This is a genomic window from Acidiferrobacter sp., assembly GCF_054609335.1.
The window spans coordinates 1-56,094 of sequence record NZ_JBTRWP010000014.1; the positions used below are offsets into that span (position 1 = coordinate 1).

Annotated in this window: 58 protein-coding genes (1 of these 58 only partly in view); 27 read left to right on the top strand and 31 right to left on the bottom strand. The window is 63.1% G+C overall.

Annotation, left to right across the window (positions count from 1 at the left end):
- Positions 1-1,918 (top strand): DUF4034 domain-containing protein (locus ACYCTF_RS05285; RefSeq protein WP_461284597.1); only part of this gene is annotated, 1,918 nt, incomplete at its 5' end.
- A gap of 78 nt (positions 1,919-1,996) precedes the next feature.
- On the opposite strand, the gene ACYCTF_RS05290 is transcribed toward ACYCTF_RS05285, so the two are convergent.
- The 3 genes from ACYCTF_RS05290 to clpS are packed head-to-tail and all read right to left on the bottom strand — an operon-like array spanning position 1,997 to position 4,965.
- Positions 1,997-2,362, bottom strand: a complete 366-nt coding sequence (locus ACYCTF_RS05290) for a hypothetical protein (protein ID WP_461282833.1) — start codon at positions 2,360-2,362, stop codon at positions 1,997-1,999.
- Positions 2,349-4,610 (bottom strand): ATP-dependent Clp protease ATP-binding subunit ClpA, encoded by a 2,262-nt coding sequence (clpA, locus tag ACYCTF_RS05295; protein WP_461282834.1) that lies wholly within the window; start codon positions 4,608-4,610, stop codon positions 2,349-2,351. Before clpA ends, ACYCTF_RS05290 begins: the two co-directional genes overlap by 14 nt.
- 37 nt (positions 4,611-4,647) lie before the next feature.
- The gene (gene clpS, locus ACYCTF_RS05300) at positions 4,648-4,965 is read right to left on the bottom strand and encodes an ATP-dependent Clp protease adapter ClpS (protein ID WP_461282835.1); all 318 of its coding nucleotides are present in this window, start codon (positions 4,963-4,965) and stop codon (positions 4,648-4,650) included.
- Between the two features lie 251 nt (positions 4,966-5,216).
- Between clpS and ACYCTF_RS05305 the strand changes: the two genes are divergently transcribed.
- Positions 5,217-5,420 (top strand): cold-shock protein, encoded by a 204-nt coding sequence (locus ACYCTF_RS05305; protein ID WP_461282836.1) that lies wholly within the window; start codon positions 5,217-5,219, stop codon positions 5,418-5,420.
- A gap of 52 nt (positions 5,421-5,472) precedes the next feature.
- On the opposite strand, the gene ACYCTF_RS05310 is transcribed toward ACYCTF_RS05305, so the two are convergent.
- Genes ACYCTF_RS05310 through icd form a run of 4 tightly spaced genes read right to left on the bottom strand, consistent with a single transcriptional unit; the run spans position 5,473 to position 12,255 of the window.
- Positions 5,473-8,520 carry an efflux RND transporter permease subunit gene (locus ACYCTF_RS05310; RefSeq protein ID WP_461282837.1) on the bottom strand — a complete coding sequence of 1,016 codons (3,048 nt, stop codon included), beginning with the start codon at positions 8,518-8,520 and terminating at the stop codon, positions 5,473-5,475.
- Entirely contained in the window at positions 8,517-9,596 is a 1,080-nt protein-coding gene (locus ACYCTF_RS05315) for an efflux RND transporter periplasmic adaptor subunit (RefSeq protein WP_461282838.1), read from the bottom strand. The genes ACYCTF_RS05310 and ACYCTF_RS05315 overlap by 4 nt, the downstream gene beginning before the upstream one ends.
- Positions 9,566-10,972 carry a TolC family protein gene (locus tag ACYCTF_RS05320; protein ID WP_461282839.1) on the bottom strand — a complete coding sequence of 469 codons (1,407 nt, stop codon included), beginning with the start codon at positions 10,970-10,972 and terminating at the stop codon, positions 9,566-9,568. Before ACYCTF_RS05320 ends, ACYCTF_RS05315 begins: the two co-directional genes overlap by 31 nt.
- Before the next feature lie 47 nt (positions 10,973-11,019).
- Positions 11,020-12,255: an NADP-dependent isocitrate dehydrogenase gene (icd, locus tag ACYCTF_RS05325; RefSeq protein ID WP_461282840.1), complete on the bottom strand. Its 1,236-nt coding sequence runs from the start codon at positions 12,253-12,255 to the stop codon at positions 11,020-11,022.
- A gap of 87 nt (positions 12,256-12,342) precedes the next feature.
- On the opposite strand from icd, the gene ACYCTF_RS05330 reads away from it, so the two are divergent.
- From ACYCTF_RS05330 to mnmA, 3 genes are read left to right on the top strand one after another with little or no spacing between them, the layout of a single operon-like run.
- A complete protein-coding gene (locus ACYCTF_RS05330; protein WP_461282841.1) occupies positions 12,343-12,894 on the top strand; it encodes a pseudouridine synthase in 552 nt (183 codons plus the stop codon).
- Positions 12,884-13,327 carry an NUDIX hydrolase gene (locus ACYCTF_RS05335; protein ID WP_461282842.1) on the top strand — a complete coding sequence of 148 codons (444 nt, stop codon included), beginning with the start codon at positions 12,884-12,886 and terminating at the stop codon, positions 13,325-13,327. The genes ACYCTF_RS05330 and ACYCTF_RS05335 overlap by 11 nt, the downstream gene beginning before the upstream one ends.
- Positions 13,318-14,439 (top strand): tRNA 2-thiouridine(34) synthase MnmA, encoded by a 1,122-nt coding sequence (gene mnmA / locus ACYCTF_RS05340; protein ID WP_461282894.1) that lies wholly within the window; start codon positions 13,318-13,320, stop codon positions 14,437-14,439. The genes ACYCTF_RS05335 and mnmA overlap by 10 nt, the downstream gene beginning before the upstream one ends.
- On the opposite strand, the gene ACYCTF_RS05345 is transcribed toward mnmA, so the two are convergent.
- Positions 14,346-14,945, bottom strand: coding sequence for a uracil-DNA glycosylase family protein (locus ACYCTF_RS05345; protein ID WP_461282895.1), 600 nt, complete (start codon positions 14,943-14,945; stop codon positions 14,346-14,348). The two genes, mnmA and ACYCTF_RS05345, sit on opposite strands and share 94 nt — an antisense overlap.
- Between ACYCTF_RS05345 and purB the strand changes: the two genes are divergently transcribed.
- Genes purB through ACYCTF_RS05360 form a run of 3 tightly spaced genes read left to right on the top strand, consistent with a single transcriptional unit; the run spans position 14,893 to position 17,703 of the window.
- A complete protein-coding gene (gene purB, locus ACYCTF_RS05350; RefSeq protein ID WP_461282843.1) occupies positions 14,893-16,416 on the top strand; it encodes an adenylosuccinate lyase in 1,524 nt (507 codons plus the stop codon). The two genes, ACYCTF_RS05345 and purB, sit on opposite strands and share 53 nt — an antisense overlap.
- A gap of 31 nt (positions 16,417-16,447) precedes the next feature.
- Positions 16,448-17,365 (top strand): DnaJ C-terminal domain-containing protein, encoded by a 918-nt coding sequence (locus ACYCTF_RS05355; protein WP_461282844.1) that lies wholly within the window; start codon positions 16,448-16,450, stop codon positions 17,363-17,365.
- Positions 17,362-17,703: a chaperone modulator CbpM gene (locus ACYCTF_RS05360; protein WP_461282845.1), complete on the top strand. Its 342-nt coding sequence runs from the start codon at positions 17,362-17,364 to the stop codon at positions 17,701-17,703. The genes ACYCTF_RS05355 and ACYCTF_RS05360 overlap by 4 nt, the downstream gene beginning before the upstream one ends.
- 12 nt (positions 17,704-17,715) lie before the next feature.
- Here the strand turns inward: ACYCTF_RS05360 and ACYCTF_RS05365 are convergent, their stop codons facing one another.
- The 4 genes from ACYCTF_RS05365 to ilvD form a co-directional block, all read right to left on the bottom strand.
- A complete protein-coding gene (locus ACYCTF_RS05365) occupies positions 17,716-18,285 on the bottom strand; it encodes a hypothetical protein (RefSeq protein ID WP_461282846.1) in 570 nt (189 codons plus the stop codon).
- A 118-nt stretch (positions 18,286-18,403) separates the two neighbouring features.
- Complete coding sequence (locus ACYCTF_RS05370) at positions 18,404-18,559, bottom strand: hypothetical protein (protein ID WP_461282847.1); 156 nt, start codon at positions 18,557-18,559, stop codon at positions 18,404-18,406.
- Between the two features lie 58 nt (positions 18,560-18,617).
- Positions 18,618-18,830: a CDGSH iron-sulfur domain-containing protein gene (locus tag ACYCTF_RS05375; RefSeq protein ID WP_461282848.1), complete on the bottom strand. Its 213-nt coding sequence runs from the start codon at positions 18,828-18,830 to the stop codon at positions 18,618-18,620.
- 20 nt (positions 18,831-18,850) lie between these two features.
- Positions 18,851-20,527: a dihydroxy-acid dehydratase gene (gene ilvD / locus ACYCTF_RS05380; protein ID WP_461282849.1), complete on the bottom strand. Its 1,677-nt coding sequence runs from the start codon at positions 20,525-20,527 to the stop codon at positions 18,851-18,853.
- A gap of 76 nt (positions 20,528-20,603) precedes the next feature.
- Between ilvD and ACYCTF_RS05385 the strand changes: the two genes are divergently transcribed.
- The 3 genes from ACYCTF_RS05385 (at position 20,604) to ACYCTF_RS05395 (ending at position 22,815) form a co-directional block, all read left to right on the top strand.
- Complete coding sequence (locus ACYCTF_RS05385) at positions 20,604-21,320, top strand: pseudouridine synthase (protein ID WP_461282850.1); 717 nt, start codon at positions 20,604-20,606, stop codon at positions 21,318-21,320.
- On the top strand, positions 21,321-22,424 hold the full coding sequence (locus ACYCTF_RS05390) for a quinone-dependent dihydroorotate dehydrogenase (protein WP_461284598.1): 1,104 nt from the start codon (positions 21,321-21,323) through the stop codon (positions 22,422-22,424).
- Positions 22,425-22,491: 67 nt separating this feature from the next.
- Complete coding sequence (locus tag ACYCTF_RS05395; RefSeq protein ID WP_461282852.1) at positions 22,492-22,815, top strand: DUF3579 domain-containing protein; 324 nt, start codon at positions 22,492-22,494, stop codon at positions 22,813-22,815.
- Here ACYCTF_RS05395 and ACYCTF_RS05400 read toward each other — a convergent pair.
- The gene (locus ACYCTF_RS05400) at positions 22,812-24,026 is read right to left on the bottom strand and encodes a DUF1015 domain-containing protein (RefSeq protein ID WP_461282853.1); all 1,215 of its coding nucleotides are present in this window, start codon (positions 24,024-24,026) and stop codon (positions 22,812-22,814) included. The genes ACYCTF_RS05395 and ACYCTF_RS05400 overlap by 4 nt on opposite strands.
- A gap of 171 nt (positions 24,027-24,197) precedes the next feature.
- Here ACYCTF_RS05400 and ACYCTF_RS05405 point away from each other — a divergent pair, with 171 nt between their 5' ends.
- From ACYCTF_RS05405 to ACYCTF_RS05425, 5 genes are all read left to right on the top strand, one after another.
- The gene (locus ACYCTF_RS05405; RefSeq protein ID WP_461284599.1) at positions 24,198-24,377 is read left to right on the top strand and encodes a hypothetical protein; all 180 of its coding nucleotides are present in this window, start codon (positions 24,198-24,200) and stop codon (positions 24,375-24,377) included.
- Between the two features lie 131 nt (positions 24,378-24,508).
- Complete coding sequence (locus ACYCTF_RS05410) at positions 24,509-25,213, top strand: alpha/beta hydrolase (protein WP_461282855.1); 705 nt, start codon at positions 24,509-24,511, stop codon at positions 25,211-25,213.
- A 627-nt stretch (positions 25,214-25,840) separates the two neighbouring features.
- The gene (locus tag ACYCTF_RS05415) at positions 25,841-26,944 is read left to right on the top strand and encodes an agmatine deiminase family protein (RefSeq protein ID WP_461282856.1); all 1,104 of its coding nucleotides are present in this window, start codon (positions 25,841-25,843) and stop codon (positions 26,942-26,944) included.
- Positions 26,941-27,825: a carbon-nitrogen hydrolase gene (locus tag ACYCTF_RS05420; RefSeq protein WP_461282857.1), complete on the top strand. Its 885-nt coding sequence runs from the start codon at positions 26,941-26,943 to the stop codon at positions 27,823-27,825. The genes ACYCTF_RS05415 and ACYCTF_RS05420 overlap by 4 nt, the downstream gene beginning before the upstream one ends.
- Positions 27,822-29,084 carry an RsmB/NOP family class I SAM-dependent RNA methyltransferase gene (locus tag ACYCTF_RS05425; RefSeq protein WP_461282858.1) on the top strand — a complete coding sequence of 421 codons (1,263 nt, stop codon included), beginning with the start codon at positions 27,822-27,824 and terminating at the stop codon, positions 29,082-29,084. The genes ACYCTF_RS05420 and ACYCTF_RS05425 overlap by 4 nt, the downstream gene beginning before the upstream one ends.
- A gap of 799 nt (positions 29,085-29,883) precedes the next feature.
- Here ACYCTF_RS05425 and ACYCTF_RS05430 read toward each other — a convergent pair.
- Positions 29,884-30,087, bottom strand: a complete 204-nt coding sequence (locus ACYCTF_RS05430; RefSeq protein ID WP_461282859.1) for a cold-shock protein — start codon at positions 30,085-30,087, stop codon at positions 29,884-29,886.
- Positions 30,088-30,366: 279 nt separating this feature from the next.
- On the opposite strand from ACYCTF_RS05430, the gene ACYCTF_RS05435 reads away from it, so the two are divergent.
- Entirely contained in the window at positions 30,367-31,494 is a 1,128-nt protein-coding gene (locus ACYCTF_RS05435) for a 3-deoxy-7-phosphoheptulonate synthase (protein WP_461282860.1), read from the top strand.
- A 49-nt stretch (positions 31,495-31,543) separates the two neighbouring features.
- Here the strand turns inward: ACYCTF_RS05435 and ACYCTF_RS05440 are convergent, their stop codons facing one another.
- Together ACYCTF_RS05440 and ACYCTF_RS05445 are read right to left on the bottom strand one after the other, a co-directional pair.
- Positions 31,544-32,833 carry a citrate synthase gene (locus tag ACYCTF_RS05440; RefSeq protein WP_461282861.1) on the bottom strand — a complete coding sequence of 430 codons (1,290 nt, stop codon included), beginning with the start codon at positions 32,831-32,833 and terminating at the stop codon, positions 31,544-31,546.
- A gap of 9 nt (positions 32,834-32,842) precedes the next feature.
- On the bottom strand, positions 32,843-34,264 hold the full coding sequence (locus ACYCTF_RS05445; protein WP_461282862.1) for a D-alanyl-D-alanine carboxypeptidase/D-alanyl-D-alanine-endopeptidase: 1,422 nt from the start codon (positions 34,262-34,264) through the stop codon (positions 32,843-32,845).
- A gap of 416 nt (positions 34,265-34,680) precedes the next feature.
- Here ACYCTF_RS05445 and otsB point away from each other — a divergent pair, with 416 nt between their 5' ends.
- From otsB to ACYCTF_RS05470, 5 genes are all read left to right on the top strand, one after another.
- Positions 34,681-35,490 (top strand): trehalose-phosphatase, encoded by an 810-nt coding sequence (gene otsB, locus ACYCTF_RS05450; RefSeq protein ID WP_461282863.1) that lies wholly within the window; start codon positions 34,681-34,683, stop codon positions 35,488-35,490.
- Positions 35,487-36,584 carry a mechanosensitive ion channel family protein gene (locus ACYCTF_RS05455; RefSeq protein WP_461284600.1) on the top strand — a complete coding sequence of 366 codons (1,098 nt, stop codon included), beginning with the start codon at positions 35,487-35,489 and terminating at the stop codon, positions 36,582-36,584. Before otsB ends, ACYCTF_RS05455 begins: the two co-directional genes overlap by 4 nt.
- Positions 36,581-38,077: an alpha,alpha-trehalose-phosphate synthase (UDP-forming) gene (locus ACYCTF_RS05460; protein WP_461282865.1), complete on the top strand. Its 1,497-nt coding sequence runs from the start codon at positions 36,581-36,583 to the stop codon at positions 38,075-38,077. Before ACYCTF_RS05455 ends, ACYCTF_RS05460 begins: the two co-directional genes overlap by 4 nt.
- Positions 38,078-38,196: 119 nt before the next feature.
- Positions 38,197-40,188 carry a UvrD-helicase domain-containing protein gene (locus tag ACYCTF_RS05465; RefSeq protein ID WP_461284601.1) on the top strand — a complete coding sequence of 664 codons (1,992 nt, stop codon included), beginning with the start codon at positions 38,197-38,199 and terminating at the stop codon, positions 40,186-40,188.
- A gap of 128 nt (positions 40,189-40,316) precedes the next feature.
- A complete protein-coding gene (locus ACYCTF_RS05470; RefSeq protein ID WP_461282867.1) occupies positions 40,317-41,615 on the top strand; it encodes an EAL domain-containing protein in 1,299 nt (432 codons plus the stop codon).
- 177 nt (positions 41,616-41,792) lie between these two features.
- Here ACYCTF_RS05470 and ACYCTF_RS05475 read toward each other — a convergent pair whose 3' ends face one another.
- Complete coding sequence (locus ACYCTF_RS05475) at positions 41,793-42,791, bottom strand: patatin-like phospholipase family protein (protein ID WP_461282868.1); 999 nt, start codon at positions 42,789-42,791, stop codon at positions 41,793-41,795.
- Positions 42,792-42,933: 142 nt separating this feature from the next.
- Between ACYCTF_RS05475 and ACYCTF_RS05480 the strand changes: the two genes are divergently transcribed.
- Complete coding sequence (locus ACYCTF_RS05480) at positions 42,934-43,653, top strand: hypothetical protein (protein ID WP_461282869.1); 720 nt, start codon at positions 42,934-42,936, stop codon at positions 43,651-43,653.
- A gap of 6 nt (positions 43,654-43,659) precedes the next feature.
- On the opposite strand, the gene xerD is transcribed toward ACYCTF_RS05480, so the two are convergent.
- From xerD to ACYCTF_RS05550, 14 genes are all read right to left on the bottom strand, one after another.
- Positions 43,660-44,559, bottom strand: a complete 900-nt coding sequence (gene xerD / locus ACYCTF_RS05485; protein ID WP_461282870.1) for a site-specific tyrosine recombinase XerD — start codon at positions 44,557-44,559, stop codon at positions 43,660-43,662.
- 27 nt (positions 44,560-44,586) lie between these two features.
- On the bottom strand, positions 44,587-44,931 hold the full coding sequence (rplS, locus tag ACYCTF_RS05490) for a 50S ribosomal protein L19 (protein WP_461282871.1): 345 nt from the start codon (positions 44,929-44,931) through the stop codon (positions 44,587-44,589).
- Between the two features lie 4 nt (positions 44,932-44,935).
- Complete coding sequence (trmD, locus tag ACYCTF_RS05495) at positions 44,936-45,673, bottom strand: tRNA (guanosine(37)-N1)-methyltransferase TrmD (protein WP_461282872.1); 738 nt, start codon at positions 45,671-45,673, stop codon at positions 44,936-44,938.
- A gap of 353 nt (positions 45,674-46,026) precedes the next feature.
- A complete protein-coding gene (rimM, locus tag ACYCTF_RS05500) occupies positions 46,027-46,545 on the bottom strand; it encodes a ribosome maturation factor RimM (protein ID WP_461282873.1) in 519 nt (172 codons plus the stop codon).
- Between the two features lie 4 nt (positions 46,546-46,549).
- Positions 46,550-46,789, bottom strand: coding sequence for a 30S ribosomal protein S16 (gene rpsP / locus ACYCTF_RS05505; protein ID WP_461282874.1), 240 nt, complete (start codon positions 46,787-46,789; stop codon positions 46,550-46,552).
- A 74-nt stretch (positions 46,790-46,863) separates the two neighbouring features.
- On the bottom strand, positions 46,864-47,565 hold the full coding sequence (locus tag ACYCTF_RS05510) for an MlaA family lipoprotein (protein ID WP_461282875.1): 702 nt from the start codon (positions 47,563-47,565) through the stop codon (positions 46,864-46,866).
- 25 nt (positions 47,566-47,590) lie between these two features.
- Positions 47,591-48,274: an endonuclease gene (locus ACYCTF_RS05515; RefSeq protein ID WP_461282876.1), complete on the bottom strand. Its 684-nt coding sequence runs from the start codon at positions 48,272-48,274 to the stop codon at positions 47,591-47,593.
- Positions 48,271-49,020, bottom strand: a complete 750-nt coding sequence (rluB, locus tag ACYCTF_RS05520; protein ID WP_461282877.1) for a 23S rRNA pseudouridine(2605) synthase RluB — start codon at positions 49,018-49,020, stop codon at positions 48,271-48,273. The genes ACYCTF_RS05515 and rluB overlap by 4 nt, the downstream gene beginning before the upstream one ends.
- The gene (gene scpB, locus ACYCTF_RS05525; RefSeq protein WP_461282878.1) at positions 49,017-49,718 is read right to left on the bottom strand and encodes an SMC-Scp complex subunit ScpB; all 702 of its coding nucleotides are present in this window, start codon (positions 49,716-49,718) and stop codon (positions 49,017-49,019) included. Before scpB ends, rluB begins: the two co-directional genes overlap by 4 nt.
- Positions 49,715-50,521 carry a segregation and condensation protein A gene (locus ACYCTF_RS05530; protein WP_461282879.1) on the bottom strand — a complete coding sequence of 269 codons (807 nt, stop codon included), beginning with the start codon at positions 50,519-50,521 and terminating at the stop codon, positions 49,715-49,717. The genes scpB and ACYCTF_RS05530 overlap by 4 nt, the downstream gene beginning before the upstream one ends.
- Entirely contained in the window at positions 50,487-51,704 is a 1,218-nt protein-coding gene (locus tag ACYCTF_RS05535; RefSeq protein WP_461282880.1) for a tryptophan--tRNA ligase, read from the bottom strand. Before ACYCTF_RS05535 ends, ACYCTF_RS05530 begins: the two co-directional genes overlap by 35 nt.
- Positions 51,705-52,358, bottom strand: a complete 654-nt coding sequence (locus tag ACYCTF_RS05540; RefSeq protein ID WP_461282881.1) for a site-2 protease family protein — start codon at positions 52,356-52,358, stop codon at positions 51,705-51,707.
- Between the two features lie 12 nt (positions 52,359-52,370).
- Positions 52,371-53,006: an L-threonylcarbamoyladenylate synthase gene (locus ACYCTF_RS05545; protein ID WP_461282882.1), complete on the bottom strand. Its 636-nt coding sequence runs from the start codon at positions 53,004-53,006 to the stop codon at positions 52,371-52,373.
- Entirely contained in the window at positions 53,006-53,851 is an 846-nt protein-coding gene (locus ACYCTF_RS05550) for a PHP domain-containing protein (RefSeq protein WP_461282883.1), read from the bottom strand. Before ACYCTF_RS05550 ends, ACYCTF_RS05545 begins: the two co-directional genes overlap by 1 nt.
- Positions 53,852-54,028: 177 nt before the next feature.
- On the opposite strand from ACYCTF_RS05550, the gene ACYCTF_RS05555 reads away from it, so the two are divergent.
- The 4 genes from ACYCTF_RS05555 to ACYCTF_RS05570 form a co-directional block, all read left to right on the top strand.
- Positions 54,029-54,613: a hypothetical protein gene (locus ACYCTF_RS05555; protein ID WP_461284602.1), complete on the top strand. Its 585-nt coding sequence runs from the start codon at positions 54,029-54,031 to the stop codon at positions 54,611-54,613.
- Between the two features lie 186 nt (positions 54,614-54,799).
- Positions 54,800-55,099, top strand: coding sequence for a YciI family protein (locus tag ACYCTF_RS05560; RefSeq protein ID WP_461282885.1), 300 nt, complete (start codon positions 54,800-54,802; stop codon positions 55,097-55,099).
- Entirely contained in the window at positions 55,096-55,356 is a 261-nt protein-coding gene (locus ACYCTF_RS05565; protein ID WP_461282886.1) for a BolA family protein, read from the top strand. Before ACYCTF_RS05560 ends, ACYCTF_RS05565 begins: the two co-directional genes overlap by 4 nt.
- A 6-nt stretch (positions 55,357-55,362) precedes the next feature.
- Positions 55,363-56,094, top strand: partial view of a peptidylprolyl isomerase gene (locus ACYCTF_RS05570; RefSeq protein ID WP_461282887.1) — the 5' portion only. The gene runs 102 nt beyond the window's last position; the window shows 732 of its 834 coding nt (coding positions 1-732); it begins with the start codon at positions 55,363-55,365; its stop codon lies beyond the right edge, outside the window.

A 56,094-nucleotide genomic window follows, 5' to 3' on the forward strand; every position in this document is an offset into this window, starting at 1 on the left:
ATCATGTTGGACGACATCACAAGGTGGAATAGTGGGCACGGAAAGCGTGGGCAAGAATCGCGGGGTGGCTTCTCAGAAGTGGAGGCTGGGTGTTCTCCTCGTGGTACTTGTGCTCGTGTTTTGTGGGTGGGCGTGGAGGTCGTGGGGTGTACCGGTACATAAGCCATCGGCTCAAGTCGCGGGCCCGGCTGAAACCCTCTATGTGGGCATCCTGAATCAGGCGAAACAATTGGCGCCGAAGCCGCCCGCGCATCCGACGCCGTTCGCACAGGCCATGGTCGCGCGTGATGCGATCCGGTCCGGGGAGTTTGATAAGGCGGACGAAATGATCAAGTCCGTATTGCAAAAAAGCCGTATGGGCCCATGGACGTTCCAGCCATTTACGGCATTCATGGCCGCCCTAACTGCGCCTGGGGATGCCAAGTTTGCAAGGGGCATTAACGCATGGGTTCTGGCCAGACCCAGTTCGGCGATAGCCCATCTCGTGCGCGCCAATTATTACTTCAATATCGGATGGTGGATACGTGGCAATGGATTTGCCAATGATGTGCGCGCAAATAATCAGGAGACCTTTGGATTTGCCATGGATCTTGCGGCCCAAGATGCCCGCGAGGCCCTGAAGATAAATCGCCGGGACCCATACGCCTGGAGCATGTATCTCCGGATTCTAAAAAGCACCGGCGCGAATACAGCACAGAGAGCTGTGTTTCACGAGGCCATACGCGCCTTCGCGGGTTATTATGCATTGTATCGAATCCGGCTTTCCGCCTTGCAACCCAAGTGGGGGGGAACGACCCGGGATATGTACCGGTTCGTGGCGAAGTATGCGGGCGAGACACCCGCGGAATCGCCGCTCAGAATGCTGTATGTGAATCTGTACGCGCAACTTCTTGGCGCCTCATCAGATGTCTGTGGCGCCGTGGTGCGCGCGCCGCAAATGGATCATTGCGTCCAAATGGTCATGCGCAGGGTGACTGAACCTGGCTTGCGCGAGGATGCGTACGCCGCTATAAAACGCCGCGAAGGAGTGAGGGGACTAGCACTTAGTGACGAACTGGGGCGGATATTGCCGGGTATGATCATGACGAGTGGTGGAGGGCATACGGCCGCCAGCTTTCTGCAGGTGGCGGCCAGAACGTTCGGGAGTGATACCCAACTCGTGGCGCGCGATACGGCCAAGAATAATTTCATGATAGACCGGATGGCGGCGCTCGTATGGTACGAGCATGGACAGATGGCTAATGCTGAGACGTTGGACAAGCGGTCATTGTCGGATCTTGCGAATAGCCGGTTTTCGAGCCGTTATGTCGAGGATGGCGCGCGAGCGGCCATCTACACAGACTTGGCCTCCATATATAACCGGAAGCATGACTTTCGGCGGGTGGTGGTCTATGAAAAGGCCGCAGCGCGACTGCTGGGTGGTGAGGGCGCGCGACCCGGATACGCCGCTCTGCAGTGCGCGGCACTATTTCGCCTGAAGCTCTATCGGCAGGGACTCGGCACATGCAGGGCAATTGTGGCGGCTGACGGTAACCTTCAGACGCGCTTTTGGCTTGGGCGGATCGAGGACGTTTTGGGCAAAAGTAGCGCCGCTGTGCGCGACTATGGGCTTGTAGCGAGTTCCGAGAGCGGCTATCGGGACTATGCCGGTATTGCGGTCGCGGTGGTCTATGATCGCGAAGGCCAATGGCAGGAGAGCTTGGATGCGCTGAACCGCTATTCCTACTTGTTCAAAAAGGCCTACGACGATCACTATGACATGGCAATTGCCTATAACGACCGCTGCTATGACAAGATGCAGCTTGGGGACCTGAAGGGCGCTTTGCGGGACTGTACCGCCTCCTTGCGGTACGGGAGTCTTCCGGACGCCTATGCGAAGCAGCAGGAATTGCGACGCATGCTTGACGGTCGACACTGAGGGACGTCTACGGTCTCCCTCATCGACCGCATCATCCATCACGCCGGGGCCCTCGCTACGGTTTGCGGCCTGCTCCCATTACGCGGTTTTGGGACCCACCAGCAGCGCCTCCGGCACGTGAAATTTCAGACAACACGCAATGTCGAGTATGACGCCTGGTCGCGCCCGCACGCTGACCCATAAGAGATTGAGATTCAGGTTCATATCCGCGAATACGACCTCCGGAAAGGCCTTCAGCACGCCATCGACCTGATTCAGGACCGCGTGGCACTCGGGTTGCGACCGCTCCCGAAGCCCTGGGAACAACATCATGAAGTCGCTCAACAAGTGGCCTGATTCGTCGCGCGTGGGGACTCGTTCGTAGAGCGGACATGAGGGCAGCAGACTCTGCGCCGAACTGCGCAGGGCCTGCGGCCGCCATAGGATCGGGCTACTCCTGTACACCCACCGGTTTTTCGGCATAATCGAACACGAGGCTGTCGTTCTCGGCCCGTACGTTCACGGTGCCGCCATTGGCAAGGCGCCCGAACAAGAGTTCGTTGGCAAGCGGCTTCTTGATGCGCTCCTGAATGAGGCGCGCCATGGGGCGCGCCCCCATCGCTACATCGTAACCCTTGAGCGCGAGCCAAGTCCGCGCCGAAGCCTCCACTTCGATCGAAACCCCCTTCTCTTCGAGCTGCCCCTCGAGCTCAACTACGAATTTGTCAACCACATGGGCGATCGTGTCGGGTGACAGCGGGCTGAAGCTTACGATGGCGTCCAGCCGGTTACGAAATTCGGGCGTAAATGTCTGCTTGATCGCCACGAACTCTTCGCCTGCGTGCTCCGCCGGCATGAAGCCCATCCCCGAGCGGCCCATCTGGTCGGCCCCCGCGTTAGTGGTCATAACGATGATCACATGCCGGAAGTCCGCCTTGCGGCCATTGTTATCGGTGAGCGTCCCGTGGTCCATCACCTGCAAAAGCAGATTGAAGACTCCGGGATGGGCCTTTTCGATCTCATCCAGCAAAAGCACGCAATGCGGGTGCTTATTGATGGCGTCAGTCAGAAGCCCGCCTTGATCGAAGCCCACATAGCCCGGGGGGGCACCTATGAGGCGTGACACCGTATGACGCTCCATGTATTCCGACATGTCGAAACGCACGAGCTGCAACCCGAGGACGTAAGCCAGCTGCCGCGTGACCTCGGTCTTGCCCACACCGGTGGGGCCAGAGAATAGATAGGAGCCGATCGGCTTCTCGCCTTCGCGCAATCCCGAGCGCGCCATCTTGATCGACGCGGCGAGCGCTTCGACGGCGGCATCTTGGCCGAAAACTACAAGCTTCAGGTCACGTTCGAGGTTCCGCAAGGCCTCGCGATCCGACGTGGAGACGTGCTTTTGCGGGATACGCGCGATCCGCGCCACAATCTCCTCGATCTCGGGTACGCCGATCGTCTTCTTGCGCTTGCTAGGCGCGCTCAAATGCACGCTCGCACCGGCCTCGTCGATCACGTCGATCGCCTTGTCGGGCAGGTGGCGGTCACCTATATAGCGGTCCGACAGCTCCACGGCAGTGCGCAAAGCTTGCTGCGTATAGCGTACCCCGTGATGTTTCTCGAATCGTCCTTTGAGCCCGCGTAGGATCTGTACGGCCTCCTCCACCGACGGCTCGGGAACATCGATCTTCTGGAACCTGCGCGCAAGCGCCCGGTCCTTCTCGAAGATTCCGCGGTATTCCTGATAGGTGGTGGAACCGATGCACTTCAACTCGCCCGAGGCAAGCGCGGGTTTCAGCAGATTGGAGGCATCCATCGCCCCGCCTGAGGCGGCGCCTGCACCGATGATGGTATGGATCTCATCGATGAAGAGAATGGCGCTCTCCTGCTTTTTCATGTGTGTAATGACGGCCTTCAGCCGTTTCTCGAAATCACCCCGATACTTCGTTCCAGCCAAGAGCGCGCCCATGTCGAGGGCGTAGATGGTGCTATGTGCCAAGACCTCCGGCACCTCGCCGTCGACGATCTTCTTGGCCAGTCCTTCGGCAATAGCAGTCTTGCCGACGCCGGCCTCGCCCACATACAAGGGGTTGTTCTTGCGCCGCCGACAAAGGATCTGCACCGTGCGACTCATCTCATGATCGCGTCCGATCAAAGGATCGATCTTACCGAGTCGTGCCTGCTCATTCAGATTCACGGCAAAGACGTCCAGCGCGCCACGCTCGGTGGTGCTCGCCCCCTCTTCCTGCTCTTCGGACGCAGACAGCTCGTGCCCCTCGCCCGGCACTTTCGAGATGCCATGGGAGATGTAATTCACGACATCAAAGCGGGTGATGTTCTGCTTTTGCAAGAAATAGACCGCGTGCGACTCCTTCTCGCTGAAGATCGCCACCAGCACGTTCGCGCCCGTGACTTCCTTCTTGCCGACACCCTGCACGTGCAGAACCGCGCGCTGAATGACGCGTTGAAATCCGAGTGTCGGTTGGGTCTCGACCTGGCTTCCAGGCGCGAGCGTGGGAATGTTCTCCCGCAAAAACGCGGTCAGGCTGCGACGCAGCTCCTCGATGTTGCCTCCGCAGGCGCGTAGCACGCGCGCGGCGCTCGGATTGTCGAGGAGCGCCGCCAGCAGATGCTCGACCGTTATGAACTCATGGCGCTTCTCGCGGGCCTCCTGAAACGCCATGTTGAGGGAAAATTCGAGTTCCTGGGATAACATGGGAAGGAACACCTCCAAATCATGTAAAATCCGACCCTTACTCGGGCTCCAGCGTGCATTGCAGTGGGTGCTGGTTCTCGCCCGAAAAAATTGTCACTTGTCTTACTTTAGTCTCGGCGACTTCCCTTGTATATACGCCGCAAACTCCTAGCCCACGTTGATGCACATGCAGCATGATACGCGTGGCCTCCTCGCGATTCTTGTTGAAGAAGCGCTCGAGCACCAAAACTACGAAGTCCATAGGCGTATAGTCGTCGTTCAGAATAATCACCTTGTACAGAGGTGGCAAAGCGACTTTAGGCTTCGCCTCCTGGACATCCAAGTCGGAGAGATCGCCTGGCTGCTTAAGGGGCATGATCAGTCCGTCCCGCTAACACGATGACCTCCTTCTTAAAAAACCGCATTCGTGCGCCGAATTCTCTGCCTATCGCGCCCACCCGTCCAGACCTCCCTCTCCCACCTGTCGCCATCTTGACTTGACTAGAGAAATAAGCATGAATAGCGCCGGGCCCGCTGTACGACTCCTATATCAGCATTACCTGAAATACGAGCGGCTTTCAAGCACGGCTGCGCGGGTGGCAAGCTATCAGCAGGGGGGATCACGGTATGGCAACAGGTATTGTGAAATGGTTCAACGCGAGCAAAGGCTACGGCTTTATCTCGCCGAGCACCGGAGGTGACGACGTCTTTGCCCATTTCTCGGCGATTCAGATGGACGGCTACAAGACCCTAAAAGAGGGCCAAGAGGTCGAGTTCGAGGTGCAACACGGCCCCAAGGGGCCGCAGGCATCGAACATCCGTGCCGTGTGAATCCCATACGAGATCATCATAGCACCCTGAACCCGGCTTGGCCGGGTTTTTCTTAGGCGCCGGACGAACGGCGCTTCATCCCCCAGGACAGGAATAGCGGCAAGGCCACGAGGGCCAAGGGAAGTTGGACGAGCAGGCCCGAGATGATGGCGATGGCGAGCGGCTGCTGCATGGCTGAACCCTGCCCCCAGCCGGAGGCGAGCGGCAGCAACGCCAGGATCGCCGCCAGCGTCGTCATGGCGATCGGTCGCAAACGGTTCTTGCCCGCTAGGATCAAGCCCTCCACCGGATCGCCATTCTCGATCTCCTGGTATTCGGAGTAGTAGAAAATGGCGACCTCCGTGACGATACCAACCACCATAGTCATGCCCATCATCGAGGAAATGTTGAGCTGGGTCCCGGTCACCCAGAGGCCGACGAACACGGCGGACAAGGCCAACAGAGTCGTCCCCATCAAGGCGAAGGTCACGAGGAAGCGCTCATAGAGAAACAGCAACAACAGGAAGACGAGGGCTACGGCGGCTCCGAACACGGCTATAAGGCCCGCGAAGGCGATCTGTTGTTGCACATAAAGGCCGCCTAAGGTCGAGTAGACCCCTGGAGGGAGAATGCCTGGGCGCGCCATGAGCCGCTTCACGTCATGCATGACGCCGCCCAGGCTGCGGCCGGAGATGCGCGCTGTGATCGGGATCATGCGCTTTAGGTTGTCCCGAGCGATCTCGGGTTGGCCGTTCAAGCGACTGACCGTGGCGATCGCCCGCAACGGGAACAGGTGGCCGTTGGCCGCGCGTAAGCGCAGATTGCGAATGGCGTTTAGGGACCGGCGCATCAGCCGTGGCACCCATACCCGCACCCCGATCATACGCACGTCGCGCTGCACGGCGGTCGCCACCGTACCATTCAAGTAGGCGCGCAGCTGGCTTGTGACGCTCTGCGGGTCTACACCCTCCAGGGCCGCCTTGGCGCGGTCCACGCGGATATCCACGGCATCGCCGGCATACACAATCCCATCGCGCACATTGACGATGCCACGAATGCGCCGGAGTTTCGCCGCGATCGCGGGGCCTAAACGCCGCAATAGCGCCCCATCGTCGGAGAAGACCTTAATCTCCACAGGCTGCGGCGCGCCCGTCAGGTCCCCGATCAGATCCTGCATGGGCTGGCTGGTGCTGATTCTCAGGCCCGGCACGCGCGCGGTAATCTTGCGCCGGACGTCCGTCATGATCTGCCAGATGTTTGGTCGTGGATAAGGCTTTAGCAAGACGAAGAAATCGCCTTCGTTGGTGCCCGTGATCCCGCCCCCGAGTTGCAGCCCTGTGCGCAACGAGTCGGTCTGCACATAATGGTTCGCGCTCAGGATGTGCTGTACCTTCCTAAGTAGGCGCGCGGTCTCCTTGAGCGAGGTACCGGGCGCGGCCCGGTAGTTCAAGACAAAGCCACCTTCATCCATGGCCGGCATGAAACCGGACCCCGTCAGCGTGAAGCCCGCGACCCCAAGCGCCACGAATCCCACGATGACGACGAACAGGCGGCGCGGGGCACGGAACACGGCGCGCATAATACGCTCATAAAAAGCATGGGCACGGCGGGTCCACTCCCCGCCTTCCCCGGCCTCGAGGTCGCGGGCCTGCAGGAAGTGGTCGGCGAGGATGGGTACCGCAAGCCACGCCACAAGAAAGGAGATGATGAGGCTGGCTGCCATGGTCAGCGACAGTGCGCGAAAGAAGGCCCCGGTGACGCCGGACAAGAAAGCGAGTGGCGCGAAGATGATGATGGTCGAGGCCGATGAACCGACGAGGGGCCGCGAAAACTCATGAACTGCCATCATGACACGCGCGCGACGCGGCTCAGGGCGCCTTTCATGCAGCCTGCGCATGATGTGTTCGAGCATGACGATGGTGTCGTCGATAATGAGACCCACCGAGGCCGCCATGCCACCGAGCGTCATGATGTTGAAGCTCATATGGAGCACAAACAGCAGCAGGATGGTGGCCGCGAGCACGCTTGGCACCGTGATGAGCGCGATGAAGGTGATGCGCGTGTTGCGCAGAAAGACGAACAGCACGAGCGCCGCGAGCAAGGCACCGATCAAGACCGCGTCGCGGACGCTATTGGCCGCACCCTGAATCAGCGTGCTCTGGTCGTACCACTTCTTGACGTGCACGCCCGCTGGAAGGCCCTTTTCGAACCGCTGCAAGACCTTCTTCACGGCGTGTGTGATCGCAACGGTGTTGCCGCCCGGCTGTTGGTAGATTTGAACGCTCACCGCCGGCTGGCCATCGGCCAGCACCTGGGTCCACTGTGGTTTCAGGGCACGTGCGACCGTCGCCACCTCGTCGAGGCGCACGATCCCGTTCCCCCCGGAACGCAATACCGTGCGCCGGATGTCACGCACGCGATGGAGCCTGTTGTTGGAGATCACCAGATAAAAGCGGTAGGCCTCCTGGAGATGGCCTACCGTGCGCAAGACATTGCTATTGGCAAGGGCGCGGTTTACGTCGCTTATGGTGAGCCCATATTCGGTAAGTCGCGCCGGATTGACGGTGACGCGATACTCCTCGATGCGCCCCCCTATGACACCCACACGCGCCACCCCAGGGATCGCTGACAAGAGCGGCCGCAATTGATAGCGGGCGATGTCGCGCAGAGTCACCTGCGACACGCGGCGCGATGTGAAGGTATAGGCGAGCATCCGGAAAATAGTCGGGCGCATGCGCCGGACCTGGAAGGTTGTGTCGGTGGGCAGACGGCGGCCGATCTCAGCCAGAGCGGCCTGGACCTCCAGCGTCGCCGTCGTCATGTTCTCGCCCCAATGGAAGTTGATGAAGAAGTCGGCGCTGCCGCGACTTGTCGTCGACCGTACCCCCACCACCCCCGGAATCCCGCGTACTGCCTGCTCGACCGGATAGGTCACCTGGATCAACATACGCTTCGCCGGCCGATCGCCTGCGTTGGCGTAGATCTCCACGCGCGGGAAGGCAACATGCGGAAAAAGCGCGACTGGCAGGCGCGTCGCCGAGTACACCCCGCCCAGCACCAAGAGCGCCAGCAGAAAGAGCAAGGAGCGCCGATGGCGCTGGATCCAGCCACTTAAGTTCATGGGGCGATCCGAACACGCATGCCTGGCGCAAGCTCGTAGTTACCGAGCACCACGACCGGCATCCCGGCGCGCAGGTGCGGCGCTGCGACTTGCGCGACATAGCCGTTGTGGGGCCCCAGCTCGACACGGTGGCGTACCGCCCGCCCATGGGTCACGGTATAGAGCACGAAGTGATGTCCGGACGGTAGCACCGCCGAGCGCGGCACCACCAAGCCCGGCGGCGAGGCAGTGGTGAAACGTCCCTCCACATACTCTCCAAGCAGGTAGGCATTGGAAGCCGGCAGAGTCACGAAGACATTGATCATGTGAGTCGCCGGATCCATGACCCGCGCGATCACCGACACCAGGCCATGAATCCGCTGACTTGCCACCCCTTCGAACGACGACAGGCGCACGCGCTCGCCCACGCGTATGTTGGGGACGTCCTCCGGCTCTACGCCCAGCCGCACCTCGAGCCGATCGCCGGCGATCAGCGTCACGAGCGCCTGCCCCGGGCTCACAGTCGAGCCCTCCTCCACCCCGATGTGACTCACGACGCCGCTCACAGGCGCCGTCACAATCATGCGCCGACGGAGGCCTTCGGCTTGGAAGATCTGCAAGGACAGCCGTGCCGTATCGAAGGCCTTGCGGGCGCGCAGGAAACCCGCGCGCGTGGCAAGCTTTAGACGCAGGCGCATGCGCTCATCACGCAAGGCGATCTTGGCCAGGCGATAATCGTTTTGTGCCTGCAAGAGCGCAAGCCGCGCGGCAGGCCCAGGCCGCACCTGAAGCAAGGTCGCCCCCTGGCCCACGCTCTGGCCCCGATTGACGAAGACCCGGCTGATCGAGACTTCGAAGGGTTCCACCAGACTATGGACCGCCCATGGCGCCGCCACCACGCGCCCATAGGCCACGAGTCGCTTAATGACCGAAGCCTGCCGTATCGGTGCGACCCGCACGGTTGCCGTCGGCTGTGGTAGGCTCCCCTTGCCGGACTTCGACCCGTGCAGCCATACCCAGGCGGTCACGAGGGCCATGACGACGATGGCGGCCCCCGCCACGCGCCTTAAGGGGACGCGACGCATGTCTTTGGCCATTCAAACCTCCCGCTTGCTGCCTCCACGGCCACCGCCAATTGGTCGAGCTGGGCGCGGTCCTGCAAAAGCACCAAGCGCTCTTTGACGAGCTGCTCCAGAAGCTGATAATAGGTGAGCGCGGCAATACTGTGTTTGGCAAGCGCCCCGCGGTAGACCGTCTCCAGATGCTTCAGGGCGCGTACCGAAGACTTGGTCCTCACGAGCTCGCGACGCACATAGCGCATACGCACTGTCAACTGATGGATGCTGGCGCGTGCCGCGAACCATTGCGCGGCATAGGCCCGGAACAAGGCACGGCGCGTGGCCCGCGCCTCCGCGATCGCCCCCTGATTGTGGTTGAAAATCGGCAAGCTGATCGAGACGCCCGCGCCCATGGTATTAATATCACTGGTATCGCGCGCGCGATTGACGCCCACCGTGATCGCCGGAAACTGGGCGGCGATCGCCTCCCGCAAAACCGCATCCTGACTCCGATAGCCCTTGCGCAGCGCAAGCAGATCCAATCGCCGCTTAGCAAGCCTGTTGAGCCACGGCGCCGCGCGCATACATCCGCGTCCATGCCACGCGTGCACATCGCGGCGCGTGAGTCGCAAGGGGGCATGCGCCCCAAGGCCGAGCAGACCGCGCAGCTGCAGCGCCACATCGGCCAGATGGCGCTGTACCGCAAGTTCGACGACTTCGGTCTGACGGAGCGCGAGCCGCGCGGCTCCGGCCACGCCCAGCGTCACATAGCCCGCGGCCTCACCGTCCGCCAGGATCGCGACGCTACGGCGCAAGGCGTGGACCTCGTGGGCCAAGAGCCGCTGCTGCATACGCCCGGCGAGCAGGGCATAGACCAGCGACTTGGCCTTTGCCGCCACCTGCCACTCCTGCCACGCGACCGTCAGGTCGACAGCCTGGGCATGGAGGCGTGCGGCACGCACCCGGGGGCCGCGCGTCACGAGTGACTGGATCGGCAGCCCGAGACCTACGCGAAAGGCGTGCGTGAGCCCAGTTCCGGACAGCGGTATCCCAAGCCCATAGGAAAAGATCGGGTTCGGCAAGAGCCCGGCGCTCAGGACCTGCGCATGGGCCAGCGCCTCTTGCGCACGCTCCGCGCGTAGCGCGGGATCGGCGACCACCGCCACCACCGCCGCGAGGTCCGGAGTGAGCCGCTGCCCCTTATGTACCACAAGCGGCGGCAAGGATGGCAACAACAGGTGGGCACGACGCACCCAAAGCGCCGTCGGCAAACGCGGGGCGAGCGCCCCTTTGACGGCCTGCGGCGAAAGCGGCCGGGCCGTATAGTGCGCGCAAGCCGCAGAGGTAAGCCAAAGCGCTGCAGCCAGGATCCGGCGGACCGGCCCAAACCCCCTTGCCAGACTGCCCGCCGTCACTCGCTCATCACTTTGATCCGCCCACGATACGCACCCGCGCGCGGACTTCAGGCCATGAACGCGATAATGGCATTACCGAAACCCGAGCAACTCACCTCGGTCGCGCCAGGACGCAGCCGCGCCAGATCATAGGTGACCTGACCTGCCGCCAAAGCCCCGCCGATGCCATGCAGGATGAGGTCCGCGGCCTCTCCCCAGCCGATGTGGCGCAACATCATCTCCGCCGACAGGATGAGGGACGCCGGGTTCACCTTGTCTTGGCCCGCGTAGCGGGGTGCCGTGCCGTGGGTCGCCTCGAACATCGCCACGCTGTCGGAGAGGTTGGCGCCGGGTGCCATGCCGATGCCGCCCACCTGGGCTGCCAGCGCATCGGAGATGTAATCGCCGTTCAGATTGAGGGTGGCGATCACGCTATACTCTTCCGGCCGCAGCAGGATCTGTTGCAAAAAGGCGTCGGCGATGACGTCTTTGATTACCACCGAGCCGCCATCGGCGCGTTTGATTACGAGCCTGCCATCCTGCTCCGTCGCCCCGAACTCTCGGCGCGCGAGGTCCATGCCCCATTGCCGGAAGGCGCCCTCGGTAAACTTCATGATATTACCCTTGTGCACGAAGGTCACCGAAGGCCGCTTATGGGCGATAGCGTATTGCAGAGCCCGGCGCGTCAGCCGCTCGGTCCCCTCGCGCGACACGGGCTTGATACCGATCCCGGAAGTCTCCGGGAAGCGGATCGACTTCACGCCCAGGGTGTCGGTCAAAAACTTGATCAGCTTTTGCGCCTCCGGTGACTGCGCCGGCCACTCGATGCCGGCGTAGATATCCTCCGAGTTCTCGCGAAAGATGACCATGTCGGTCTTCTCCGGCTCCTTCAAAGGACTGGGAACGCCCGCGAAGTAGCGCACCGGGCGCAGACATACGTACAGATCGAGTTCCTGCCTCAGCGTCACGTTCAGGGACCGCAGACCGCCGCCCACAGGTGTTGTGAGGGGTCCTTTGATCGACACCGCATAATCGCCGATGTCTTTAAGCGTCTCCTTGGGCAAGTAATGGCCGGTGCGCGCATGGGCCTTCTCGCCGGCGTAGATCTCGCGCCAGACTATGCCGCGGGCCGCGCCATAGGCCTTGGAAACTGCGGCGTCGACCACGCGTCGCATGACCGGCGTGATATCGACGCCGATACCATCGCCTTCGATGAAAGGGATGATCGGCCGATCCGGCACCTGCAAACGAAAATCCGGCCCGACTACAATCCTTTCCCCAGAGTCCGTGCGATTCTTGGCCATGCTGTCCTCTTTTGGGCGCGGCCCGTGCCACGCGATATAATCCGATATCCGGCGATTGTAGCGAACCTTGGACGGACAGGACAGGACATGACGCGACTCATCCTCTTCAACAAACCCTTTGGCGTGCTCACGCGCTTTACCGACCCCCACGGTCGGCGCACGCTCAAAGACTACATCCCGATCCCGCATGTCTATCCGGCTGGCCGCCTCGATCTCGACTCGGAAGGCCTCATGCTGCTCACCGACTCGCCCAAGCTCGCGACCCTCATCACCCGCCCGGGAGGCGGCTGGCCCAAGACCTATTGGGCGCAGGTGGAGGGGGTGCCGGACGATCAGGCCCTGTCGACGCTCGCGCACGGCGTGATGCTGGATGGCACACCCACGCGCAAGGCCCGTGTCACGCGTCTGGCCGAGCCCGCCCTCTGGCCCCGCAACCCCCCCATCCGGCTGCGTCTCACGGTGCCCACAAGCTGGATTGCGCTCACGCTCTCCGAGGGCCGCAACCGGCAAGTGCGACGCATGACGGCTGCGGTCGGCCATCCCACGCTGCGGCTGATCCGTTACTCCGTCGGTCGCTACACCCTGGAGGATCTAGCCCCAGGCAGCTATCGTGCGACGGAGGCTAGCCATGAGCCGTGACATTCACGTGACAGTGGCGGCGATCGTCCGGCGTGACGACTGCTACCTGATCGTCGAGGAGACGGTGGGCGGCCGACTCGTCTTGAACCAACCGGCCGGCCACCTCGAGCCGCGCGAGACGATCATTGAGGCGGCCGTGCGGGAGACGCTCGAAGAAACCGCATGGGATTTCGTGCCGCAGGCGCTGGTGGGCATCTACCAATATGAAAGCGCCGAAGGGATCACCTATCTGCGCTTCGCGTTTGCAGGCGAGGTCACGGGTCATCATCCGGAGCGCCGGCTCGATCGGGGTATCGAACGGGCCTTGTGGCTTACGCGCGCACAACTCGTGGCGCGCGCCGCCGATCATCGCGGTCCACAGGTGCTGCGCGCTATCGACGACTACGAAAGCGGGTGCTGCTACCCCCTGAACACGCTCGTGGGCTGGCCATGAAGCGCCATGTCGTAGTCGCCCTGTCGGGCGGCGTGGACTCGGCGGTGTGTGCGGCCTTACTGCTTGAGCAGGGCTTTCGGGTCACGGGCCTCTTCATGAAGAATTGGGAAGATGATGATCGCGACGGCTTCTGTCCGTCCGCCGAGGATTACCAATCGGCGCGCGCCGTGGCCGAGATCCTTGAGATTCCCCTGCATGCGGCCAATTTCGCCGCAGAGTATCGGACACGGGTCTTTGCACGCTTCCTGCAGGATTGCGAGGCCGGCCTCACCCCAAATCCCGATATTCTCTGCAATCGCGAGATCAAATTCGACGTGTTCTGGCGCCGTGCCCAGGCGTTAGGCGCCGACCTTATGGCGACCGGCCATTACGCGCGTCTCGCGGAGCATCATGGGGCGCTGCGTTTGTTCGCCGGACGCGACCCCGATAAAGACCAGAGCTACTTCCTGCACACCATAGACCCGGCGATCCTGCCCTTCCTGCGCTTCCCCATCGGGGACTTCACCAAGACCGAGATCCGCGCCCGCGCAGAGGCGTTGGGCTTGCCAAACGCCGACCGCAAAGGCAGCAGCGGCATCTGTTTTATCGGCGAGCGGCGCTTTCCACCCTTTTTGAAACGCTACCTGAAGGGTGTGCAGGGCGCCATCTACTCGGTCGACGGCGAGTACCTGGGACACCATGAGGGGCTCATGTTCTATACCTTGGGGCAGCGTCGGGGGCTCGGGCTCGGTGGCCCGGGGGAGGCCTGGTATGTGGCCGACAAACGCCTCGCGGATAATGCCCTCATCGTGGCGCAGGGGGCCGAGCACCCGAGCCTATATAAGCCTCGCTGCCGAACCGCCGCCGCCCATTGGTTGGGTCCGGCCCCGGCGCTGCCCTGGCAAGGTTTGGCCAAGATCCGCTACCGGCAGCGGGTCTTCCCGCTGCGCGTCTTGCCCGACCCCGATGCGCCCTGCGGCCTGCTGCTCGAGTTCGCGGAACCGCAGCGCGCCGTGACCCCCGGGCAATCGGCGGTCTTCTATGAGGCCGACGGGGTCTGCCTAGGCGGTGCGATCATCCAGGCCGAAGGGGGCTCGCAACAGGACGCGCACGCGGTGCCGCAAGGCCGGTAGGATCTCCCTCTCGAACCGGGGGTTACGCTTGAGCCACTGGTTGTTGCCGCCGGAGGGGTGCAGCAGGGGCCAGAGCGCGCCATAATCAGCGCCCTGGCGCACCGCCGCCGCCAGACGCGCATCGGCGGGTGGGAGGTGGTAGGCTTGCGCGTAACGGCCGACCAGGAGTGTGGGCCGGGTCTCCGGAAGCAAGGCCCGCAGGCGCGCGAACCCAGGGCCGCGCAGCGCCGCCGCAAAGGCGGATCCCCGCGCGGCCCCGAGCCCGGACAAGCAGAGCCCCATGGGAATGATGGCCAAATTCGGACCATAGAAGGTGGCAAGGTGGCGCGGTAGACCCCAAGCCACGCCCGCAGCCTCTCACCGCTCGGGTCGTTCCAGGGGATTCCGGCTTCATGCACCCGGCGCCCCGGGGCTTGGCCTATGATGAGTATGCGCGCCGCCGCCTGAGCCTGAATGATCGGCCGCAGGCCGCAGGGCACATCATCACAGCCGCAACAGGCGCGCACCGGGGCGAGCAAGGCCCGCAAGGGCGAGGATTGGGGGTCTGTTACAGGCCCGAGGATAGACGACAACGCACGACGGCGGCTAGACGCCGGAAGGACCTTTGTGAACGAACTTTCAGCACTCTCTCCGCTCGACGGCCGCTACGCGCGCGACACCCGCGCGCTTACGCCTATCTTCAGCGAATGGGGGCTCATGCGCGCACGCCTCCAAGCCGAGATCGCGTGGCTCGTGGGCTTGAGCGAAGAACCGGGCGTCGCCGAACTACCGCCCTTTACGGCCCACGCGCGTGGGCGGCTCGAGACGTTCTTGGCGGACTTCGATAACGAGGCCGCCTCCGCCATCAAGACCATAGAGGCCAAGACGAACCATGACGTCAAGGCCATAGAGTATTACCTGCGGGACTTCATGAACCATCACGAAGACCTGAAGGCGGCCTCCGAATTCGTACACTTCGCGCTCACCTCGGAAGACGTCAATAACGTTGCCTATGCCCTCATGGCCCAGACCGGACGTGACAAAGTGCTTTTGCCGGCGCTCGACGCCATCATCACGGCACTCGACGAACTCGCCTGCGCCACCGCCTCGGTCTCGATGCTGGCGCGGACTCATGGGCAGCCGGCCTCGCCCACGACCGTCGGTAAGGAGATCCGAGTGTTCGTGGCGCGGCTTAGCCGCGCGCGGGGGGAGATCCAAGCGGTACCGCTGCCGGCCAAGATGAACGGCGCGGTGGGTAATTACAACGCCCACTACGCTGCCTATCCCGCGATCGATTGGCCAATCGTATCGGCGCGCGTGCTGGCTGGGCTCGGCCTCTCCCAGAATCCACACACGACCCAGATCGAACCCCATGACGGCTTAGCCGAGCTCTGCCACGCGGTGGCACGCGCCAATACCATTCTGATCGATCTGGCGCGGGATCTGTGGGGATATATCTCGCTTGGGTATTTTCGCCAGAAGACACGGGAAGGCGAAGTCGGCTCGTCCACCATGCCGCACAAGGTAAACCCCATCGACTTCGAAAACGCCGAGGGTAATCTGGGGCTTGCCAATGCCCTCCTCGACCACCTCGCCGCCAAGCTCCCGATTAGCCGCTTCCAACGCGATTTGAGCGACTCGACTGTGCTCCGTAACGTCGGCAGCGCCTTTGGCTACGCACTCCTTGCCTACCGCGCCTGCGCGCGCGGACTGAGCAAACTGTCCATCGACGAGGCACGGGTGCGCGCCGACCTCGACTGCCACATCGAGGTCTTGACCGAGGCCGTACAGACCGTCATGCGACGCTATGGCCTCGCGGGCGGCTACGAGGAACTGAAGGGCTTGAGCCGGGGGCGCGAGCTGACGGCAGAGGTTCTGCGCGACTTCATAGCGCGGCTCTCGCTGCCGCCCGAGGCCCGCGCGGCGCTCGAGCATCTAAGCCCCGCGACCTACGTTGGTAACGCACCAGCCCAGGCGCAGACCCGCCCGCGCTCTTGAATAAACGCCGCGTCGTCCGCACATAGGAGCCATGCAATACCGCGACTACTACCGCATCATGGGGCTTGAGCGCACGGCAAGCGCGGAGGACATCAAGCGCGCCTACCGTAAACTCGCGCGCCGTTACCACCCCGATGTCAGCAAGGAGTCTGGGGCCGAGGAGCGCTTCAAGGAGATCGGCGAGGCCTATGAGGTCTTGCGCGACCCGGAAAAGCGCGCCGCCTACGATCGCCTCGGCAGCCAATGGCAAGCGCAGCAGGACTTCACGCCGCCACCGGGCTGGCACGGGACCTCCGGTGGAGGCGGCGGTGCGCACGTCTTCGAAGGGCAGGAATTCAGCGACTTTTTCGAAAGCCTCTTTGGCGGCGGCGGCCGGCGCGGCGCAGCGCGGGGCGCGGATGAGAGCGCCCACCTTACCATCACGCTCGAAGACGCCTTCCATGGTGCCACGAAACCGGTGCGCCTCACCCTTCCGCAGCGCGACACCCAAGGCCGCCTCGTCCCGGAGCAGCGTACGCTCAACGTCCGCATCCCCAAAGGCATACAGCCGGGCCAACAGATTCGCTTGTCCGGACAAGGCAACCCCGGGCGCGCCGGGGCGGGCGACCTCTATCTCGAGATTGAGATCGCACCGCACCCGCTCTACCGACTCGATGGTCGCGATCTCTATCTCACGGCCCCCGTGAGCCCCTGGGAGGCGGCGCTTGGCGCGCGCCTCAAGGTGCCGACCCTTGCGGGGACGGTCGAGGTCCGGCTCCCGGAAGGCTCCCAGTCAGGCCAAAAACTGCGCTTGAAGGGGCGCGGCATGCCGGGTACACCCCCCGGCGATCAGTATGTCCTGATTGAGATCGTCAACCCGAAGGCCGACAGCGAAAAGGCGCGCGAGCTCTACCGTGCGATGGCGCGGGATCTGGCCTTTGATCCGCGCGCGCACTGGGGGGCGACATGAATGATGCGCTCAAAGGCATACTCTTGGATGAACTCGAGGTCGTGAGCCGCGCTGACCTGTGCGGCAAGGGCTGGGTGACCTCCGAGGAGCTGGATCTGCTCGCCACGCTCGGCATTGTCCACCAGCGGGGCGACGGCTATCCGGCGGTGTGTCTCAGCATCGTTCGGCGCGCGGCGCGCCTGAAAAGAGGCCTCGAGGCGGATTGGGAGTCGGTAGCCATCATCATGGATCTCTTGCAAGAGATCGAGATGCTCAAAAACGAGTTGCGCGGCCTCAGGGCCCGCGAGCGCGCATGGCTCACGCCCGATGACGGGCCCGACCCCCTCCGGGGGGAATGAGATGCGCCGCGACTAACGCCTACGCAGACTCGGGATGCCCGAGACCGGCGACGCCGTCACGAGCGGATAACCGCAGGTACAACGCTCGGCCCCGGACACCACCGGCGCCGTGCAGTGCGGACAGGTATTCGATGTCACGACGACCTCGGCCCCAAAGACATAGCCGCACGCGCAACGCCCGACACTCTTTGGCAAGGTCGCGGCGCATACCGGACATTCCTTGTCAGCCGTGGCGCGCCGCGGCGGCTCCGTGCGGGCGGTCTCATGTTGATCCTGCCGATAGGCGCCCAGATCGCGTCCCAGGGCCTCCATGTCGGCCACCGCCAGGGCCAGCGCGCGGGCATGTACGCGGTCTTCGGGGTGGAGCGCAGCCGCCCGGCGCAAGCGTTCGACTTCATCGTGCGCTTGCTTGAAGCGCGCCGCCAGATACTCTCCGTACAGGCGCTCCTGATCGTGTTCGCTCTCGCTCGCCAAGGCCTCGACGTAACCGCAAAACGGGCAGGCGCGCGAATCTCGGGCGTACTGGCGCGCACACGATGGGCACGATTTGCGATATAAAGTGGATAAGGCTTCGTCGGTCATTGCGCCTCCTTAAGCCCTCCAACTATAGAACGCCGTAAGCCGTTGTGAAAGCGCGCTTGTCGGGCGAACGCGGCCGCCGACACCCGCGCCGGTCTCGTGATGGCTGCTGCCCCCAACCCTAGGCCTTTATGGCATGGCCGCCGTCGGCGCGTCCGGCCTTGCGCCACGTGCCGGTCGGCATCAGCCGTACTGAAGTGTCCGAGGGCGGGGCGCGGGCATTGATGCCGCCGACCGCATCTTCGTCTGTCTGCCCGCGGCACAAGTCATCGCCCACGCGGAGGCGTCGCCCACATCGCGCGTCGGCTCAGACCCTAGGCCGCTTCACGCAGGCATCACTTTGCCTTGAAGACAGCGACTGTCTCGGTGGACTTAAAGCCTATGCTCACATGCGTACCATCGCAAAAGGGCTTCTTTTTTGAGGCCCCGCAGCGGCAAAGGGCAATCGGCTTTCCGGCCTCGACCGGAAAAGCCGCACCGGTCTCATCTACGACATCGGCGCCTTCCACGAGGTAGGGCCCATTAGCCTTCACGGTGATCTTCGTCATACGCTCTCCTTTGTTTGTTGTTATTCGTCCGTCACGCAGCCAAGCGACGCATTCTGCACATTCTTGATGTATTTTTTTAAGGTCCCGCGCGTGGCCTTGTAGGGTGGCATGACCCATGCCGCCTGCCGGCGCGCCCACTCCGCATCACTCACGTCGGCCGACAGGCTGCGCGTCTGCGCGTCGATGGTGATCAGGTCGCCATCCTGCACGAGCGCGATAGGACCCCCTTCCTGCGCCTCCGGGACCACGTGGCCTATGATAAAGCCGTGCGATCCGCCAGAGAATCGGCCATCGGTAATGAGCGCCACGTCGGCGCCGAGCCCCGCGCCCATGAGCGCTGAGGTCGGGGTGAGCATCTCCGGCATCCCCGGACCCCCCTTGGGCCCTTCATAACGAATGATCACGACGTCACCGCGCTCGATGCCGCCCTTTTCGAGCGCCGCCAACATCGCCTCCTCGGAATCGAACACGCGGGCAGGCCCCGTGAACGACAGCCCTTCCTTGCCCGTGATCTTCGCCACTGAGCCGCCGGGGGCGAGGTTGCCGAAGAGTATCTGGATATGGGCGGTCTCTTTGATGGGCTGATTCCATGGCCGGATCACCTGCTGCCCCTCATGCAGGGGCGCCGCCTCCGCGAGGTTCTCGGCCACGGTCTTTCCAGTCACCGTGAGGCAATCGCCATGGATGATGCCCTTCTCCCACAGGAGCCGCATGACGGCGGGCACGCCGCCGGCCAGATGCAGGTCCTCCATCACGTACTTGCCGCTCGGCTTCAAATCGGCGAGCAGGGGCACCCGGTCGCTCACGGCCTGGAAATCCTCCAAGGTGAGGTTCACGTCCACGGCGCGGGCCATCGCCAACAGATGCAAGACCGCGTTGGTCGATCCGCCGAGCACCATGACCACAGCGAGCGCGTTCTCGAAGGCCTGGCGCGTCATGATGTCACGCGGTTTGATGTCGCGCTCGAGCAACATGCGCACCACGGCGCCGGCGCGGCGGCATTCCTCGCGCTTGGCAGGCTCCACGGCGGGCGTGGACGAGCTATAGGGTAGGCTCATCCCTAAGGCCTCGATCGCCGCGGCCATGGTATTGGCCGTATACATGCCCCCGCAGGCCCCCGGCCCCGGGCACGCATGGCGGATGACGTCGCTGCGTTCGTCTTCGGTCATCTTACCGACCAGGAAGGCGCCATAGGCCTGGAAGGCCGACACGATGTCCAAGGTCTCGCCATGCGCGTGCCCGGGCTTGATCGAGCCGCCATAGATCATGAGCCCCGGGCGGTTCACGCGCGCCATACCGATGATGCATCCGGGCATGTTCTTGTCGCACCCGGGCAATGTGATCTGGGCGTCGTACCACTGCGCGCCCATGATGGTCTCGATCGAATCGGCGATCAGATCGCGCGACTGCAGCGAGAAACTCATCCCGTCCGTACCCATGGACATGCCATCGGAGACCCCGATGGTGTTGAAGCGCATACCGATAAGGCCCGACTCGGTCACCCCCTCTTTGACAAGGCCTGCGAGGTCCAAAAGATGCATGTTGCAGGTATTGCCTTCGAACCACACGCTGCCGATACCGACCTGCGCCTTGTCCATGTCGGCGGGCACAAGCCCCGTGCCGTACAACATCGCCTGCGAAGCGCCCTGTGATTTGGGTCCGGTGATCTTTGCGCTGTAACGGTTAAGCTTTATCATATGTCCTCCACGGGGCCGCCATTGTAACGACCAAGGCGCCAACCCGACAACCGATAGCCACCCGAAGCCGCCGCCTATGACCGAAACCCTCGTGCGCATCTCCAAATTGCTGGCCGCGCGCGGGGTCTGTTCGCGACGCGAGGCTGACCATTACCTGGAACAGGGCCTTGTGCGGGTCGATGGACGTCCGGCGGTCCTCGGCGAGCGCGCCGCCCCCGACGCGCGCATCACGCTGGCACCCGGGGCGCGCGCCCGGCAAGAGCGCCGCATCACGATCCTCATGAACAAGCCTTTGGGCTACGTCTCCGGGCAACCGGAGAAGGGTTATCAAAGCGCGCATGTCCTTTTGACGCCCGAGGCCTACGCGGGGCCCGCCCCGCCCCCACGCGTCCCCCAAGGGCTCGCCATTGCCGGACGCCTCGATATCGACTCCCAAGGCCTGCTCGTACTCACCGAGGATGGCCGCGTCGCGCGGCTTTTGATCGGCGGCAACGCCATCGAAAAGGAATACCACGTTCGCGTCGACGCCCCCATCGACGACGCCGCACTGGAGGTCCTGCGGGGTCCGCTCGCCCTCGATGGCAAACCCCTGCGGCCCGCAGGTATCGAGCGCTTGGGCGCCGATGCCCTGGCCATGACCTTGACCGAGGGCCGCAAGCGCCAGATCCGGCGCATGTTGAAGCTCGTGGGGCACGAGGTGCGGGGCCTGAAGCGCGTGCGCATCGGTCGTATCCGCCTGGGGGGCCTGAAACCCGGGCAGTGGCGCGTCTTGGCTACGGGCGAGCGCTTCTAGGTGTACAAAAGCCTACGACCCTGGCTCTTCCGTGCGCCACCCGAGACTGCCCACAAGGCGGCGCTCGTGACCTTGCGCGCCCTCGGGCTTTTCGCAGGCGACCCGCGCGCCAAAGCGCCCCGACTTTCTGTGACTGCCTTGGGCCTCGAGTTCAACAATCCCCTGGGGCTTGCTGCAGGCTTCGACAAAAACGGTTGCGCCATCCGGGGCCTGGCCGCGCTTGGTTTCGGCTTCCTCGAGGTGGGGACGGTCACGCCGCGCGCCCAGCCCGGCAATCCCCGGCCCCGGCTCTTCCGCCTCCCCGAACAACGCGCGCTCATCAATCGGCTCGGCTTCAATAACGATGGCATGGATCAGCTGGCCGCGCGCCTACGGACTTCGCGCCGACCAGTGCCCATCGGCGTGAACATCGGCAAAAATCGTGATACGCCACTACCCCGTGCCGTCGACGATTACCGACTCGGCTTTGCGGCGCTCGCCCCCTACGCCGACTACATCACCGTCAACCTGTCCTCACCTAACACCCCGGGGCTGCGCGCCCTCCAGGAACCCGAGCGCGCACGCGAACTGCTGGGGGCCTTACACGAGGACCGGGCGGCACTCGAACGCCGCAGCGGCCGGCGGGTGCCGATCGCGGTGAAGATCGCGCCCGACTTCGCGCCCGAGACGCTCGAAACGCTGCTCTGTGTCCTAAAGGAGGTCGCGTGCGACGCGGTCATTGCCACCAATACGACCGTGGAGCGCCCCGGCATGGGGCATTTGCGCACAGCGAAAGAGCAAGGGGGCTTGAGCGGGGCCCCGCTCGGCCCCCGCGCCCGGGAGATAATATCTAAGGTTTTCAATGCCTTGCCGGAAATTCCCATCATTGGAGTCGGTGGCATAGTTGATGCAGCAGAAGCTTGGAAGCATTTGCTGGCGGGCGCGTCCCTCCTGCAGATCTATACGGGCCTGATCTATGAAGGCCCGGGACTCGTGCACGCGATACTCGCCGGACTCGGTGATCGCATCCGTGCGACGGGCCATGATGACTTCGCTAGCGCGCTTTCCGCGGCCCGCCGGAACCTTTCGTCCGGAGAAGAGCCGAATATGGTAAAATTGTCATGAAAACGAGCTATCCTCGAAGTTGACGCTAAAAAACGCGAACAGACAGTGGAAAGCGAGGTAAGAGATAATGACGGATGTCAGAAACAAGATCGTGATCGAAGGGGTAACCGAGGACGGCCGCACCTTTAGACCGAGCGATTGGATAGAGCGCATCAGTGGCAGCCTTTCAACCTTCGGCATGGACCGCCGTATCCGCTACTCGCACTACGTGCAACCGCAGGTGATCGACGGCCGTAAGTGCCTAGTTGTCGACCCGGAACTGAGGGGCGTGAACCCGAGCGCGTTCAGTTTCCTCGTGGACTTCGCGCGCGGGAACAAGCTCAAGATCCACGGACTCGACGGCGGCGGGGACGCCACCGAGCGTCATCAGCCCCGCCTCTGCCCGGCTTAACCGGCGTCCAGACCGTACGAGACGAGCCCATCGGCGAGCTTGGGCTCGAACCAGGTGGACTTCGGCGGCATCACCTCGCCTTGGTCTGCGACCGCCATGAGGTCCGCAAGACTTGTCGGATGCAGCGTAAACGCCACACCACCGCCCCGGTCCACACGTTCGGCTAAGGCCGCCGGTCCGCGGATACCCCCCACAAAATCAATGCGCTGATCTCGCCGCGGGTCGGTGATCCCAAAAAGCGGCGCCAATACGCGCTCCTGCAAGAGGCTCACGTCCAAGCGTGCCACCGGGTCCTTGGGTAAGACGCCACGCAGCCGCAGCCGGTACCAGCGCCCGTCCACATACATCCCAAACTCGGCATTCGCTGCCGGCCGTACCGGGGCGTGCTCGGGGATCACCTCAAAGATCGGCGTCAGAACCTCTTTTAGTCTCTCGACGGTCTGGCCGTTTAAGTCGGTGACCACACGATCATAGTTCAGGATCTGCATCTCGTTATCCGGGAACAGCACCGACAAGAACCACTGGTGCGGCCCTTCGCCGGCCCCGCGACTCCCGGCCACGATGCGGGCTGCCGCCGTGCGATGATGGCCATCGGCTATATAGATCCGCGGGAGCCTCTCGAAGGCCACGGTGAGCGCGTCCACGAGACCCTTATCGGCTATGACCCATAAACGGTGACGAACGCCCTGCAAGACCGCATCAATGGCCGCCGGGCCTTCTGAGGCCCGCGCGAGCAAGGCGGCGATCCCGGGGTCGGCCCGGAAGGTGAGAAACGCAGGCCCCGTCTGCGCATTTAAGGCCTCAATATGTCGCACCCGGTCGCGCTCCTTGTCGGGACGCGTGAGTTCGTGACGACGGATGCGTCCCTGCGCATAGGCATCCACCGAGGCGGTGGCCACGAGGCCCTTCTGCACATGATCGCCCATCGTCAGTTCGTAGCAGTAGTAACAGGGCGTCGGGTCTTCGGTCAGCACCTCGCGCCGCAGGCGGGCAAAGTTCTCCGCAGCCTGACGGAACACCGCCTCATCGGTGGGCGCGGTGCCCTCGGGCAAGTCGACCTCGGCCTTGGAGACCCGCAAAAAGCTCAAAGGGCGGCCGATCACGGCCTCGCGGGCCTCGGCACTGCTCAACACATCGTAGGGTGGCGCAATAACGGCGGCGGCGTGTGCGGCGGCGGGCCGCAGACCGCGAAAAGGACGTATGAGACTCATGAGGACCCCTGAAGCGAGAAGGCCGCCATTCAAACCCATTTCCTGGCGCAAGTAAACGGGCGTGGGCGGCACCAACCTGTACCTTTGTCGCCGATCGGCTATCGACGGCCACACCGTTCGGCGCTACAAACACGCATGCTCATAATAACGCGAAAACGCGGTGAACGAATCGTGATCGACCTGGACCCCGCCGCCGACCCCGAGACGCGAGCCGCCGACCTGTTCGCTCAAGGACCGCTCGAGATCCTCCTCGTGGAAACCGCGCGCGGCTCGGCCCGTCTTGCTATCGCCGCGGCACGGTCCTTGACGGTACGCCGCGCACCGTCGCGCGACCCCTCGGATACCCCGTGAATCCGCGCTAGACCCGTGCGAGGCGTCTTCCCAGTGGGCACAAACCCGGCGCACAGGATCGCCGACCACACACGGCTGCCGCCGAGCGCGCCGCGCTTCTCCAGCCCGCCGCCGCCGGCTATAATGGGACTATGAGTTTTTTCGACAAGCCCGCCCTTCAGTACGTCACAGGCCCCCACCCCCATTACGCGTTCATCTGGCTCCACGGGCTTGGCGCCGACGGTTACGATTTCGCGAGCTTCGCCGAGACCTTCGCCGACACCACCGACAAGGCCATACGCTTTATCTTCCCGCATGCCCCCATCCAGGCCGTGACTTTGAATGGCGGGGTGCGCATGCCGGCCTGGTTCGATCTCTACGGCACCCGCCCCGAAGACATGCAGGACGAAGCCGGGATCCGACGCGCGGCCGATGCCGTCACGCATCTGATCGCGGAACAGAAAAAATACGGCATACCCGCGGAACGCGTGGTCCTGGGTGGCTTCTCGCAGGGCGGGGCGGTGGCGCTGTATACGGCCCTCACCGGCCCAAAGCCCCTGGCCGCCGTCATTGGGCTCTCGACCTATCTGCCTCTTGCCCGTCACTTCGCAGCAGGCGTGCCGCCCATCAATACGGCCACGCCCGTGTTCCTAGGCCACGGCATCGACGACGCCATGATCCCCTATCCCTTCGCCGAAAAGACCCGGGCTGTGCTCGAGGCGCGCGGGATCGAGGTTGCGTTTCATACCTACCCGATCGAGCATAGCGTGAGCGACACCGAGATTGGCGACCTCCATGCCTTTCTCACCAAGACCCTGAGGCACGCCGATCTTGGCGCATCGTCCGTAAACCGTTAAGATCGCACACCCAATCCCACAGCGACAGCCGTCAACTACCCCGTCCCGAAGGGCGGAGCTTGGAGGTGAACACCAAAAGGCTCGGTTGACCAGGGGGGCCGGGAAACCGGCAGACGTGGGTAACGGGTCGTTCAGACCCACTCCGGGATGCTTCCTCAGTCGCGGACACTGGAAGGTTGGGATCATATTGTAGGCCGTGGACGACCCCCGTTTCGTGGGGGCATGGCCTATGCTCCCCCCTGTAAAGGGGGTAAAGGCGAAAGGCAAAGCGCCGAAGGTCCCCGCCGCCTCCGCAAGAAGGGAGCCGGTTGCCCACAACCCCGAGGGGAGATGCTCCGAAAGGAGCGCGTCACAAGGCCCGTAAGGGCTGTTTGCCAAGAGAGCGTTTATGGCCGTTTTTGTGTTGGACAAAAGACTGGTGCAAGACATCCATCACCGCTTCTGCACCCTGACCCAGCGCGCGGACGGCTATGGATATTCGTGGGTCAAGATAGCATGGACACAAGGAGATGCGGGAACAGGGGCGGCTTACGCCGCCGCGCTATCCCTCCCCGGCCTGATGGGCCGTAGGCCATCCGGCCTACAATGTACGGCCCACAATGACGCCGGGGTTTCCCGCGCAAACGGATGACGACCATCAGCATTCGGCGCGACGACCGCGCGACGACCATCCATCGCTTCCCCGCCGAGTGGGAGCCTCAGTCCGGCGTCATGTTGACTTGGCCCCACAGCCACGGCGACTGGGCCCCGGTCCTCAAGGAAGCCGATGCGACCTTCGTCGCTATCGCCTGTGCCATCGCGCGCCACGAGCCCGTGCTCATCACAGCCTACGACGAAGACCATCGCGCGGGGGTGCTCGCGGCCTTGCGCGAAGCGCGCGCCAACATGGCGCGGATACGTGTCTTCCTCGCCCCCTCGAATGACGTCTTCGTGCGCGACCACGGCCCGCTTACGGTAGAAGCCGAAGCGGGAGTGTTGCTCCAGGATTTCACCTTCAATGGCTGGGGACGCAAGTACGCCCACAGCGAAGACGACGCCCTCACCCGCACCCTGCACGCCCAGGGGGCCTTCGGCGCGACACGCCTTGAGTCGACCGATTTTGTGCTCGAAGGCGGGAGCGTCGAATCGGACGGTGCCGGCACGCTGCTCGTCACCGCAAGCTGTCTGCTGTCGCCTGCGCGCAATCCGAAGCGAAGCGCTGCCGACATCGAGGAGATCCTCAAGGAAAGGCTCGCTGCACGGCGTGTCCTCTGGCTCCATCACGGCTATCTCGCGGGCGATGACACCGACGGCCACATCGACACGCTCGCGCGCTTCTGCGATGCGGACACCATCGCCTATTGCGCCTGCCCCTGGCCCGACGATGAACACTACCCGGAGCTCAAAGCTATGGAAGAGGAGCTGCGAGCGCTCTCCACCGCCACCGGTGCGCCCTACCGCCTCGTTGCGCTCCCATGGCCCGCTGCAAAACTCGACGCCACAGGCGAGCGCATGCCCGCCACCTATGCCAATTTTCTCATCATCAACGGCGCGGTACTGGTGCCCACCTATAATGATCGTCAGGATGCCGAGGCCTTACGCGTGGTTGGGGGCTGCTTTCCCGGACGCGAGGTGATCGGCATCCCCGCGCTTACCCTGATCGCCCAGCACGGCAGTCTGCACTGTGCCACCATGCAATTGCCGCAGGGCATCCTGCCCGAAACAAGCACCGCCGTAGTGGGGACGCCATGACCGTCGCAATAACAGTCGCACTTATCCAGCATGGCGGCGGCGGCGGCCCGGCGGAGGTGTGGGCGCGGATCGAGACGGGGCTTAGGCAGGCGCGCGCGCAGGGCGCGGACCTGGCGGTGCTTCAGGAACTCCACAATGGGCCCTATTTCTGCCAGTGGGAGAACCCCACCGAATTCGCCCGCGCTGAACCGATCCCGGGCCCTTCGACCGAACGCCTGGGCGCCCTTGCCAAAGAACTCTCACTCGTCATCGTAGGCTCCTTGTTCGAACGACGCACGGGTGGCCTCTATCACAATACCGCCGTCGTGCTCGAACGCGACGGCCGTCTCGTCGGCCGCTATCGGAAGATGCACATCCCGGAGGACCCGGGCTTCTACGAGAAGTACTACTTCACCCCCGGCGACCTGGGCTTTACCCCTATCGACACAAGCGTGGGGCGTTTGGGCGTACTTGTCTGCTGGGACCAATGGTATCCCGAGGCGGCGCGGCTCATGGCGCTCGCCGGCGCCGACATGCTCGTGTACCCCACCGCCATCGGTTTTGATCCGCGCGACGACGAAGCCGAGAAGGCCCGCCAGAAAGAGGCCTGGGAGCTCGTCCAGCGTGCCCATGCGGTAGCTAACGGCCTGCCGGTGCTGGCCGTCAATCGCTGCGGACACGAGTCCGACCCGAGCGGCACGACACCCGGAATCGCCTTCTGGGGCGGGAGCTTCGTATGCGGACCACAAGGCGAGTGGCTTGCGCGCGCCGGTGACGCATCCGCGGTTCTCATCGCACGCATCGATCCTCTGCGTACCGAAACGACCCGCCAGATCTGGCCATTTTTGCGCGACCGCCGCATAGACGCCTACGCCGATCTCCAGAAGCGCTACCGCGATTGATCACGCCCGCCCTCTACGAGGCCTGTGCGCGCCTGCTGGCCGATATCCTCGGGAGTCCGGGTGCGGCTGACGGGCGCATGGATCGCTTCTTTCGCGCCCAGCCCCGTCTCGGACCCAAGGAGCGCGGCGCCATCGCCGAGATCGTCTATGGGAGCCTGCGGCACCACCGTCTCCTCTGCGCGCTCGCCGAAAACTCGGAGCCACGCGCGGTTATCGCCGCCTGGCTTGCTGGCTTCGAGGCTTACACGGCTCGCCAACTCGCAGCCTTAGGCGTCCCGCACCCCGAAGCGCTCGTGGTCCGCATACGCGCCGACCGGACCCCTCTTCCGTTTGCGGTACGGAGCAGCCTCCCCGACTGGTTCGCTGCGCGCCTGCGCGCCCTGCTCCCAGCCTCGGAGGTGCAGGCGGCAGCCGACGCCCTTCTCGAGCCCGCACCCCTCGATGTGCGCGCCAACACCCTAAAGACCGATCGCGCGCCACTCCAGCAATCCCTCGCCGCCGCAGGCCATGATCTGCAGCCCACGCCTCTCTCACCCTGGGGCCTGCGCCGTACGTCGCGCGCCAGCCTCTTTCGGACGGACGCCTTCGCCTCCGGCCAGTTCGAGGTGCAAGACGAAGGCAGCCAGATCATCGCCCCGCTCTTGGAGCCCCGCCGCAGCGAACGCATCGTCGACTATTGTGCGGGCGCCGGCGGCAAGACCCTGCATCTGTCAGCCCTGCTTGCCAACACCGGCATGCTCTACGCCTTCGATACCTCACAAAAACGTCTGGATCGACTGCGTGAGCGCGCCGCGCGCGCTGGTTGCGACAACATCCGCATCCAGACCCTGGGGGCCGGTCACGATGGGCGCATCAAGCGCCTCTACGGGAAAATCGATCGCGTTCTGGTCGACGCCCCATGCAGCGGCACCGGGACCCTGCGCCGAAGCCCCGACGCCAAATGGCGGCTCGCCGAGGCACGTATCGCAACCCTGGCCCGCGAGGCCCGCCAGATCCTGAGTGAGGCCGCGCGGCTCGTGCGCCCCGGCGGACGGCTGGTCTATGCGACCTGCAGCCTGCTGAAAGAAGAAAACGAAGAGGTCATTACCGACTTCCTGGCCGAACACGGCCAGTACACCGTGATCGATGCCCGCGAGATCCTCACCCGGCGCGGCATCGCGCTGCCACCCCGAACCCCCGACGAGGGTCCCGCTCTGCGCCTCTGGCCACATCGCCACAAGACAGACGGCTTCTTCGCCCAGGTCTTACAAAGAGCCTAGGGGGCGCCAAGCCCTATCCGGATCCCTTCCGCAAGAAAAAACGGGCCGCTCACGCAATGGGCCCATTCACCGCGCCTTAAATTCAACGCCCACGCTGAGCCGCGCGTGCGTAGCACGCATCTGACTCAGGACTTACATTCCGTAGGTCGACGAACGAATATCCCCTGTGGTCTCGTGACGTCAGGGCTTGCAGGGTGCTTCAGCGCCAATAGGAGGTTTGGTTTCCGTCTCCCATTCGCGGAAGAGTTTCTGCACGCTACGGTAATTGTCGATGGCAATCTGCAGAAAAGTGGCCTGCCGTGGCGAAACCACGCGAGGGACGAGCTTACCCTCTAAGGCAACTGTGGAGAACACTGAACGGTTGGGCGTGACAGGCGCACGATCCACGTCGAAGAAAGGGCCCCGCAGTCCACGAGCGCGTGCGGGAAGTGGTTTTCGGCCTTGATGGATGGTGGACGCGAATCCCTTCTCTGAGGCGCCTGCCATCTGCGGCAAACAAAAATCCCGGCACCTGCGTGCCTTAGTCCGCGCCGCACCCAGCTTCGCACGAGTATCCCACCGCACGCAGGCGACGGTTCGAAACGGCATGATCCGGATGGCCGCTTGCGCTACGGACGCGCGCAGCGGGAGCCGCTCTTTGCAAACGGGCTTCCCGCCTTAGGCGTGGCGCAAGGCGCGCACCCGCTCCTGACGCCTATCACGTGCTCGGGCGCCTAGCAACGAACGTCCTGCTCGCGAGATGAGCGCGACACAGGATGCGGACCGGCCTGCGCCGATCCTGCCTAAGCCCGTGTTGCCTCTAACGCGGCAACACGCGCGCGGCTTGCATTCCCTTGGGCCCCTGGGTCGATTCGAACTCGACCTTTTGACCCTCGGCAAGCGTCTTGAACCCTTCTCCCTCAATGGTCGAGAAATGGACGAACACGTCTGCGCTGCCATCGCTCGGTGTAATAAAGCCGAAACCCTTCGCTTCGTTAAACCACTTCACGGTACCGGTCTGCATAAAAACCTCTTTTCCATTGCCTTCCCGCCTCGCGGGTGATTCGGGTATGCGCCATCGGCGCCTCGAACAGCGAGACACACCATGCCGCTACGTTCCAAGGAACGCAAAATTTATGCTACGTCAACCGCAGCCCCAAAACAATCCTAACCCGTATCGTCAACATTTCCCGGAACCGGGCGGCGCAAGCGGCCTGCAGACCATAGCGCAGGCAAGATAGGCTCACGGCGGGAGACTTGTTAGAATGGCGCCCGGCCTGTGATGCCGCCTTAAGGACTATTCATGATCGTCGTCTTGAAATCCCACGTAACCAAAAACAGCCCTGAGTTCCAGGAACTCATGGCATTTCTCGGGCAAAAGCCTGGCATTACCCTGCGCGTGCACGAAGAGACCGGGGCCCTCGTCACCCTCACTGAGGTCTATCTGATCGGGGATACGAGCGCGTTTGACTCCCATGAGCTTGAGACCCTCCCGGGCGTCGAGCGGGTGGTCAGCATAGAAGAGGAGTATCGGATATTGGGTCGCCATCACGACGATCAACGCCCGACAGGCTTTGAATACAAGGGCGTACGCTTCGGCCAGGACACGCTGAACGTCTTTGCGGGTCTCTGTGCGGTCGACAACCCCGCGCACGTCGAAGAGATGATGAAGGCGTTGGTGGAGAATGGCCAGGTCTGTACCCGCATGGGGGCTTACAAGCCGCGCACCAACCCCTACTCCTTCCAGGGACATGGCGCGTCCTGCCTTCCCTGGGTCTTCGATCTGGCCGGCAAGCACGGCATCCGCGTGATCGCCATGGAGATTACCCACGACTCGCACCTCGACGAGATTCGCGAGGCCCTGGAACAGACAGGATCGCCGACCGGTGTCATGCTCCAGATCGGCACCCGCAATACGCAGAACTTCGAGCTCCTGAAGATCGTGGGCCGCCAACACGAGTTCCCAATCCTCTTGAAGCGCGGCTTCGGTATCACCCTCGAGGAGTCCTTGAACGCCGCCGAGTACATCGCAAGCGAAGGCAACCGCAACGTCATCTTCGGGCTGCGCGGCATGAAGACCAATATGGGCGACCCGCACCGCAACTTCGTGGATTTCGCGCATGTGCCAGTGGTCAAGCGCCTGACTCGTATGCCTGTATGCATCGATCCTTCGCACTCGGTGGGATCGCGGGATCGCGGACCGGACGGGCTCCTGGACATTCAGCAGGTGACGGCTCAGGGCATCATCGCCGGCGCCAACATGGTGCTGGTCGACTTCCACCCCGACCCGAAGACCGCCCTGGTCGATGGGCCGCAGGCCCTGCTGTTGCGCGAACTGCCTTATTTCCTCGAGGACATCGCGATCGCCCGCGACGCCTACCTGCGCCGCACCAAGGCGGCGGCGCACTTCCTCGCCAAACAGCCGGCCTGACGTATTGGGACAGGGCCACCGAGACCTCCAGGGTCCGGTGGCCGCCCCGCTACCCCACGGTCCCGGGATAATCGCGAAGCTTGGGACCCACGTACAGCTGGCGGGGGCGGTCTATCCCGTGGCTCGAGTCTTGATGCAGCTCGAGCCACTGGCTGACCCAACCTGCGGTCCGCGCCACAGCGAACACTGCAGTAAACATCTTGGTCGGTATCCCCATCGCCCGCAGGAGTATCCCCGAGTAGAAATCTACGTTCGGGTACAGCTTGCGCTCGATAAAATATTCGTCGCGCAGCGCAATCTCTTCGAGCTCCAGGGCCACCGCCATCAAGGGGTCGTTTTCGAGACCGAGATGCGCTAGAACCTCGCGCGCGCTCTCTTGGATAACACGCGCCCTGGGGTCGAAATTCTTATAGACCCTGTGGCCAAAACCCATAAGACGGAAGGGGTCGCTCTTGTCCTTGGCGCGGGCGATGGCCTTGGGGATGTTCTCCGGCGTGCCAATTTCGAGCAACATCTTGACCACTTCCTCGTTTGCGCCGCCATGCGCCGGACCCCAGAGGCTCGCGATGCCTGCGGCGATGCAGGCAAACGGGTTGGCCCCGGAGGATGCAGCCATGCGCACTGTGGAGGTCGAGGCGTTCTGCTCGTGATCGGCGTGCAGAATCAAGATCCTATCCATGGCCCGCACCTGGACCGGGTCCACCACGAAGTCCCTGTTGGGCATGCCAAACAGCATCTGCATGAAATTGCCGGCGTAATCGTATTCATTCCGCGGATAACGAAGCGGGCGCCCAGTGCTATAGGTGTAGCTTGCCGCGGCGATGGTCGGCATCTTGGCGACCAGCCGGATGGCTGCGTTTACGCGCTGCTGCGGATCGCGCATGTCCATATCATCGTGATAGAACGCCGACAGGGCGCCCACGACACCCACCATGACCGCCATCGGATGCGCGTCGCGGCGGAAACCGCGGTAGAAGCTGATCACCTGCTCGTGCAGCAGATTGTGCTGACTCACGGAATCCCGAAACGCCTTCCCTTCGGCCACCGAGGGCAACTCACCGAACATCAGGAGATGGGCGACCTCCAGAAAGCGGCTCTTCTCGGCGAGCTGCTCGATCGGATAGCCCCGATAGGCCAGGATGCCGGCATCGCCATCCACGAAGGTGATGGCGCTCTTGCAAGACGCCGTCGAACGATAACCAGGGTCATAGGCCAGAATCCCGTGGCGCCCATAGAGCGACTGGATATCCACGGCCTGCGGACCGAGCGTCCCTTCGAGGATGGGCAGGCTCGCATCTCCCGCCTCCTCCCCTACGACCGCGTTCACGTATTTCGTCACAACCCCTCCTTACTTACGGGCATATAGCCACTTGATAACCCCGTCTTCGGCCCGGAACCCCCGCTCCGTATCGGCCGCCGGGTAATTCTCGAGAACTACGACGATATAGCGCCGCCCGCCACGCTGCAGATAGCCCGCCAGGGTGTCCACGCCATCAATCGTGCCGGTCTTGCCGTGAAGGTGGCCTACCACCGGCGACCCCAGGAAACGGTAACGCAAGGTTCCGTCGATCCCAGCTATTGGCAAGGACGAGACATATTCGGGCATGTAACGCCCATTATAAGCGTAACGGAGTATCCGTCCCACTTCGGCGGCCGTGATCCGCTCGGAACGCGACAGCCCGACACCGTTGCGCAACACGAGGTGCGGCAGACGCAGATCATGGCGGGCAAGCCACGCGCGCATGACGGCAAGCCCCTTCGCCGTGGTGCCCGGCAGGCCCTCCTTGACCGCCCCGAGCGTCATGACGAGCAGCCGCCCCATCACGTTGTTGCTGTACTTATCCACACTGCGCAGGATGTCGGCGAGCGGCCGGGAGTGGACCTGATACAAGAGCCGTGCGCCCGGCGAAATCCGCCCGGTCTTGAAGCCGCCGTGCAACACCCCGCCCTGTTCACGCCAGAGCTCGGCGAAGACCCCCGAGACATAGCGGCGATCGCTGTCGGTGACTCGATAGAGGTGCTGGAGCCCGCAGGCGCGCGGATAACGCCCCTGAAAGATGGCGAGATTGCCCCATGCTTCGTGCGCGATACGGAGATGAACTCGGGCGCGCCAGTCGCCGCAGGGCCCGTCGACCGGCCGCAAGCGATTGACGACGCGCAGCGTAGTCGGGGACGGATCAGGGAGAATGCGGACCTGGGAGATCCCTGGCAGAAACCGAAACTCGACTGCCTGGAAATTGACGAGCAGCGCCTGCGGGCGCACGTTGTAGGTTCGGTCACGCAAACCATCGAAGGCCCCGCGCCGCGCCTGCGGGGCATGCAGGTAATGCTGATCGAGTACGACATTGCCTTCGATGTCGTGTATGCCAAGCCTCCGCAACCCATGCAAGAGATCCCAGAACGACTTCGTAATGAGGTAAGGGTCCCCTCCCCCGCGCAAGTAGAGATTGCCGTGGAGGACCCCGTGAACGATAGGTCCGCGTGCGTAGGCGCCCGTCCGCCACGTATAGCTGGGCCCAAGCGTATACAGGCTCACGAGTGCTGTCACAAGCTTCATAACCGAGGCCGGATCACGCGGCGTGTGCGCCCGGTAGGCGAGGATAGGCCTGCGGGCGTGGATGCGTTGCAGATAAATGCTGATGCCGTCTAAAGGGACGTGCTCGCGCGCAAAGAGCGTCCGCAAGGCTAAGGGCAAGGGGTCGGCCGCGACGAGTCCCGACACAAAGAGCGCGCAGAGCGCCAGGACCGGGAGCCAAGGCGACTTTTTCATACGCACCTCTCAAAGGCAAGCGCTGCCCCACCGGGAGACAACGCGCAAGCGCGCTCGGGGGCGACCGGCCAAGTCTTTACGCCACGCACGATGCGCGTTGGATGATGCCATAGGGTCTTGACCGCCTGATTGGCGGGTGGCTGGATCACGATCCGGGGTATCAAGGGCTTGCACATACGATTCGAGGTCTTCGGCTGTGATCGAGGGTGATTGGCGGGCCTAGTATGGCGTCTCGCCCCTGAGCCTGCAAACCGCGCCCGGACCGTCGTGTCCGTGGCCCCGACGCCCGTCAAAGGTTATAATGGCCGCATACCAAGGAAGGAGTCCGCGTGCGTGCCAAGACCCTCGGGCCACAATGCGACACACACCCCCCACAATCGCTACCGTTCGATGTATATCGCCCCTGTATCCCGGCAATGGATGGTACGCGACCCGATGATCGCGCCCGTGACAGCGTGAAGCTTCTGGATCCGGCAAGACCTTTGGAGCGCTTCTGGGAGAAGCTCGCGGCCGCGCGCGAGCGCCTGCTGATCTTGGATTACGACGGCACCCTTGCCCCATTTACCGCTCATCGTGACGACGCCACGCTCTACCCTGGGGTCGCCCCCTTACTTCTCGACTTGCAACGGCAAGGGACCCGTATCGCCTTTGTCACCGGCCGTCCCGCCGAGGAACTCGCGCGACGGCTGCCGCTCTCCGCCGTGGAAATATTCGGGGCCCATGGGCAAGAATATCGTGCGGCAAGCGGTACGCTGACCCGTACACCTCTCACCTTACAGGCGCGGACATGGCTCGACGAAGCCGCGGGACGTATCGCCGCCCACGGTTTTGAGCGAGCGCTCGAGCGCAAGCACGGGACCGTGGCGGTTCATTGGCGACGCGAGGACCAAGGCGGTCAGGCGCGGCTTAACGCCCTCGCCGCAGATCTCGCCCAGGAGCTGCCCGGGGACGTCCAAGGATTGGCCTTCGATGGGGGATATGAATTCCGTGCCCGCGGCCGCGACAAAGGCACGGCGATCGCCGAGCTTTCCGCGCACCACCCGCAAGCGCTCATGGCTTATCTCGGTGATGACCTCACAGACGAGGATGCCTTCGCCGCTCTACCACAAGACGGCCTTGCCGTCCTCGTGCGCGCCCAGCCACGACCCACGCGCGCCCACCTATGGCTGCACCCACCGGACGAGCTGCTCGCCTTCCTGGGCGCGTGGATAACGGCGGCGCAATGATGATCCCGTATCCTTGGCACATCGAAGCCGAGCGGCTCACCCGCGACCACTTCTCAGGACACTCGGCGCTCTCGTGGCTTATCGCTGCCCTACTTTTCATTGCGGTCTTCGCTGGACTTAAGGCCGCAGTGCATGTGAGCCGAAAGGCGCTGCGGATGGCGAGCCGCCATCGCATCGGCTTGCCTGCGCTCCTCGAGCGCACGGTGAGCAAGACGAGTTCCTGGCTTCTCGCCACCCTCGCCTTCGTCGCCGCCTCCGAACGCCTGAACCTGGCGTCGCCTACACGCACGCGGCTCATCGACATCGGCGCCACCGCCCTGTTCATCCAGCTTGCCCTCTGGGGACACGCCTTCATAAGAGCTGGCACCGACCACTATCGGACCAAGACCGGCGACGGCGAACGGGTGACGGTCGTAGTCGCGCTCGGACTGATCGCGACGATCCTCCTGTGGGTCATCATTACGCTTGCCGCCTTAAACAATCTCGGCGTGAATGTCACGGCGCTGCTCGCAGGCTTTGGTGTAGGCGGTGTCGCGGTCGCGCTCGCACTGCAAACCACGCTCGCCGATTTCCTTGCATCCTTGTCCATCCTATTCGACAAACCGTTCGTCTTAGGGGACTACATCGCCATAGACACCTTTGCGGGCACAGTCGAGCATATCGGTCTCAAAACGACGCACTTACACAGCGCCACAGGCGAGCAAATCATCATCGCGAATTCCGATCTCGTAAAGAGTCGCGTGCGTAACTACAAGCGGATGCGCGAGCGCACGCTGATGTTTACACTCTATCTCACTTATGAAAATCGCCACGAGGCCTTGGCGAACGCGACTAGGGTTGCGGAAGACGTCATAAAGAGCGACGGCCGCGTCCGGTTCCTGCGGGCCTACCTCAAGGATTACCAACCCCAGGGACTCGTCTTCGAGGTGGCGTACGTGGTGAACGAAGATCATGCCGACGTCTACATGGATGTCCAGCACGCGATCAATCTGGCCTTATTCCGCGCCTTCCATGACCGCGGTATCGAATTCGTCCGCCCAGGAACAGTCAATATCCAATACGTACCCCCGGCGACGGCCAAGGAGCCGCAATGAACGACATGACGCATAGCAGCGGCCGGCTTGTTGTTGTATCCAACCGTTTACCCGTCATTGTAAAGCTGGTCGACGGCCATTGGACATTCACGCCGGGATCCGGCGGGCTCGTAAGCGCGCTTGCGCCGGTACTGCGCAACCGGGGCGGCATATGGATCGGATGGCCCGGCACAACCGAGGCCGACCCCGCGACGTTGTCTCGTCTCCTACAAGAGGCGACTCGTCATTCCGGATATACCTTGAAGCCCGTCATGCTCGACCAGCGTGATAAAGAGGACTTCTACTACGGCTTCGCAAATGAAGTCATATGGCCGCTCTTCCATGACCTGCAATCGCATTGCAATTTCGCGCCACGCTACTGGGAGGCCTATACCCGTATCAATCGCCGGTTCGCCGACGTCATTATGCAAACCACACGCCCCGGGGACTTCATCTGGATACACGACTACCACCTGATGAACGTGGGCCAGGAACTGCGCGCTCAGGGTGCTAGCGCCCGGACGGGCTTTTTCCTCCACATCCCGTTCCCGCCGCTCGATATCTATATGAAGCTCCCGTGGCGCTTCCCGCTTCTGCGCGCGCTCCTGGACTACGATTTGATCGGCTTCCAGACCTTGCGCGACCGGCGGAACTTTCTTCAGTGCGTGCGCCTTGTGGCCCCCGATATGTCTGTCACTGGGAAAGGACAGGTCGTCACGCTACGGGCCGGTAATCGCGAGCTGCGGGTCGGCACCTTCCCGATCGGCATCGACTACCAGGAGTTCGCGCGCGAAAGCAAGGCCGAGCCCGTCATTCGCAAAGCCCGTGAACTTCACGAAGACCTCCCCGGTCGGCAGGTCATCCTAGGCGTGGACCGCCTCGATTACACCAAGGGCATCTGTCATAGATTCGAGGCTTTTCGTAACGCGCTCCAACGCTTCCCGGAATTGCATCACCGCACCACCTTGATTCAGGTTGTAGTGCCTAGCCGCGAGGACATCCCAAAGTACAACGCGCTCAAGATGGAGATGGAGCGACTCGTAGGCGAGATCAACGGCCAATTCACGCAATCGGGATGGGTCCCGATCCACTACATATTCCGGAGCTTGAGCCGCTTGGAGCTTCTCGCCTATTATCGGGCCTGCGAGATCGCCTTGATCACCCCACTCAAAGACGGCATGAACCTGGTCGCCAAGGAATTTTGCGCCGCGACCCCAGCCAACAACGGTGTATTGATACTTTCCGAGTTCGCGGGTGCGGCCGCTCAGCTGCAAAAAGGCGCCCTGCTCGTAAACCCCTACAATGTCGAAGAGGTCGCGGAGGCCATACAGCGCGCCATCGTCATGGGCCCCGGGGAGCGGCGCGCGCGCATGCATAAACTAAAGCGCTTCGTACGCCAGTATGACATTTTCTGGTGGGTGGACGCCTTTCTGCGCGCCGCCATAGCCAAGGATCTCAGTAACTTCCCGGTCCCCGAGGAGTACGTGCCGCATATGGAGACGATTTCGCTCTAACGGGAACCGCCGTACAGACTTGCGGTCACCGATTCGCGACCATCACGGGCGCGGGCGAGGCGGGAGCCGTCTGACATGTCAAGATTGTAGACCCTCGCGGACCCCGCTAGACTGCTCCCATGAAAATTCTGGACGGTCTCAACGATCAGCAACGCGAGGCCGTGCAACTTATCCATGGGCCCGTGCTTGTGTTGGCCGGCGCCGGTAGCGGCAAAACCACCGTCATCGCGCGTAAGATCGCCCACCTCATAACGCACGGCGGCTATGATGCCGCTCACATCGCCGCGGTCACCTTCACCAACAAGGCGGCGCGCGAGATGCGCGAGCGCGCATCGGCGCTGCTTCCCGCCAACGCCCGTCGCGGCCTGAGCGTCCTCACCTTTCATGCTCTGGGCCTCAAGATCATCCGCGAAGAGACCGAGGCGCTGGGTTTACGGCGCGGGTTCACGCTCCTTGATCCGCGCGACGCCGAAGCGCTCGTGAAGGAACTCTGCCGCGAGCGCCTGCGAACGGACAAGCCCCCAGAAGATGTGGCGCAGCGCATCCGTGCCTGGAAGGACGCCGCGATCATGCCGCAGCTCGCAGCGGAGGAGTCACCCGACGAGGGCGCGGTCTATGCCGACTACGTCGAGCGCCTACGCGCCTACAACGCCATAGACTTGGACGACCTGATCCTGCTTCCGGCGCGCCTCTTGAGCGACGATGCGGACGCCCGCGCTCGCTGGCGCGAGCGCCTGCGCTACCTCCTGGTAGATGAGTACCAAGACACCAACGATGCGCAATACCGGCTAGCACGCGCTTTAGCCGACCAGGCCTTCACCGCGGTGGGCGACGACGACCAATCGGTCTATTCCTGGCGCGGGGCACGCCCTGAGAATCTCATGCGGCTCGCACGGGACTGCCCGAATCTCACAGTCATCAAACTCGAGCAAAATTATCGCTCGACCGGACGGATCCTGAAGGCCGCCAATGCCGTGATCGGTAACAACCCCCACCTGTTCCCCAAGAAACTCTGGAGCGCGTTTGGCTTCGGCGACCCCCTGAAAGTCCTCGTCGCCGACGATGAAGAGCACGAGGCCATACGCGTCGTAACCGCACTCTTGCATGACAAATTCGTCCGCAAGGCCGATTTCGGCGATTACGCCATCCTCTATCGCAGTAATCATCAGGCGCGGCCGCTCGAACAGGTCTTACGCGAACACCGCGTGCCCTACTTCCTGAGCGGAGGGACTTCGTTCTTCGATCGCGTCGAGGTGCGGGACGCAGTCGCCTATATGCGCCTCATCCACAACCCCTCCGACGACTCTGCCTTCCTGCGGGTCTGCAACGTCCCCAAACGCGAGATCGGCCCCACGACCGTCGAACGACTGCGCGATTATGCGCACCGCCGTGGCCAATCCTTGTTGCGCTGTTGTCGCGAACTTGGGCTTGCGCAATACGTGGCCGCACCGCAGGCCGCCGCCTTGAATCGCTTCGCCCTCCTCATGGAGACCTTGAGCGCTAAGGCGCAGACGACCACAGCCGGCGCCTTGTTGCGCGAGACCTTGGGCGAAATCGGCTACGAGGCGCATCTGCTGCATACCGCCGACGACAAGCGCGCCGGCCGGCGGCGCATGGAGCTCCTGGAAGAATTCCTGGCATGGGTCGACCGCCTGGGCCAAGAGACGAGCGGCCGCGGGCTCGATGAAGTGGTCGCGCAGCTCATCCTAAACGGCATGGGTGACCGCGAGCGCGAGCCCGACGGCAAGAGCGTGCGCCTCATGACCCTGCATGCCGCCAAGGGCCTGGAGTTTCCCCATGTATTCCTGGTCGGACTCGAGGAAGACATCCTTCCCCACCGGGCCAGCCTCGCCGAGACCGGAGTGGAAGAGGAGCGCCGGCTCGCCTACGTCGGTATCACACGCGCGCGCCAGACGCTGACCCTGAGCTACGCCCGGCGACGCCGCAAGCAGGGGGCGCCATTGGACACAAGCCCCAGCCGTTTCCTGGCCGAGATGCCCCCTGAGGACCTGCTCTGGGACGGCCGTGAAGAAAAGGCCCCCGCAGAGCGCTTGGCGCACGGGGAATCGCATCTGAAAGGCCTGCGCGGCCTTCTTGGCCAAGGCTCCTGACGGCCATCCCAGCCCGGCGCCCCTCTGCTAGCGCCCTTTGCGATCAAAGGTGGCGTCCATCACGCCTTTCCGCTACCCTAGCGGCAGCTTCCACGGCGCTTCGCGGAGGCTAAGGTGAGAGTAGACTTATGAGTAGGACGATTCTTACCAAGGCACTCAAGCTGGCCTGCGCACGGTCGGAACGCAACCAAGTGCCGTTCTCCGTCATCCTTTTTAGCATCGACCGCTTCCGTCTCGTCAACCACCGGTTCGGGTATGCCTTTGCGAACCGTGTTCTGCGCCGGGTCTGCGATACCGCGCGCACGAGCCTCGGTCGTAGCGCTGTCGTCGGCCGCTGGGGCAATGACGAATTCCTCGGCATCATGCATGACTGTAGTCCGCGCCAGGCACGATCCGCGGCGAAGGCCTTGAACGAGGCCATCTCTGGGCTTGTCATCGCCGCCGACAATAACGTCCTGAACGTCACCGTGAGCATCGGGATCGCGTGCGTCCCGCAGGACGGCGCCACCCCGCAAGAGATCATGAACGTCCTCGACGAGGCCCTCTATGAAGCGAAGCGTCGGGGGCGCGAACGCATTGTAGCGGCCGAACACCTCACACGACGGATATTCCGGATGGGCGCGGTCCTCGAGACCGCATTGCGTGAAAATCGCGTTGTACCCGCCTACCAGCCGATCGTCGAGCTGCGCACAGGCCGGGTTGTGGCCGAGGAGGCCTTGGCCCGCATCGTGACAGCCGACGGCAAGGTGCTGGCCGCCGACGAATTTATCGAGGCTGCCGAACAGTTCCGCCTCACCTACAAGATCGACTGGACCGTGCTGCTCTCGGCCTTGGCGAGACGCCAGACCGACGACGAAGACATCGTCCATTTCGTCAACGTATCCGGGGATCTGCTCCGCTACCCGCGCCTGCTCATGGACCTCTTGGCCTCTGCCAAGACAAGCTTCGCGCGCAAAGGGGTAGCGGACGTGAAGCCGCTCGTCATCGAGGTCACCGAGCGTGAGCTCCTTGAGAACATGGATGTCACGCGCGAGCGCCTCGCGCCCTTCGTCGATTTCGGTGTCCAGCTTGCACTGGACGATTTCGGTAGCGGTTATTCCTCTTTCCAGTATCTGGCCGATCTGCCCATATCCTTCCTCAAAATCGACGGCCGCCTCATCTCGCGCATAGCGGAACCCAGGGTCCTTTCCATCGTGCGCGGCATCCACGCCGTGGCCGCTGACCTGGGCATCACGACCCTTGCCGAATATGTGGAGACGTCACAACAGGTCGAACTATTGCGCAGTGTGGGGATCGACTGGGCCCAGGGACACTTCTTTGGCACCGCGGCCCTTGACCAATCCGTGGCCGATCATAGGCGTGCCTTGAGTATCAACTGGGCTGATGGTTACTACTACCAAAAAGACACCCCAGTCCGCATACCCTGATAGCGCGCCCTGGCATGGCCTCTCTCGTGACTATTGTTCCCACCTCTCTCGAAACCAAAACGCACACCCTTATCCGATTTGAGTCGCACCGAGTGTGTCCATGCCATCGGAAACAATGCGCCCCGGGCATCGCCGAATTCTGATTGGCGAGGCGACCCCGCCCACCCACCTTGCGGCCTATCCGCCCGGCTGCGAGCGGCGAGCGACCGCCCCCGCGGGGTGGTCCGACTGCTCCCGCGCAGATGCCAGCAGGGCATACAGGTCAGGGAGGTGGCTGCGCGCGACCGCTCGGCCAGCGGCGATCGCGGCGCGGGCCTTGTAGAACTCAAACGGCCCAATGCGGTCGACGTCGGGCAGAAGATAGAGGGCTGGGCGCCGGGCCAACAACCGCAGCTGAACCACCTGCGCTTGGGCGATATTGACCGCCTGCGCAAGAACTGAGCGTGCCCGCCATTGCAAGGACCGGACGCCCGCGGGCTCCGTAAGTTGCTCCTCCAGCCACGCGCGGACCGGTCGAGCCCGGCGCACCCACGGCTGGTCGAGCAAAGCGCGCAACTGCGACCGCCAGCTCGCTGGTCGCGGGTCGATCGGCGCCGCCGAAAGCCCACGCGCACCCTGGTGGACGGCGATGGCTACGACCGGCACCCCGAACGCATCCGCCGCTGCATCGAACGGTACCGGGTTCACCACGCCGCCATCGATCAAAAGCCGGCCCCCCCATGGATAGGGCGCCAAGAGCCCCGGAAGCGAAAGACTGGCGCGCACAGCCCCGGCCGCCGGGCCCGAGCGCAACACGACCTGTTCGCCACTATGCAGGTCGGTCGCCACCGCCAGGAAGGGCAGCGGCAACTCCTCAATGGTGGCACCCTCCAGATGGGCCTCGAGGAAGGCCATGATCTTGCGCCCGGAGCAGACGCCGCCCATAGCCGCGGCGTCGGGCAGAAAGAGTTGCAAGGTCTGCTTCCAATCGACGCCAAGGGCTTCTTCCGTGAGTCGAGCCGGGTCACCATAGCGCGCATAGAGCGCGCCGATTTCAGCGCCTATGCTGCAGCCGGCGATCGCGCGCACCGGCAAGCCGTGCTCAGCCAATACCTCCAAGACGCCGATGTGCGCCAGACCCCGCGCGCCTCCGGCGCCAAGGGCCAGCACCAGACCCTCTCCCACTGACTCTGTCATAGATCCTCCTTCGGCTATCTTAACCGAACCCATCCCCCTTCTCCGAATGGATGAGTGGGCATGCGTTACCGCGAATATCTGATACAATACGCGAGAAGCTTTCCATCGCGTGTCCATCCGGCAAAAGACTCACAAGGAAGCTATGGATTCGAAGCCGCTCGTATCTGAATACTTCGCGAAACTCCCCAGCTCCCCCGATGCGTTTCCATTCTTCTATCGGAGACTTGTTGGCCTGCGCTTTCCGATCGAGGTAGCCGAGATCCTAGAGATGCGCTACCTGTGCCACCACGCCATAGACCAGAGCGGCCGTGACGATCGAGAATACGAATGGGATGAATTCGCAGCAAGCCGGATGGCGGACATGGAACATGTGGGCATACAGAAACCGGCCCATCGCGAACGCCTCTCACGACTACTGCTCTTGCTGAAAGACTACTACGGGCTTCACAAGACGGGGTCGGCTGTAGCTGAAGACGAGCTGCGTCAAGGCTTGGCCGATAACCGCTTCGCTCAGGAGCGGTCGCGGTCGTATGGCAAAATTGCCGGCATCGCCGCGATCGTCGCGGCCCTAAGCTCAATCCTGCTCAGTCCGCCGGCCATCCTCATGCAGGGCGTCGCCATCCTTTTTGCCTACCTATCCCTCGATTCCTTTTATGGCATTGCGGTCCTGCGCCGTGAAGAGCGTCGCTTGGCCGCACAGCTTTCCGAAGTCCTGAGACGCCGGGTCCGTACCGTCAACTGGCGGGCAGTCGTACGGCAAACGGGGGCCATACTCGGTTACACCACGCCCATGGGCGGCGAGGCCTTCCGTCTCGAGCAAGAGCACGAGCTCCCCGACCTCATCGAAGTCAACGGCGCCTAGAGCCCCTCAACCACGCGGATGATGGCGAGCGTGCACAGCCTTCAGCCGCTCGCGCGCGACATGCGTATAAATCTGTGTTGTCGACAGATCGGCGTGGCCAAGTAGGAGCTGAACCACTCGCAAATCTGCGCCGTGATTGATGAGATGGGTGGCGAAGGCGTGGCGTATGGTATGAGGCGATAACGACGTTTTCACGCAGGCCTTGGCCGCGTAACGCTTGATGTTATGCCAGAAGGCCTGTCGCGTCATGGGCGCCCCGCGCCGCGTCAGGAAGATCGCCGCCTGCGGGGCGCCACCCGCCAAGAAAAGGGGGCGGGTATCGACCAGATAACGCGTAAGCACCGCCTGCGCCTCCTCCCCTAAAGGCACGAGACGCTCTCGGCCCCCTTTACCCACGACACGCACGATACCCGCCTGGCAATCCGCCTCCGTGAGCCGCAGAGCCACAAGCTCCGACACCCGCAGACCAGTGGCGTAGAGGACTTCGAGCATCGCCCGGTCCCGCCGCGCCTCGGGCGTCTCATCCCCTGGCGCCGCCAGCAAACGCTCGACATCCTCTTCGCTCAATGACTTCGGGAGATTCACCCCGAGGCGCGGGCCTTCGATGCCTTCGGTCGGGTCCTCGGTTAACACGCCACGGGCGAGCAGATATTGATAAAATCGCCGGAGCGTTGACAGGCGTCGAGCACCAGTCCGAGGTCTGCGGCCCGCCAAGACCTCGGCGGCCAAGTAGCCAGTTATATCGGTGCGTGCGGCACAAGCAAGGCCGCGCCCACGCAGGTAGCGGGCGAACGCCTCCATGTCTCGTCTGTAACTATCGAGGGTGTGAGGACGCAGACGGGATTCCGTCAGCAGGCAATCGAGGAAGTCCTCGATCAGTGGGGCATCCGACGAGCTTGCGGCCATCTCATCATCCGCCCCACCCAATGTGCTTTACACGCGTTCGCGGATACGGGCTGCCTTGCCGGTCAATTCGCGCAGATAGTAGAGCTTGGCGCGGCGCACAACGCCCCGGCGCTTCACTTCGATGTTGGCAATATTCGGGCTGTGCAAGGGGAACACGCGCTCCACACCTTCGCCATAGGATATCTTGCGAACCGTGAAAGACGAGTTGATGCCGCGATTCTTGCGCGCGATGACCACGCCCTCGAAGGCCTGCAAGCGCTCGCGCTCACCCTCGACGACCTTTACTTGCACCGAAACCGTATCGCCGGGACCGAACTGTGGGACGTCCGCCTTCAGGAATCCACTCTCCAGTTCTTTGATAATATTGCTCATAGCCTTAACCCCTATATTCCTGTTTGAATTCTTCTAACAGCCTTCGCTGCTCACCATCCAACTCTTGCGTCTCCAGGAGATCCGGTCGTCGCAGCCACGTTCGCCCTAAAGACTCCCGCAAACGCCAAGTCCGAATCCGCGCATGATCGCCCGACAACAACACCTCCGGTACGCGCTGCCCCCGCCAATCCTCGGGCCGCGTGTAATGCGGACAATCGAGCAAGCCGGCAACGAAGGAATCCTCCCGCGCCGAGTCGGCATGCCCCAAGGCGCCAGGCAGCTGCCGAACGACCGCATCGATCAGCACCGCCGCCGCCGCCTCGCCGCCGGAGAGCACATAATCCCCGATCGACCACTCCTCGTCCACGGCATCGCGTATCACGCGCTCATCGACACCCTCATAGCGCCCCGCCAGCAATATTAGGCTCGGGCGCGCCGCAAACTCCATGACCGCCGCGTGGTCGAGCGGTCGGCCCGCTGGCGATAAATAGAGCACGGACGCGGTATCACGCGCGTCCTTCGCCGCCTCCACCGCCAGCGCGATGGGTTCAGCCATCAGAACCATCCCTGGGCCGCCACCATAGGGCCGGTCATCGACGGTCCGCCGCTTGTCGTGAGCAAAATCCCGCACATTCCAGAACCGCAGCGTCACGATCCCAAGCTGCCGCGCCCGACCCACAATGCCGCAATCACAGAAGCCGCGCACCGCCTCCGGGAACAGCCCTATGACGTCGATCTCCACCTGCCATCCTCCCCGGCCGGCCTAAAGACCGGAGATTCCTATGGCGCCCACTCCGGCATAGCGCAGGAATGAATCGCTTCGGTGGGTTGCTAGCGCTCGCGACCTTAGGGCATCACTAAGCCCAAGGGTCAGAGACCACAGCTTGCGCCCCGCAATACCGGCGCCTAGACCATGTCCCACCCCGAGCCAAACAGTATAAATTCGACCTATAAGCCTTGGCAACGATGCGATATTCGGCATGGACGCCGTCGTATACCCCCACGCCCGCCGCGTCAGTCGTACCGCGACCACCACAAGCAAGCCCTCCCCCGATAAATCCCCACCCTGACTGGCGTGGCTTGCCGTGCCTTGAATCAGAAGTCCGGATCCCAGTCGACGACGATACGCCCTTGGTCCTTGTCGATCCGGACAACGACGGCTGGGACATACGGAATGAGCCGTTCGCGATCCGACCCACGGACGACGAGCACATCGTTGGCGCCGGTCTCAAGCAGGTGATGGACCGTCCCCAATGCGAAGTCTCCAACAGTCTGGACAGCCATGCCCAACAACTCGCCCCAGTAATACTCGCCTGCCGGAAGCTCGGGCAAGGCCGAGACGGGCGCTTCTATGACCGCCCCCGCCCACTGCTCGGCGTCATCCCGTCCCGCACACTCGGCGGCCTCTACAATAAGGCCTTTGCCGTGGACCTGGCTTACGGTCACCGTCAGCGGCTCGATTACACCGGACTTGCGACGCACGCGCCAGGGCCGATATTCCAGCACCGCCTCGGGCCGGGTCGTATAGGGGTGGATGCGCAACCACCCCTTTATGCCATACGCCCCCACGATGCGACCGACCTCGATCCAGTCTCGGGGCGCCTGATCGGGCATAATATCAGGAGGCGGTCTTCAGCAGCCCCACGACCCGCTCGGAAGCCTGGGCGCCCCGCTCCAGCCAATACTGGACCCGCTCGCGATCGACGCGCAGCCGCTCCTCGGCGCCGCTCGCCACCGGGTTGAAAAACCCGACCCGCTCGATAAACGCACCGCTCGCCGCGCGACGCTTGTCCGCCACGACGATCGAATAGAAAGGTCGCTTGTTCGCGCCACGACGGGCCAAGCGTATCGTTACCATATTACCCCCAATGAAACGCCCGTTAAGGCGCAGAAAGCCGGGGAGTTTACCCGGATAAGACAAGAAAAGGAATCCTATTGCCCGCTGCGACGCGCTCGCATCAGCGCCCGTCGCTTTTGCCAGAACGCATCGCGCACGAAGCTGTATTCATGACCACCGGAGGCAAGCCGCATCAGTAAGCCCTGATGAAGGTAGTGCGAGCGCGTATCGACGAGCTGGGCCGCATAGGTGCCCCACAGCGCCGACGGGTTACTCAAATAGCTTTGCGGGTTCGCAAAGCTGTCCAAACCAAGCCCAAGGGCATCGCGGACATCACTCGGTCCAAACAGCGGCAAAACGATATAGGGGCCACTACGCACACCCCACACCCCCAAGGTCTCACCGAAGCCCGCACCGTGGGCCCGCAAGCCCATGGGGGTCGCCACGTCGACTAGGCCCACCATGCCCAAAGTGGAATTCACGACAAAGCGTGCAGTCTCAAGAAGTGCTGGACGAACACGGCCTTGGAGCGATTCGTTAAGAATGACCTTTATGTCCTCCAGGTTGGAAAAGAAGTCGCTCACCCCGCGCCGCAAGGGCAATGGCGTGAGGCCCGTGTAGGCCTCGGCGGTCGGCTTCAGTAAGACCCTATCCAGGTGCTGGTTGAAGGCGAAAATCTTCCTGTTCACAGGCTTGAAGGGGTCATCCGAACCATGCGCCGGGTGCGTCCCCGTGGTCGCGCAGCCCCCTAAGAGTACGGCCCCCAGCAAGCCCGCCATTACCCATCTCCCCGCCATTACCTCTCCTTATGCTCACTTACGATCATGGGAACGCAGTCTTCCGACCATGACGCCCAAAAGACTGGCTCGCGGGACAGCATGCCCGCAAGATACAGGCATCGCAAACAGGCTTCGTACGGCAGGTCGTCTTCGCGTGCTGCACGATGAGTGCGTGGTATTCATTATAGAGAGCCGTATCCGGCGGCAAGGCGCGCTCAAACCGGGCCCTGAGCCCCTCGTAGGTCTCCTGGCCGCGTACAAAACCAAGCCGCGCAAAGAGTCTGCGGGTATAGGCGTCAATGACGAAAACGGGACGCCCGAACGCGTAGAGAACGATGTCGTCGGCGGTCTCCGGCCCCACGCCGTGGACTCCCAAAAGCGCCGCTCGCAACGCCCGCGTCTCCATCCCGTGGAGCGCCTCCATCCCCCCTTGATCGACAACCCAATGGCACAAGGCCCGGAGCCTGCGTTCTTTCACGTTATAGTAGCCCGCTGGACGCAGCGCATTGGCCAAAACATCCACCGGCAACGCAGCGATGGCCCGTGGCTCCAGTGCCACCACTTCCCTCAATCGATCAAGGGCACGCTCCACATTGGTCCACGAGGTATTTTGGGTCAGGACCGCCCCTACCATAACCTCGAAGGGGGTATTGGCAGGCCACCAGTGGCGCGGCCCGTAATGGGCAAGAAGATCGTGATAGACCGCAATAAGCTTGGGCGCCTTCACCGGGTTTTTTGCGGGGCAGACAAGCCCGCAGCGGTGTAAAGCTCGGCCACCGCCGGCGCGGGAAGGGCCCGGCTGCAGCCGGGCCGTAGGGTCCGAGGGAGGTCCACCGGCCCATAGGCGATGCGAATCAGGCGGCTTACGACAAGACCGACCGCCGCAAACAAGCGCCGGACCTCGCGTTTACGCCCCTCCATGATACTCACCTGATACCAGTGATTGGCGCCATCCCCACCGGCGTCTTGCATATCCGTAAAGTGTGCAGGCCCGTCTTCCAAGACGACGCCGCGGGTGAGCTGATCAAGGGCGTCTGGGTTGGCGCGACCCAGGACCCGCACCGCGTACCGCCGCACGACCTCAGTCGATGGATGCATGAGCCGCGCCGCAAGCTCCCCATCGGTGGTAAACAGCATGAGGCCCGACGAATTGACGTCCAATCGACCGACCGCCACCCACCGCCCCTGTCGAATGGGGGGAAGCTTGTCGAATACAAGCGGCCGCCCTTTGGGGTCGCTGCGCGTACACATCTCACCGGCCATCTTGTGATACATGAGAACGCGGCTTGGAGGTGGCGGCTTATGTCCCAAACGCCAACCGTCAACGACGATCTCCTCGCCAGGGTTGACGCGTTCCCCCAGGGTCGCGACACGTCCACCCACCCTCACTCGGCCGGCGAGAATGACGCGCTCCATTTCGCGCCGCGACCCAAGCCCCCGTTGCGCGAGAACTTTCTGCAGTTTTTCGCTCACCCCGCGGCCTCCGACCGGTCCCCCTCAGCGTCATGAGCCTCAGCGTCATGGGCCTCAGCGTCATGGGCCTCAGCATCATGGGCCTCAGCATCATGGGCCTCAGCATCATGGGCCTCAGCATCATGGGCCTCAGCATCATGGGCTTCGGCGGCCTGTCCGGCTTGATCCACCGCCACTACGCGCAATTCGCTCAAGGAGGGCAGATCTCCGAGCGACGTCAGATTAAAGTGTTCCAGAAACGCCCGCGTCGTCCCATATAAGGCTGGCCTGCCGGGGACCTCTTTGGTCCCCACTTGGCGAATCCACTCCCGCGAGAGCAATGTCTTTATGATATCCGAACTCACCGCCACGCCCCGGATGGCTTCGATCTCCCCCCGGGTCGTCGGCTGCCGATAAGCGATAATCGCGAGGGTCTCAAGAACCGCTCGCGAATACCGCGCAGGCCGCTCGGCAAACAGGCGATTGAGCCACGGCGCATATTCCGCACGCGTCTGCAGTCGATAGGCGCGATCGATGCATTGCAGCTCCAAGGGTCCCTCGGCACACGCGACGCGAATCTCCTCGAGGGCCTCCAGAAGCACCGCACGCTCCGGCTGAGCCTCATCGGCGAACAGCGACCCTAAACGCTCCAAGGTGAGCGGCTCGCCTGCCACGAGCAAAGCGGCCTGCACGATATCCCGAATCCGAATGTCGCTCATGCGGCGGCCTTTAAATGAATCGGGGCGAATGGTTCGTTCTGGACCAGCATAACGAGCGACTCTCTCACTAACTCCAGGATCGCGAGAAAGGTCACGACGACCCCCCGCTTCCCCTCTCCTATCTCAAACAAACCCGAGAACTCCGTAAAACCGTCCGAGTGAATCTTTTCGAGGATGCGCGTCATGCGCTCTCTGACGGATAGTGGTTCACGCATGATGCGGTGATGGGCAAAGGCCTCTTCCCGCTGCAAAACGACGCGCAGGGCGCTCAAGAGATCCTCCAGGGAAACCGTCGGCAGCGGCCGCTCCAGGCTGCGGGCCTCCATAGGAATCTCGGGCAAAAAAAGCTCGCGGCCGACACGTACCCTCTTATCGAGATTCTCGCAAGCGGCTTGGTAGCGTTCGTATTCCAGAAGTCTGCGCACGAGCTCGGCGCGCGGATCGGCCTCTTCCTCGGGACTGGATGCGGGCCGGGGAAGGAGCATGCGTGATTTAATCTCCGCCAACATCGCCGCCATGACGAGATAATCGGCGGCAAGCTCAAGCTTTATCGCCTTCATGATCTCCACATAGACCATGTACTGGCGAGTCACCTCCGCCATTGGGATGTCGAGCACATCGATATTGTCGCGGCGGATCAGGTAAAGAAGGAGGTCGAGCGGGCCCGCAAACTCCTCCAGTATCACCTCCAGAGCGTCAGGGGGGATATAAAGGTCGTCCGGAATCTTCGACCATGCCTCGCCACGGACCAGTACCGCGCTCATTTTCTCACTCCCACGCAAGCCCCATAGCACGCCGCACATCCTGCAGTGTCTCGTCGGCCGCCTCGCGAGCCCGGCGAGCGCCTTCGGCTAGGACCGTCCGGATCCGCCCAGTGTCACCCTCGAGGTCGCGGGCCCGCTCCCGGATGGGCGCAAGCTCGGCCACCATGGCATCTATGACGGGCTGCTTACACTGCAGGCAGCCGATCCCGGCCGTGGTACAGCCCTCTCGGACCCAGGCCTGGGTTTCCTCCGAAGAATAGACCTCATGGAAAGGCCAGACCGGGCACAGTTCCGGATTCCCGACATCCGTCCGCCGCTTGCGCGCCGGGTCGGTGGGCATGGTCTTCACCTTCTTCGCGAGGACATCCGGGTCTTCCCGCAGCCCGATCACGTTTCCATAGGACTTCGACATCTTTTGCCCGTCGAGCCCCGGCATGCGCGATTGCGGCGTAAGCAAGGCTTGCGGCTCCACGAGAATCAAGCGACCGTGCCCCTCCAGGTAGCCCAGGAGACGTTCCTTATCACCCATGGTCATATTCGCCTGGCGCTCGACGAGTGCGCGCGCCGTTTCCAGCGCCTCTTTATCGCCCCTCTCAAGATAGGTCTCGCGCAACTCCTTATAGGCCTTGGCGGCCTTACGGCCCATGATGCGCAAGGCCTCCTCGGCCTTCTCGAGAAAATCCGGCTCGCGTCCATACAGGTGATTGAACCGTCGCGCCACCTCTCGACAGAGTTCGATATGGGACACCTGGTCCTCACCTACGGGCACATAGGCCGCCCGGTATGCGAGGATATCGGCGCTTTGCAGAAGCGGGTAGCCTAGGAATCCGTAGGTCGCAAGATCCCGCTCACGCAGCTTCTCTTGCTGGTCTTTAAACGTGGGAACGCGCTCCAACCAGCCAAGCGGCGTAATCATCGACAAGAGTAGATGGAGCTCCGCGTGCTGTGGGACATCGGACTGCACGAACAAGGTAGCGTTCTGCGGGTTGATTCCCACCGCCAGCCAATCGATGACCATATCGCGTACGCTCTGAGCGATCACCCTGGGATCCTCATAGTGGGTCGTCAGGGCATGCCAATCCGCGATGAAGAAAAAGCAGTCGTACTCGTTCTGGAGCCGCAGCCAATTCTTCAGGACGCCGTGATAATGTCCGAGGTGGAGGCGGCCGGTCGAACGCATACCGGACACGACGCGCGTAGCGGACGGGAAGACCGTGGACATCTAGCCTGCCTTACTGAGGGAGAACATGATTTTCTGAAGTAACGAGACAGGAGGGCCCAGGATCCATCCGAGCGCGCCCGTGCCGACCAGCAGCAACAATATCCACAGGCCGTAGGGTTCGATACGGCTGTAACGCCAAGCCAGACGGTCAGGCAAGAAGCCCGTCACGACGCGGCTCCCATCGAGCGGCGGCAAGGGTAAGAGATTCAAGACCATGAGGACCACGTTTATCCCAATGCCGGCCGCGCCCATGAGCGCAAGCGGCGTCGCCACCCACCCCCACGGCAAATAGGCGGCCAACCAACGCACCAGCGCCCATAGCACCGCCATGAGCAGGTTGGCGCCCGGCCCCGCCAGCGCCACCAACGCCATGTCCCGGCGCGGATTGCGGAGGTTCGACCACGTAATGGGCACGGGCTTCGCCCAACCGAATATGAAGCCGGTCCCCATCAAGATCATGAGCCCCGGGATCAGTACGGTTCCTATGGGATCTATGTGTTTGATCGGGTTCAACGACAGGCGCCCGAGACGTTGCGCGGTCGGATCGCCGAGACGCTTGGCCACCCAGCCATGGGCGACCTCGTGCAGCGTCACAGCAAAGAGCACAGGCAGCGCCCAAATCGAAAATTCTTGCAAGGAAGTAAGCCCACTCATGGCCGGAGTATATCAGCCCCCCCCGTGCGGCGCGAACATCGAGGTCTCGCCCATACCGGCGCGGTGAACCCGAAACTCCCGACCCTCCCAAACCACCACGCTGGTCGTATCACCAGGGCACGGCCCGCCGTCGATCACCGCGTCTACCACATGCTCGAGACGCTCCCGAATCTCATGTGGATCCGCAAGTGGCTGCTCGTCGCCGGGAAGGATCAAGGTCACGCTCATGAGAGGCGCCCCGATCTCTGCCAATAGGGCCTGCGTCACAATGTGGTCCGGGACCCGCAAACCGATCGTGCGCCGCTTCGGATCCAGAAGTCGCCGCGGCACTTCGCGCGTGGCGGGTAACACGAAGGTGTATGGCCCAGGAGTATGCGCACGTAAGATACGATAGGCGCTGTTTTCCACTTGCGCATAGATCGCGAGGTCGGACAGATCCCGGCAGACGAGCGTAAACGGGTGCCTGGGATCCAAATCCCGCAGACGGCAGATCCGGTCCCGGCCTTCCTTGTTCTCGAGCGCGCAGCCGAGCGCGTAACACGAGTCGGTCGGATAAGCGATCACACCTCCTTTCGCGACGATATCCGCCGCCGCGCGTAACAGCCGCGCCTGCGGATTGCGAGGGTGGATAGCCAGATACTGGGCCATCAGCAAACCTCCTGCACATACGACGGAAGCGACCAGCGCTCCCAGATCGGACGACAGCCTTCCGGCAAATTCGGCAGCCCGCCAGGCAAGGAACGCCACGGGAGGACTTTATGGAAGTCCGAACCCACCGAGGCGCACAAACCATGACGGTGCGCGAGCCGCGCCAGACGGCCCATCTCGCCCGCATCGAGTCCGGCGGTGACGACCTCCAGGGCCGCCCCGCCCACCTCAGCAAAACCACGCACGAGCTGTTGGAGACGACCCCCGCTCAACCGGTAACGCGTAGGATGCGCAAGCACTGCATCGCCGCCAGCACTCAGGATCCAACCTACGGCCTCGTCCAGCCCCGCCCACTCGCCGGCGACATAGCCCACGCCGCCGCGTGTCAGAAAACGCTTAAAGGCCGTCGCCCGATTGCGGGCGTGCCCCCCTGTCACGAGCCAGTCGGCGACATGGACACGGCTCACGATCCCGTCGCGTTCCAGGATCGCCCGCGCATCACCGAGACCCGCCGCTTCCAGGGCCTGGACGATAGCCTGTCCGCGCTGCAGCCGTTTGGATCGCAGCCCCAGCAGGGCTAGTTTTAGGCCGACATTGCCGACATCGACTCCGAGGCCGACAATATGCACAGTCAGGCCCTGCCATGTCACCGATAACTCGACACCCGGGACAAACTGCAGACCGAGGCCGTCGGCCGCAAGAGCGGCCTCATCAACGCCATCCGTCGTGTCGTGATCGGTGAGTGCTAGGACGCGAACGCCAGCGCGCGCGGCATGCGCCACCAGTGCCGAGGGTGCAAGCTCCCCGTCCGACCAGACTGTATGCGTATGCAAATCGTAGTACACTTTTATGTCACCTTCCGGTCGCGAGGTCCCATGATTCCAATACCCGAACTCCGCCGAGTCCCTGAGCACCTCCCAAAAATCGAGAGCATGCTCCTAGCCGCATGGCGCCCGCAGGGCCACGCCAGCCGGGAAAGCGACCCCTCCTCCCTCATCGCTGCACTGGAGAAATTCTTTACCATGCTGGCCGATTTGGACGACCGCTATGGAGAAGAAGCACCTTTGCCTGACGACGATGCCACGCGCCTCGGAGATACGGGCCTGCTCGCCTTGGTGGAGCTGATCGACATGAGCCAACAACTCGGTCTCGGGAAGGCAAAAGCTGAGCTCGAGCTTCTCGCCGTATCTATAAGCGATTGGATCATGCGCCACAAAGGAGAGGTCCGCACGCTGGAGCCCATTGTAAACGGCTTGGCGGTGCTGGCCAATGAACTTCACGAACCCGCGAGCCTCGAGGGCATGACGTCCTTCATGGCCGCCCTCATGAGCGCGACTGCAGACAACATCGCGGCCGATTCCGATAAGTCCGATGAGGGGCGCCCGTGGCGCATACTTCAGCTGAACCGGGCCATCGTGGCGACCCGCTCGTATAACACCGAACTCATGTCACGCGTTTTCGATGACCTCATCCAAGGTCTTCCGGGAGATGCGAAGGATTTTTTCCGCGAGGGTATGCGCCAGATGGAGGTCGTGAAATACCCGGCGCGGGTGCGCGCGGTCATGACCCACTATTTCCAGGCGCTGGCCCAAAATACCCTCCACTAAGGCCGCCATGGCCGGACCCCAAGGTCCGGCCCGCGCCGCACGCTGCGGTCGTTCCCGTAAAAACACCCGCGTATCACAAAAAGAATCGCCAAAAGACCCCAAAACCCTTTATTCCCGCCAATAGGACGCATAGGATACGCGCTACGGCTCGACGTGGCCGTGCACGCGATTTGGGAGAGGCGCGTTATGCTGTATATGATCTTGGGGACGATCGCGGCGGATAGCGGGTCGCGGCGTGAGGCGGCACGAGCAGCCCACCTGGATCGCCTGCGTATCCTGCTGAATGAGGGACGATTGGTATTGGCGGGCCCATGTCCCGCGGTCGATAGCCCAGACCCAGGGCCGGCCGGCTACAGCGCAAGCCTTATCGTTGCCGAATTCCCGTCTCTTGTCGCGGCGCGCGCCTGGATTGACGAGGATCCCTATGTACTGGCGGCCGTCTACGAGGACGTGGCCGTGCGGCCCTTCCGCCAGGTGCTCCCGTGAGCCTGAGAGATGTAATCGAGGCCCAGCTCAAGGACGCTTTCGCGCCCGAGGAGCTTCTAGTGACCGATGACTCCCTTCAGCATGTGGGTCACGCCGGGGCGGGTGACGGTGGTCATTACAGCGTCCTGATCGTGAGCGACCGATTCCGCGAACAGGGGCTGCTCGAGCGGCACCGTATGGTCTACGACGCCCTAGCCTCGCTTCGCAAAGAGATCCACGCCCTCTCGATTCGCGCGCTGATCCCCGGAGATATCTAAACCTCTATGTTAAGGCCTCGTCTTGCGCATCCCTGGCTTCCGATCGCGGTCATCGGCGCCGCACTCCTCGCGGGCTGCCAACACCATGTCACGATCGACAAGAGCGCGACGCTCGCTACCGTCAACGGCGAGCGCATCACCGAGCGCGATTACCGCGACTACATTCGGGCACGCGAACTCCAGGAACCCTCCCTCCCCGACAACCCGCAAGCCCGGAAGGTCGTCCTAAATGAACTCATAAACCGCGTTCTGCTCGCGCAGGCCGCGCGTAAGGCCGGGCTCGAGCGCACGGCGGCGGTGCATGTGGCCTTGAAGGAAGATCGTGAGAACATCCTCGCCCGCGCCCTGCTGAAGCGCTTCCTGGCAACCCATCGGGTCCCCATGAGCGCCATCAAGGCCCTTTACCAGAAAAATATTCTGACCACGCCGCACGAAGAATACGAGGCCCGCAACATCCTCGTTGCGACGCGCACCGAGGCCTTGAGTGTCCTCCAAAAACTTCACCACGGGGTGTCCTTCTCGGTGCTTGCGCGCCGCTATTCCCTGGACGGCCCGTCCGCCGACAAGGGCGGCGAGCTCGGCTGGTTCAGTGCCGCCGATGTGCTCCCGTCGTTCTACCGCGCACTGATCCAGTTGCGACCCGGACAAATCGCGCCACAACCGATCAAGACGCGCTTTGGCTGGCACATCATCGAACTCCAGGCTAAACGCCCCTACACGCCACCGCCGTTCAGTGCA

What these genes read in the sequence shown, in the direction of transcription:
- rimM (WP_461282873.1), bottom strand. Translation starts at nt 46,545, where the DNA reads ATGCCCGATCAGGCGCCCCGAGACTGGATCGAGGTCGGTCGCATCGTG.
- ACYCTF_RS05530 (WP_461282879.1), bottom strand. Translation starts at nt 50,521, where the DNA reads ATGTGCGGCGTGCTATGGGGCTTGCGTGGGAGTGAGAAAATGAGCGCG.
- ACYCTF_RS05410 (WP_461282855.1), top strand. Translation starts at nt 24,509, where the DNA reads ATGAGTTTTTTCGACAAGCCCGCCCTTCAGTACGTCACAGGCCCCCAC.
- ACYCTF_RS05415 (WP_461282856.1), top strand. Translation starts at nt 25,841, where the DNA reads ATGACGACCATCAGCATTCGGCGCGACGACCGCGCGACGACCATCCAT.
- ACYCTF_RS05375 (WP_461282848.1), bottom strand. Translation starts at nt 18,830, where the DNA reads ATGACGAAGATCACCGTGAAGGCTAATGGGCCCTACCTCGTGGAAGGC.
- ACYCTF_RS05335 (WP_461282842.1), top strand. Translation starts at nt 12,884, where the DNA reads ATGAGCCGTGACATTCACGTGACAGTGGCGGCGATCGTCCGGCGTGAC.
- ACYCTF_RS05395 (WP_461282852.1), top strand. Translation starts at nt 22,492, where the DNA reads ATGACGGATGTCAGAAACAAGATCGTGATCGAAGGGGTAACCGAGGAC.
- ACYCTF_RS05535 (WP_461282880.1), bottom strand. Translation starts at nt 51,704, where the DNA reads ATGTCCACGGTCTTCCCGTCCGCTACGCGCGTCGTGTCCGGTATGCGT.
- ACYCTF_RS05420 (WP_461282857.1), top strand. Translation starts at nt 26,941, where the DNA reads ATGACCGTCGCAATAACAGTCGCACTTATCCAGCATGGCGGCGGCGGC.
- ACYCTF_RS05545 (WP_461282882.1), bottom strand. Translation starts at nt 53,006, where the DNA reads ATGGCCCAGTATCTGGCTATCCACCCTCGCAATCCGCAGGCGCGGCTG.
- ACYCTF_RS05555 (WP_461284602.1), top strand. Translation starts at nt 54,029, where the DNA reads ATGCTGGCCGATTTGGACGACCGCTATGGAGAAGAAGCACCTTTGCCT.
- ACYCTF_RS05315 (WP_461282838.1), bottom strand. Translation starts at nt 9,596, where the DNA reads ATGGCCAAAGACATGCGTCGCGTCCCCTTAAGGCGCGTGGCGGGGGCC.
- ACYCTF_RS05305 (WP_461282836.1), top strand. Translation starts at nt 5,217, where the DNA reads ATGGCAACAGGTATTGTGAAATGGTTCAACGCGAGCAAAGGCTACGGC.
- ACYCTF_RS05435 (WP_461282860.1), top strand. Translation starts at nt 30,367, where the DNA reads ATGATCGTCGTCTTGAAATCCCACGTAACCAAAAACAGCCCTGAGTTC.
- ACYCTF_RS05455 (WP_461284600.1), top strand. Translation starts at nt 35,487, where the DNA reads ATGATGATCCCGTATCCTTGGCACATCGAAGCCGAGCGGCTCACCCGC.
- ACYCTF_RS05310 (WP_461282837.1), bottom strand. Translation starts at nt 8,520, where the DNA reads ATGAACTTAAGTGGCTGGATCCAGCGCCATCGGCGCTCCTTGCTCTTT.
- ACYCTF_RS05540 (WP_461282881.1), bottom strand. Translation starts at nt 52,358, where the DNA reads ATGAGTGGGCTTACTTCCTTGCAAGAATTTTCGATTTGGGCGCTGCCT.
- ACYCTF_RS05400 (WP_461282853.1), bottom strand. Translation starts at nt 24,026, where the DNA reads ATGAGTCTCATACGTCCTTTTCGCGGTCTGCGGCCCGCCGCCGCACAC.
- otsB (WP_461282863.1), top strand. Translation starts at nt 34,681, where the DNA reads ATGGATGGTACGCGACCCGATGATCGCGCCCGTGACAGCGTGAAGCTT.
- ACYCTF_RS05430 (WP_461282859.1), bottom strand. Translation starts at nt 30,087, where the DNA reads ATGCAGACCGGTACCGTGAAGTGGTTTAACGAAGCGAAGGGTTTCGGC.
- xerD (WP_461282870.1), bottom strand. Translation starts at nt 44,559, where the DNA reads ATGGCCGCAAGCTCGTCGGATGCCCCACTGATCGAGGACTTCCTCGAT.
- ilvD (WP_461282849.1), bottom strand. Translation starts at nt 20,527, where the DNA reads ATGATAAAGCTTAACCGTTACAGCGCAAAGATCACCGGACCCAAATCA.
- ACYCTF_RS05445 (WP_461282862.1), bottom strand. Translation starts at nt 34,264, where the DNA reads ATGAAAAAGTCGCCTTGGCTCCCGGTCCTGGCGCTCTGCGCGCTCTTT.
- ACYCTF_RS05480 (WP_461282869.1), top strand. Translation starts at nt 42,934, where the DNA reads ATGGATTCGAAGCCGCTCGTATCTGAATACTTCGCGAAACTCCCCAGC.
- icd (WP_461282840.1), bottom strand. Translation starts at nt 12,255, where the DNA reads ATGGCCAAGAATCGCACGGACTCTGGGGAAAGGATTGTAGTCGGGCCG.
- ACYCTF_RS05330 (WP_461282841.1), top strand. Translation starts at nt 12,343, where the DNA reads ATGACGCGACTCATCCTCTTCAACAAACCCTTTGGCGTGCTCACGCGC.
- ACYCTF_RS05365 (WP_461282846.1), bottom strand. Translation starts at nt 18,285, where the DNA reads ATGACCGACGAAGCCTTATCCACTTTATATCGCAAATCGTGCCCATCG.
- ACYCTF_RS05470 (WP_461282867.1), top strand. Translation starts at nt 40,317, where the DNA reads ATGAGTAGGACGATTCTTACCAAGGCACTCAAGCTGGCCTGCGCACGG.
- ACYCTF_RS05475 (WP_461282868.1), bottom strand. Translation starts at nt 42,791, where the DNA reads ATGACAGAGTCAGTGGGAGAGGGTCTGGTGCTGGCCCTTGGCGCCGGA.
- purB (WP_461282843.1), top strand. Translation starts at nt 14,893, where the DNA reads ATGATCGGCCGCAGGCCGCAGGGCACATCATCACAGCCGCAACAGGCG.
- ACYCTF_RS05460 (WP_461282865.1), top strand. Translation starts at nt 36,581, where the DNA reads ATGAACGACATGACGCATAGCAGCGGCCGGCTTGTTGTTGTATCCAAC.
- ACYCTF_RS05385 (WP_461282850.1), top strand. Translation starts at nt 20,604, where the DNA reads ATGACCGAAACCCTCGTGCGCATCTCCAAATTGCTGGCCGCGCGCGGG.
- clpS (WP_461282835.1), bottom strand. Translation starts at nt 4,965, where the DNA reads ATGCCCCTTAAGCAGCCAGGCGATCTCTCCGACTTGGATGTCCAGGAG.
- ACYCTF_RS05355 (WP_461282844.1), top strand. Translation starts at nt 16,448, where the DNA reads ATGCAATACCGCGACTACTACCGCATCATGGGGCTTGAGCGCACGGCA.
- scpB (WP_461282878.1), bottom strand. Translation starts at nt 49,718, where the DNA reads ATGAGCGACATTCGGATTCGGGATATCGTGCAGGCCGCTTTGCTCGTG.
- ACYCTF_RS05560 (WP_461282885.1), top strand. Translation starts at nt 54,800, where the DNA reads ATGCTGTATATGATCTTGGGGACGATCGCGGCGGATAGCGGGTCGCGG.
- rplS (WP_461282871.1), bottom strand. Translation starts at nt 44,931, where the DNA reads ATGAGCAATATTATCAAAGAACTGGAGAGTGGATTCCTGAAGGCGGAC.
- ACYCTF_RS05360 (WP_461282845.1), top strand. Translation starts at nt 17,362, where the DNA reads ATGAATGATGCGCTCAAAGGCATACTCTTGGATGAACTCGAGGTCGTG.
- rpsP (WP_461282874.1), bottom strand. Translation starts at nt 46,789, where the DNA reads ATGGTAACGATACGCTTGGCCCGTCGTGGCGCGAACAAGCGACCTTTC.
- ACYCTF_RS05465 (WP_461284601.1), top strand. Translation starts at nt 38,197, where the DNA reads ATGAAAATTCTGGACGGTCTCAACGATCAGCAACGCGAGGCCGTGCAA.
- ACYCTF_RS05510 (WP_461282875.1), bottom strand. Translation starts at nt 47,565, where the DNA reads ATGGCGGGGAGATGGGTAATGGCGGGCTTGCTGGGGGCCGTACTCTTA.
- clpA (WP_461282834.1), bottom strand. Translation starts at nt 4,610, where the DNA reads ATGTTATCCCAGGAACTCGAATTTTCCCTCAACATGGCGTTTCAGGAG.